The 57,671-nt window shown below is 62.1% G+C and carries 49 protein-coding genes, 1 other RNA gene and 1 pseudogene (2 of these 51 only partly in view); 13 read left to right on the forward strand and 38 right to left on the reverse strand.

The annotated features are described in order from the left end of the window. Positions 1-1,112: the 3' portion of a DUF2778 domain-containing protein gene (locus AO692_RS01325; RefSeq protein ID WP_054308219.1), read on the forward strand. 226 nt of this gene lie to the left of the window's left edge; 1,112 of the gene's 1,338 nt are visible here — the last part of the coding sequence; the start codon falls outside the window, past its left edge; the stop codon is at positions 1,110-1,112. Positions 1,113-1,277: 165 nt separating this feature from the next. Here the strand turns inward: AO692_RS01325 and AO692_RS01330 are convergent, their stop codons facing one another. From AO692_RS01330 to AO692_RS01340, 3 genes are all read right to left on the reverse strand, one after another. Then, positions 1,278-1,559 carry a hypothetical protein gene (locus AO692_RS01330; RefSeq protein ID WP_054308442.1) on the reverse strand — a complete coding sequence of 94 codons (282 nt, stop codon included), beginning with the start codon at positions 1,557-1,559 and terminating at the stop codon, positions 1,278-1,280. 196 nt (positions 1,560-1,755) lie between these two features. Next, the gene (locus tag AO692_RS01335; RefSeq protein ID WP_054308220.1) at positions 1,756-2,394 is read right to left on the reverse strand and encodes a DapH/DapD/GlmU-related protein; all 639 of its coding nucleotides are present in this window, start codon (positions 2,392-2,394) and stop codon (positions 1,756-1,758) included. A 41-nt stretch (positions 2,395-2,435) separates the two neighbouring features. Next, on the reverse strand, positions 2,436-2,870 hold the full coding sequence (locus AO692_RS01340; protein WP_244483220.1) for a CreA family protein: 435 nt from the start codon (positions 2,868-2,870) through the stop codon (positions 2,436-2,438). A 276-nt stretch (positions 2,871-3,146) separates the two neighbouring features. On the opposite strand from AO692_RS01340, the gene AO692_RS01345 reads away from it, so the two are divergent. The 3 genes from AO692_RS01345 (at position 3,147) to AO692_RS01355 (ending at position 6,571) form a co-directional block, all read left to right on the forward strand. Then, entirely contained in the window at positions 3,147-3,725 is a 579-nt protein-coding gene (locus AO692_RS01345; RefSeq protein WP_054308222.1) for an SCO family protein, read from the forward strand. 41 nt (positions 3,726-3,766) lie between these two features. Then, positions 3,767-4,639: a 50S ribosomal protein L11 methyltransferase gene (locus AO692_RS01350; RefSeq protein ID WP_054308223.1), complete on the forward strand. Its 873-nt coding sequence runs from the start codon at positions 3,767-3,769 to the stop codon at positions 4,637-4,639. Positions 4,640-4,744: 105 nt separating this feature from the next. Continuing rightward, positions 4,745-6,571 carry an aminopeptidase P family protein gene (locus AO692_RS01355; RefSeq protein WP_054308224.1) on the forward strand — a complete coding sequence of 609 codons (1,827 nt, stop codon included), beginning with the start codon at positions 4,745-4,747 and terminating at the stop codon, positions 6,569-6,571. 33 nt (positions 6,572-6,604) lie between these two features. Here AO692_RS01355 and AO692_RS01360 read toward each other — a convergent pair whose 3' ends face one another. From AO692_RS01360 to mraZ, 25 genes and pseudogenes are all read right to left on the reverse strand, one after another. Then, positions 6,605-6,901 carry an AzlD family protein gene (locus AO692_RS01360; RefSeq protein WP_054308225.1) on the reverse strand — a complete coding sequence of 99 codons (297 nt, stop codon included), beginning with the start codon at positions 6,899-6,901 and terminating at the stop codon, positions 6,605-6,607. Next, positions 6,898-7,650, reverse strand: coding sequence for an AzlC family ABC transporter permease (locus tag AO692_RS01365; RefSeq protein ID WP_054308226.1), 753 nt, complete (start codon positions 7,648-7,650; stop codon positions 6,898-6,900). The genes AO692_RS01360 and AO692_RS01365 overlap by 4 nt, the downstream gene beginning before the upstream one ends. Positions 7,651-7,892: 242 nt before the next feature. Beyond that, positions 7,893-8,594, reverse strand: a complete 702-nt coding sequence (locus tag AO692_RS01370) for a TIGR02453 family protein (protein ID WP_054308227.1) — start codon at positions 8,592-8,594, stop codon at positions 7,893-7,895. Beyond that, on the reverse strand, positions 8,594-10,807 hold the full coding sequence (gene ligA, locus AO692_RS01375; protein WP_054308228.1) for an NAD-dependent DNA ligase LigA: 2,214 nt from the start codon (positions 10,805-10,807) through the stop codon (positions 8,594-8,596). The genes AO692_RS01370 and ligA overlap by 1 nt, the downstream gene beginning before the upstream one ends. Before the next feature lie 292 nt (positions 10,808-11,099). Beyond that, positions 11,100-12,773: a DNA repair protein RecN gene (gene recN, locus AO692_RS01380; protein WP_054308229.1), complete on the reverse strand. Its 1,674-nt coding sequence runs from the start codon at positions 12,771-12,773 to the stop codon at positions 11,100-11,102. Positions 12,774-12,836: 63 nt separating this feature from the next. Beyond that, complete coding sequence (locus AO692_RS01385) at positions 12,837-13,646, reverse strand: outer membrane protein assembly factor BamD (RefSeq protein ID WP_244483227.1); 810 nt, start codon at positions 13,644-13,646, stop codon at positions 12,837-12,839. 283 nt (positions 13,647-13,929) lie between these two features. Then, on the reverse strand, positions 13,930-14,874 hold the full coding sequence (gene lpxC, locus AO692_RS01390; protein ID WP_054308231.1) for a UDP-3-O-acyl-N-acetylglucosamine deacetylase: 945 nt from the start codon (positions 14,872-14,874) through the stop codon (positions 13,930-13,932). Positions 14,875-15,143: 269 nt separating this feature from the next. Continuing rightward, on the reverse strand, positions 15,144-16,829 hold the full coding sequence (ftsZ, locus tag AO692_RS01395) for a cell division protein FtsZ (RefSeq protein ID WP_054308232.1): 1,686 nt from the start codon (positions 16,827-16,829) through the stop codon (positions 15,144-15,146). Positions 16,830-16,901: 72 nt separating this feature from the next. Beyond that, a complete protein-coding gene (gene ftsA / locus AO692_RS01400; RefSeq protein WP_054308233.1) occupies positions 16,902-18,209 on the reverse strand; it encodes a cell division protein FtsA in 1,308 nt (435 codons plus the stop codon). After that, a complete protein-coding gene (locus AO692_RS01405) occupies positions 18,206-19,147 on the reverse strand; it encodes a cell division protein FtsQ/DivIB (protein ID WP_054308234.1) in 942 nt (313 codons plus the stop codon). The genes ftsA and AO692_RS01405 overlap by 4 nt, the downstream gene beginning before the upstream one ends. Beyond that, positions 19,135-20,061, reverse strand: a complete 927-nt coding sequence (locus tag AO692_RS01410) for a D-alanine--D-alanine ligase (RefSeq protein WP_054308235.1) — start codon at positions 20,059-20,061, stop codon at positions 19,135-19,137. Before AO692_RS01410 ends, AO692_RS01405 begins: the two co-directional genes overlap by 13 nt. Positions 20,062-20,508: 447 nt before the next feature. Further along, complete coding sequence (locus tag AO692_RS01415) at positions 20,509-21,324, reverse strand: amino acid ABC transporter permease (RefSeq protein ID WP_054308236.1); 816 nt, start codon at positions 21,322-21,324, stop codon at positions 20,509-20,511. Positions 21,325-21,343: 19 nt separating this feature from the next. Beyond that, a complete protein-coding gene (locus AO692_RS01420) occupies positions 21,344-22,186 on the reverse strand; it encodes a transporter substrate-binding domain-containing protein (RefSeq protein WP_054308237.1) in 843 nt (280 codons plus the stop codon). 203 nt (positions 22,187-22,389) lie between these two features. Further along, a complete protein-coding gene (gene murB / locus AO692_RS01425) occupies positions 22,390-23,352 on the reverse strand; it encodes a UDP-N-acetylmuramate dehydrogenase (RefSeq protein ID WP_054308238.1) in 963 nt (320 codons plus the stop codon). After that, on the reverse strand, positions 23,349-24,755 hold the full coding sequence (gene murC, locus AO692_RS01430; protein ID WP_054308239.1) for a UDP-N-acetylmuramate--L-alanine ligase: 1,407 nt from the start codon (positions 24,753-24,755) through the stop codon (positions 23,349-23,351). The genes murB and murC overlap by 4 nt, the downstream gene beginning before the upstream one ends. Further along, positions 24,752-25,879 (reverse strand): undecaprenyldiphospho-muramoylpentapeptide beta-N-acetylglucosaminyltransferase, encoded by a 1,128-nt coding sequence (gene murG, locus AO692_RS01435; protein ID WP_054308240.1) that lies wholly within the window; start codon positions 25,877-25,879, stop codon positions 24,752-24,754. The genes murC and murG overlap by 4 nt, the downstream gene beginning before the upstream one ends. A 13-nt stretch (positions 25,880-25,892) precedes the next feature. Continuing rightward, positions 25,893-27,050 carry a putative lipid II flippase FtsW gene (ftsW, locus tag AO692_RS01440; RefSeq protein ID WP_054308241.1) on the reverse strand — a complete coding sequence of 386 codons (1,158 nt, stop codon included), beginning with the start codon at positions 27,048-27,050 and terminating at the stop codon, positions 25,893-25,895. After that, positions 27,050-28,450, reverse strand: a complete 1,401-nt coding sequence (gene murD / locus AO692_RS01445; protein WP_054308242.1) for a UDP-N-acetylmuramoyl-L-alanine--D-glutamate ligase — start codon at positions 28,448-28,450, stop codon at positions 27,050-27,052. The genes ftsW and murD overlap by 1 nt, the downstream gene beginning before the upstream one ends. Before the next feature lie 8 nt (positions 28,451-28,458). Beyond that, positions 28,459-29,541 carry a phospho-N-acetylmuramoyl-pentapeptide-transferase gene (gene mraY, locus AO692_RS01450; protein ID WP_054308243.1) on the reverse strand — a complete coding sequence of 361 codons (1,083 nt, stop codon included), beginning with the start codon at positions 29,539-29,541 and terminating at the stop codon, positions 28,459-28,461. 21 nt (positions 29,542-29,562) lie between these two features. After that, entirely contained in the window at positions 29,563-30,993 is a 1,431-nt protein-coding gene (locus tag AO692_RS01455; RefSeq protein WP_054308244.1) for a UDP-N-acetylmuramoylalanyl-D-glutamyl-2,6-diaminopimelate--D-alanyl-D-alanine ligase, read from the reverse strand. Continuing rightward, positions 30,990-32,438, reverse strand: coding sequence for a UDP-N-acetylmuramoyl-L-alanyl-D-glutamate--2,6-diaminopimelate ligase (locus AO692_RS01460; RefSeq protein ID WP_054308245.1), 1,449 nt, complete (start codon positions 32,436-32,438; stop codon positions 30,990-30,992). The genes AO692_RS01455 and AO692_RS01460 overlap by 4 nt, the downstream gene beginning before the upstream one ends. Before the next feature lie 58 nt (positions 32,439-32,496). Continuing rightward, positions 32,497-34,209 carry a penicillin-binding protein 2 gene (locus AO692_RS01465; protein WP_054308246.1) on the reverse strand — a complete coding sequence of 571 codons (1,713 nt, stop codon included), beginning with the start codon at positions 34,207-34,209 and terminating at the stop codon, positions 32,497-32,499. A gap of 227 nt (positions 34,210-34,436) precedes the next feature. Then, positions 34,437-34,742: pseudogene (locus AO692_RS01470) on the reverse strand (hypothetical protein); the annotation flags it as partial. Between the two features lie 4 nt (positions 34,743-34,746). After that, positions 34,747-35,763: a 16S rRNA (cytosine(1402)-N(4))-methyltransferase RsmH gene (gene rsmH / locus AO692_RS01475; protein WP_054308247.1), complete on the reverse strand. Its 1,017-nt coding sequence runs from the start codon at positions 35,761-35,763 to the stop codon at positions 34,747-34,749. After that, positions 35,760-36,218, reverse strand: a complete 459-nt coding sequence (gene mraZ, locus AO692_RS01480; protein ID WP_054308443.1) for a division/cell wall cluster transcriptional repressor MraZ — start codon at positions 36,216-36,218, stop codon at positions 35,760-35,762. Before mraZ ends, rsmH begins: the two co-directional genes overlap by 4 nt. Before the next feature lie 408 nt (positions 36,219-36,626). Here mraZ and AO692_RS01485 point away from each other — a divergent pair, with 408 nt between their 5' ends. Continuing rightward, the gene (locus AO692_RS01485) at positions 36,627-37,742 is read left to right on the forward strand and encodes a cystathionine gamma-lyase (protein ID WP_054308248.1); all 1,116 of its coding nucleotides are present in this window, start codon (positions 36,627-36,629) and stop codon (positions 37,740-37,742) included. A gap of 114 nt (positions 37,743-37,856) precedes the next feature. On the opposite strand, the gene rnpB is transcribed toward AO692_RS01485, so the two are convergent. The 6 genes from rnpB to AO692_RS01510 form a co-directional block, all read right to left on the reverse strand. Next, an RNA gene (gene rnpB / locus AO692_RS02460) (RNase P RNA component class A) lies at positions 37,857-38,253 on the reverse strand. A gap of 64 nt (positions 38,254-38,317) precedes the next feature. Beyond that, positions 38,318-39,169 (reverse strand): lytic transglycosylase domain-containing protein, encoded by an 852-nt coding sequence (locus AO692_RS01490; protein WP_054308249.1) that lies wholly within the window; start codon positions 39,167-39,169, stop codon positions 38,318-38,320. A gap of 184 nt (positions 39,170-39,353) precedes the next feature. Continuing rightward, positions 39,354-40,118: an N-acetylmuramoyl-L-alanine amidase gene (locus AO692_RS01495; RefSeq protein ID WP_054308250.1), complete on the reverse strand. Its 765-nt coding sequence runs from the start codon at positions 40,116-40,118 to the stop codon at positions 39,354-39,356. Next, positions 40,115-40,834 carry a DnaJ family molecular chaperone gene (locus AO692_RS01500; RefSeq protein WP_054308251.1) on the reverse strand — a complete coding sequence of 240 codons (720 nt, stop codon included), beginning with the start codon at positions 40,832-40,834 and terminating at the stop codon, positions 40,115-40,117. Before AO692_RS01500 ends, AO692_RS01495 begins: the two co-directional genes overlap by 4 nt. Positions 40,835-40,961: 127 nt before the next feature. After that, positions 40,962-41,612: a PQQ-binding-like beta-propeller repeat protein gene (locus tag AO692_RS01505; RefSeq protein WP_054308252.1), complete on the reverse strand. Its 651-nt coding sequence runs from the start codon at positions 41,610-41,612 to the stop codon at positions 40,962-40,964. 66 nt (positions 41,613-41,678) lie between these two features. Then, positions 41,679-42,899, reverse strand: a complete 1,221-nt coding sequence (locus tag AO692_RS01510) for a hypothetical protein (protein WP_054308253.1) — start codon at positions 42,897-42,899, stop codon at positions 41,679-41,681. A gap of 97 nt (positions 42,900-42,996) precedes the next feature. Between AO692_RS01510 and AO692_RS01515 the strand changes: the two genes are divergently transcribed. Together AO692_RS01515 and AO692_RS01520 are read left to right on the forward strand one after the other, a co-directional pair. Beyond that, positions 42,997-43,752 carry a hypothetical protein gene (locus tag AO692_RS01515; RefSeq protein ID WP_054308254.1) on the forward strand — a complete coding sequence of 252 codons (756 nt, stop codon included), beginning with the start codon at positions 42,997-42,999 and terminating at the stop codon, positions 43,750-43,752. A gap of 151 nt (positions 43,753-43,903) precedes the next feature. Then, positions 43,904-45,139, forward strand: coding sequence for an MFS transporter (locus AO692_RS01520; protein WP_054308255.1), 1,236 nt, complete (start codon positions 43,904-43,906; stop codon positions 45,137-45,139). 114 nt (positions 45,140-45,253) lie between these two features. On the opposite strand, the gene AO692_RS01525 is transcribed toward AO692_RS01520, so the two are convergent. Then, positions 45,254-45,472 (reverse strand): hypothetical protein, encoded by a 219-nt coding sequence (locus AO692_RS01525; RefSeq protein ID WP_054308256.1) that lies wholly within the window; start codon positions 45,470-45,472, stop codon positions 45,254-45,256. A 185-nt stretch (positions 45,473-45,657) separates the two neighbouring features. On the opposite strand from AO692_RS01525, the gene AO692_RS01530 reads away from it, so the two are divergent. From AO692_RS01530 to AO692_RS01540, 3 genes are all read left to right on the forward strand, one after another. Next, positions 45,658-49,332, forward strand: coding sequence for a hydantoinase B/oxoprolinase family protein (locus AO692_RS01530; protein ID WP_054308257.1), 3,675 nt, complete (start codon positions 45,658-45,660; stop codon positions 49,330-49,332). A gap of 85 nt (positions 49,333-49,417) precedes the next feature. Then, positions 49,418-50,662, forward strand: coding sequence for a DUF3419 family protein (locus tag AO692_RS01535; protein ID WP_054308258.1), 1,245 nt, complete (start codon positions 49,418-49,420; stop codon positions 50,660-50,662). Continuing rightward, a complete protein-coding gene (locus AO692_RS01540; protein ID WP_054308259.1) occupies positions 50,662-51,321 on the forward strand; it encodes a class I SAM-dependent methyltransferase in 660 nt (219 codons plus the stop codon). The genes AO692_RS01535 and AO692_RS01540 overlap by 1 nt, the downstream gene beginning before the upstream one ends. Here AO692_RS01540 and AO692_RS01545 read toward each other — a convergent pair. Then, positions 51,318-52,706 (reverse strand): serine hydrolase, encoded by a 1,389-nt coding sequence (locus tag AO692_RS01545; protein WP_054308260.1) that lies wholly within the window; start codon positions 52,704-52,706, stop codon positions 51,318-51,320. The two genes, AO692_RS01540 and AO692_RS01545, sit on opposite strands and share 4 nt — an antisense overlap. A 314-nt stretch (positions 52,707-53,020) precedes the next feature. On the opposite strand from AO692_RS01545, the gene AO692_RS01550 reads away from it, so the two are divergent. Further along, entirely contained in the window at positions 53,021-53,818 is a 798-nt protein-coding gene (locus AO692_RS01550; RefSeq protein ID WP_054308261.1) for a GH25 family lysozyme, read from the forward strand. Between the two features lie 82 nt (positions 53,819-53,900). Next, positions 53,901-55,148: a lytic murein transglycosylase gene (locus AO692_RS01555; RefSeq protein WP_054308262.1), complete on the forward strand. Its 1,248-nt coding sequence runs from the start codon at positions 53,901-53,903 to the stop codon at positions 55,146-55,148. Here the strand turns inward: AO692_RS01555 and AO692_RS01560 are convergent, their stop codons facing one another. Continuing rightward, a complete protein-coding gene (locus tag AO692_RS01560) occupies positions 55,149-55,496 on the reverse strand; it encodes an MliC family protein (RefSeq protein ID WP_161808026.1) in 348 nt (115 codons plus the stop codon). Between the two features lie 31 nt (positions 55,497-55,527). Then, positions 55,528-56,748 carry an alanine racemase gene (locus AO692_RS01565; RefSeq protein ID WP_054308264.1) on the reverse strand — a complete coding sequence of 407 codons (1,221 nt, stop codon included), beginning with the start codon at positions 56,746-56,748 and terminating at the stop codon, positions 55,528-55,530. 206 nt (positions 56,749-56,954) lie between these two features. On the opposite strand from AO692_RS01565, the gene AO692_RS01570 reads away from it, so the two are divergent. Next, positions 56,955-57,671: the 5' portion of a DMT family transporter gene (locus AO692_RS01570; protein WP_054308265.1), read on the forward strand. It continues 219 nt past the right edge of the window; only the first 717 of its 936 coding nucleotides appear in the window; it begins with the start codon at positions 56,955-56,957; the stop codon falls past the right edge of the window.

A 57,671-nucleotide genomic window follows, 5' to 3' on the forward strand; every position in this document is an offset into this window, starting at 1 on the left:
CGCAATCGATGGAGGCTGCCTCCAAGCTCAAGCAGGCGCTGGTGGCACACGAATGGGCCAAGCGTCGGCAACAGGCGGCAGTGGCCGAGGCTGCCGACAAGACCGAAAGGCTGGCAGCGGCCGAAGCGCTGCAGCAGCGGGATCCGTCGGACGAGCGTTTCGCGCGCGCACTCGGTACGCCAGACGCCGACCGCTTCGGTCCAGGCTTGGCCGAGCCGGAACGCGCCGCGCGCGTGGCGCTTGCCCTATCCACCCCATCCACCATGGAGCTCGGCTTCGCCGATGCCGCGCCCGCAGCGCATTCCGCCGTGCGCGACGTTCTGGTGGCAAGCCTTGTCCTGCCCGACCAGGAGGATGATGGTGACGACGAAGAACAGATCGCGTTGGCCGATACCGGCGAAGTGATCGAAGGTCCCGACTTCGCCGCCGTTCCTGAAAATGTACCGTTGCCGGTTTATCGCCCGCGTGCCGAGGAAGGCACCAAGTCGGAAACGCGCCGCCGCGCCGAGGCACAGCCGGAAAGCGACGATCAGCCAGCGCGCAAACCCGCGAAGCGCATCAGCCAGCCGGCACAGCCTGTGCTTGCCTATGCGCGGCCGGACAACCCTTCCGAAAGCGGGGGGCTCGGCCAGGCTTTCCGCAACCTGTTCTCCTCGCCTGGCAGTTCCGGCGCGCGCGCCGGCAACGGCACCGCCGTCTATGACATCAACGCCGCCACGGTCACCATGCCCGACGGCACCAAGCTGGAAGCGCATTCCGGCATCGGCTCGATGGCCGACAATGTGCGCTATGTGGGCCAGAAGATGCGCGGCCCAACGCCGCCCGACACCTACAAGCTGTCGATGCGCGAGTCGCTCTTCCACGGCGTCGAGGCGATCCGCCTCACCCCCGTCGACGGCAAGGTCAAGCATGGCCGCAACGGCCTGCTGGCGCATTCCTATCTGCTGCGCGGCGGCCGGGCGGAATCGCACGGCTGCGTTGCCTTCAAGGACTACAAGCGCTTCCTCGCCGCCTTCAAGCAAGGCAAGATCAAGCGCCTTGTTGTGGTTGGCGGCGGCGGCGGGTCGCGACCCAAGGCGACCACGGTGGCCGATAACGGCCGCGGCGCTTAGAGCAATTCCAGGAAAGCGTGCAACGGTTTTCCGTCCGGAATTGCGCAAAAAACAAAGAGTTAGAGCGTTTCTATGAAAAACGGAAACGCTCTAAGGCGCGGTCGTCGAACATCAAAAATCACCTGACATTGCCGCTGACCAATCCAGGATGATCGGTCGCGGATGCTATTCGCGCATCGCCTTCAGCTTGTCGGCAACGGTCGCGGCAAGATCGGCATAACGCTCCTCCAGCCGTTCGGCAGCGGTGATCACCGGGAAATCATGGCCGAACTTTTCCAATGCCTGCTTGAGCTTCTCTGCAAAGTCGGCCTGCTTGTCGAGCGCCGAGAACAACGCCAGAACCTGCTCCTCGCTGATCTCAGGATGGGCAAGCATGTCCGGTACCTCGCGCCCCATGCGTTCGCCGGTCGCGGTTTCCTGCCTCAAGATTTCCAACCAGTCGGTCACGAAAGAACCCGTCATATTTCCGCTCCACCCTTTTTAGCGGGTTTGAACCAGATACGCCAACCGACGGCCAGAAAACCTTCTCTTCTTGAGAAGAAAAACAAAATGACACCCCGCACAAGTCAATGCGGGAATACTGCGACAGTTGAGCAACATTTCTAGAATGCAATAATCTACCAATACACAAAGCCAGACGCGGCTATGGCTGAGCTTCCCAACGACTGAGAAAGGTCTCGATGTCCATCGCCTGCATGTCCGGAACTGCCTTGGCGAGTTTCTCCGGCGGCCAATCCCACCAAGTCAGCGCCTCGATGCGCGTTGCAACTTCTTCAGAAAAACGCCTGCGCAGCCGTTTGGCCGGGACACCCGTGACAATCGTGTAGGCGGGAACATCCCTGGTCACCACTGCGTTAGCGCCGATCACCGCGCCGTTGCCGACAGTCACTCCGGGCAGGATCACCGCACCGTGGCCAATCCAGACATCATGGCCGATGACGACCGGTTTTGAGCGTCGCCGCTCGCGAAAGTCGCCATCCACCCCAAGCCAGCGGAAGTATTCGTTCGGCCGATAGCTGACCTTGTGCGTGGTCAGCCGCTCCATTGGGTGTTCCAACGCATTGATCCGCGTATTGGCAGCGATGGAGCAGAACTTGCCGATGGTCGTGTAGATCGCCTCGGCATGGCGCTCGAAATAGGAGAAGTCGCCGACCGTCACCTCGCGCAACACGACACGTTCACCGATCGCGGCATAACGACCAAGGCGGCACGACTTCAGTTCCGCCGTCGGATGAATGCGCGGCTCCGGGTCCTTCGGCACGAGATTTTCGGTGCGGTCCATGACGCGGCTTTACGCGCCGCCTGCGCCCCTCGCAAGACGTTCTATTGCGGCTTGCCGTTCTTCCAGGTGACGTTCTGGCCGTAGAGTGGCACGGTCGAGATCGCCATTTTGGCCGATCCGTCCTGCACCTGGCGTGAATGCGAGAGATAGACCAGCGTGTCGTTGGCCTTGTCGTAGATGCGGTTCACTACTTGCTTCTTCCAGATCAGGCTGATGCCCTGCTTGAACACCTCTTCGCCGCCCCTGCCGAAATCGATGTCTCCAATGCTGATCGGTCCGGTCTGCTGGCAGGAAATCGCCGAGTCCGACGGGTCCTCGAACCAGTTGCCCTTCTGCAGCCGGTCGACGACACCTCGTTCGAAATAGGAGACGTGGCAGGTCACACCTTCGACCTTCGGATCCTTGATCGCCTCGACGACGATGTCGTTGCCCAGCCAGTCGACGCCGACCTTGCCGACCTGCTGCGCCAGTGCCACTCCTGCGACTCCGACAAAACAAGCAACAAGTGCCCCACCAATCAGTTTTCGTCCGGTCCAAGAGAACAAGAAACCCTCCTTGCGCTGGCGCGATTGTCCGCTTTCAGTTGGGACTGGGAAAGCCGTCTTGCAAGGTTTGGACGAGAGGGTTGCGGCAATGACGCACTTTGCGCTCGTTCCGGCGAGGCGATAAAGTTCCCCGAACCATGATATCGCCGCCGATGTTCCCAACATCGGGCAGCGACACCGAACAACTTTCTGTCCCGGATCGTTCTCATGATGCGCACTATCCTCGTCGGCATTCTCGTGCTCATGGCCGCCGGCATCGGCTGGCTGACCTTCGACTGGTATCGCGGTCACTATGGTGGCCAGCCATTCGGCGCGTCCTTTGCGCTCACCGACCAGACCGGCAAGCCGATCACCGAAGCCGCCTTCCGCGGACAACCAACCGTCGTGTTTTTCGGTTTCACCCACTGTCCCGAAGTCTGCCCGACCACACTTTTCGAAATGGCGGGCTGGCTGAAGACGCTGGGCGACGAAGGCAAGGACATCAAGGCATACTTCGTGTCGATCGACCCCGAACGCGATACGCCCGACGTCATGAAGAACTATGTCGGCAACTTCTCCGACCGTATCGTTGGTATTACCGGCGAACCCGACAAGGTACGCGCCATGGCGAAGTCCTTCGGCATCTACTTCAAGCGCGTCGATACCGGTGAAGGCGAATACAACATGGACCACACCGCTTCCGTTTTGATGCTCGACCGCAAGGGCGATTTCTTCGGCACAATTGCCTATGAAGAAAACCCGGATACCGCACTTGCCAAATTGAAGCGGCTGGCCAAAGAGGGCTGATCGGTTTTTTCAGGGCGGCACGCGCCGCAAGACAGGTATCCATGGGCCAGACGCGCCTTCATCTGACCACTTCCAAGGCCGAGGCCGACCGTATCTTCGCAGCCCTCGAAACCGTTTTCGAGGAAGACGGCCTGCCGCTCGCCGTGCTGGAACTCGACGAGGAGCGCGACCTGCACGAGGTCTCGCTCTATGCCGACGGCGATATCGAGCCAGTCGAGACGCGACTGAAGACCGAACTGGCCTCGCTGGGCTTCACCGGACCGGTCGAGCGCGAGGTGTTGCCCGACGTCGATTGGGTGGCTCGTTCGCTTGAAGGGCTGAAGCCGGTGCGCGCCGGCCGCTTTCTGGTGCATGGCGCGCACGATCGCCAGAAGCGCCATGCCGGCGACATCGCCATCGAGATCGAGGCAGGGCTTGCCTTCGGTACCGGTCATCACGGCACTACGGCCGGCTGCCTTGCCATGCTGGAGCGTGTCGCCATCCGCGAAAAACCGCGCAACGCATTGGATCTCGGCACCGGCAGCGCTGTGCTGGCCATTGCGCTTGCCCGCCTCGCCCACATACCGGTGCTCGCTACCGACATCGACCCTGTCGCCGTCGATGTGGCAGCTGCCAACGCACGGTTGAACCATGTCGCTGGCCTGGTCGAGACGGCGACCGCGCCCGGCTTCCACCACCCGGTCTTTGCTTCTCGTGCGCCGTTTGATCTCATCGTCGCCAATATCCTGGCCAAGCCGCTGATGAAGCTGGCGCCCGAAATGGCGAAATACCTGACGCCAGGCGGCTCCATTGTGCTTTCCGGGATTCTCGACCGCCAGCGCGATGCCGTTGTGGCTGCCTATGCCGGCCAGCAGTTCCGCCATGTACGCACCACCCACCGCGAAGGCTGGGTGACGATCCATATGAAGCGCTGAACCAACTGCAATCCGCTATAGCTGGACCACATGGCGCCGATTGTCAGGCGCCCACCACGCAGCTACGGTCCGGCCACGCAATCAAACAATAACGGGTTTGTATCGATGTTCCAGACTTTCGATCCCGCTGGCGACCCCACCGTAGGCAAACCGCACGTCGCCAAGCTTCGCCGGTGGCTGAGCGAAAATGGTCTCGACGGTTTCGTGGTGCCTCGCGCCGACGAACATCAGGGCGAATATGTTCCCGACCGTGCAGCGCGGCTACGCTGGCTGACCGGCTTCAGCGGCTCGGCAGGCGTCGCCATCGTGCTGCGCGACCGCGCCTTCATCTTCGTCGATGGCCGCTACACGCTGCAGGTGCGTGCCGAAGTCGATCTTGAGATCTTCACGATCGAAAGCCTGGTCGACAATCCACCCGCTTCCTGGATCCCTGAAAATCTCGGCAAAGGTGTGCGCGTCGGCTTCGATCCGTGGTTGCACACGGTCGGCGAGGTGAAGGCTTTGAAGACCGCCGCGGCGAAATCCGGCGCGGAACTGGTGCCGGTGGCCGAAAACCCGATCGACTTCATCTGGGATGATCAGCCCGAAGCGCCGGTCGCTCCGGTGGAACTGCACCCGCAGGCCTTCGCCGGCGAACTCGCCAAGGACAAGTTGGCGAGGTTAGCCGCCGCCGTCGAGAAGGAAGGCGCCACCCATGCCGTTCTGACCGATCCCTCCTCGATCGCCTGGGCCTTCAACATTCGCGGCGGCGACGTGCCGCATACGCCGCTGGCGCTCGGCTTCGCCATCCTGGCGGCCGACGGCAAGCACCAGCTGTTCATGGACAGTCGCAAATTCTCACGCACGGTGGCTGCCTATCTCACTCAGCTCTGCGACCCGCACGAACCGGCGGAATTTGAGGGCGCAATCGTGACCCTGGCGAAGGATGGGGCCCAGATCGCGCTCGATCCGGTGCTTGCGGCCGACAAGCTGCGCATGCTGGTGGAGGACAATGGCGGCACCGTAATTTCAGCTGCCGACCCTGCCCGAATCCCCCGCGCCACCAAGAACCAGGCCGAGATCGCCGGCAGCCGTGCCGCGCATCGCCGCGACGGCGCTGCGGTGGCCAAGCTGCTGTGCTGGCTCGACCGGCAGCAACCCGGGACGCTGGACGAGATCACGGTCGTCAAGCAACTGGAGGAGGTTCGGCGTCAGACTGGCGAAGAAACCCAGATGCCGTTGCGCGACGTTTCCTTCGCTACCATTTCCGGCGCCGGCCCCAACGGCGCCATCATGCATTATCGCGTTTCCACGGAAACCAACCGCAAGCTAGCCAGGAACGAGCTGTTCCTGCTCGATTCCGGCGCGCAATATCAGGATGGCACCACCGACATCACCCGCACGGTCTCGGTCGGCAAGCCGACGGAAGAAATGCGCGAGCGTTTCACCTTGGTGCTGAAAGGCATGATCGGCATTTCAATGCTGCGCTTCCCGGCGGGCACGCGTGGTTCGGAAATCGACGCGATCGCGCGCATGGCACTGTGGCGCCACGGTTGCGACTTCGCGCATGGTACCGGCCACGGCGTCGGCTCCTATCTCGCTGTCCATGAAGGGCCGCAGCGCATCGCCCGCACCGGCACGGAAAAACTGTTGGCCGGCATGATTCTGTCCAACGAGCCGGGCTACTACAAGGAGGGCCACTACGGCATCCGCATCGAGAACCTGATCATCGTCACGCCGGCGGAAGAGATCGAAGGCGGCGACATTGCCATGCACGGCTTCGAGACGCTCACCCTCGCGCCGATCGATCGCCGGCTGATCCGCGCCGATCTTCTGACCAAGGCCGAGCTTGAATGGCTCGATGGCTACCACGCCCGCGTGCTTGCCGAGATCGGCCCGATGGTCGACGGCGAAACGCTGGCATGGCTGGAAAAGGCGACAGCGCCGCTTTAACGCATAGGCTTAGGTCGACCGCGGATGTAGCGTCTAAGCTACGAACTGCCGTGCCAGGATCAGCACGGCGGCACCTGCGAGGAACATGGACAGCAGCCCGCCGCGTAGCGAGACGGCGCCCGCCACGATCAAAGCAGCCCATTCGGCGGGGCCGGCACTTAACACTGCAGGCGCAACCAATGTCGTCAGCACCGCCGCCGGTACGGCGTTCAATCCTGCCTCGACACGCGGATGCACGCGCTCGAAGCGCGAGATGACGAGATGACCACCGACGCGGGTGAGATAGGTGGCGATCGCCGCTGCGACGATGATCCAGAAAGTCGTGCTCACAGCTGTTCCTCCGCCTCTGCGCCGGGTTTGGCACCAACGCCGCTATGATGCGGCGGCAGGATGACAGCAAGCAGCACGCCGGCAACCGCGCCGATCGAGACATGCCAGGGCGAGCCGACAGTTTTGTATGCGATGATCGATGCAACGGCGCTCACCGCCACAACCGGCAGCCACAGCGGTCGCTTCCGAAAGCCCATGACGAGCCCGAAGAAATAGATCGGCAGCAGGAAATCGATACCGAGGGAATGGGTGTTGCTGATCAGCTTACCGAAATAGGCGCCGAGCGCGGTTTCCACCACCCAGAACACGTAGACCGGCAGACCCAGCCCCAGATACCAGATGAAACTGACCGTCTGACCGTTTTCCGCCCTACGCTCGGAAATGGCGTATTGCGGATCAGTGAGGATAAAATAGCCGAGCACTTGCTGCACGACTGGCCAATGCGCAATGCGCCGACCGATGCCGGCCGAATAAAGCACATGGCGGAAATTCACGGCGAAAATGGAAAGCACGATCAGCCAAGGGGCGACGTGCTGGCCGAAGAGTTCGATACCGACCATTTGACTGGCGCCGCCAAAGACAGCAGCACTCATCAAGGTCGCCTCGAAAACAGAAAATCCATTGTCGACGGCAAGCGCACCGAACAGCACGGCGAATGGCGCGGAAGCAACCACGACCGGCGTGCTGAGCCGGGCGCCGTCCCAGAATTCGCTTGCCCTGGACCTCTCGGCTATCGCTTCCGACGACATCGGCCACTCCTAGAGATGATCCGAAATGTTGACTGACTTTTCGGACAAGATCATGCGACGAACAAAGGGATGGAGCACATTCGCTCCAAGCGCCGCGCACCCATTCGGACACGCAGGGACGCTCTAACACTTTGAATCTACGCATTGTGCTAGAGTGGAGACATGTAGGTAGCCAACTGCCGGATGTCACACCAATTCGCTTGAGCCAAACAATCAGCGAAAATGATGCTTTGCGTCGCGCTTCAGTCCTGCGAGACCGGCACAAGCGTCCCCTGTATTGCCCTGCCCCAGTCAAGCAGCGGCCGGGCGCGCACCGCGAAATCGACCAGCGCCTCGGCCAGTTCCGGCGCATGGACGGAATCCGGGTCGATGTCCCGCCGCACAACGAAATGCCGGTTGCGGATCGCAGCGGAAAGCTCGGGATCGGTGACGTGTTCGAAGCCGCGCGGCATGCGCTTCATGGCGCCTTGAGTACCGAGTTCCAGCTTGTTCTTCTTTAACGCAGCAACCAACTTGCGGAACTCACCCGGCTTCGTCTCGATGGTCCGTCGCATCGCCTGCAGCATTGCGGCCTCCGGCTGCCACCAGGCAACCGCGGCGAAACAGGCATCGAGACCCAGGTAGAAGAAGAAAACACCCTGCTCCATCTTGGTGCCGTCGGGTGACAGGATCGCAGACACATGCGTGGTATAGGGTCGCTTGTCCTTGGAGAAGCGCACGTCGCGGTTGATGCGAAACAGCGACTTCTTGCGATCGCCGCGCAAGCCAAGGCCTGCAGCACCGAAACGCTCCGAAAGCGTCTCGACCAGATCGCCCAGCGGCTCACGCAGTTCGCTTTCGAACAGGTCGCGGTTTTCCTGGAACCATTCCCGGCTCTGGTGAAAATCCAGCGCCTTCAGGAATGGGATGGCCTTCCGGCCGAAGCCAGCGAACGCCCCGCTCATCACCCGCTCCGCCCCACCCTTTCGAACCAGGCATCCTCGTCGATCACCTCAATGCCCAGATCGGTCGCAAGCTTGAGCTTCGAACCGGCGCCTGGCCCGGCAACGACAAGATCGGTTTTGGCCGAAACCGATCCGGCGACCTTGGCGCCCAGCCGTTCGGCCATGGCCTTGGCTTCCGATCGCGACATCTTCTCCAGAGAGCCCGTGAACACCACGGTCTTGCCGGCGACCTGGCTGTCGGCCGACACATTGACGATGTAGGGCTTCGGGCGAACCTGCTGCAGCAATGCATCCAGCACATCGTCATTGCGCTCATTGCCGAAGAAATCACACAGCGCGCCGATCACCGTATCGCCGATGCCATTGATGGACGGGAAGACGGTGTGCGGATCGTCCGCCTTGGATGCCTCCTTGCCCACGCGGATGAATTCTTCCGCCGTCGAGAATGTCTTGGAAAGTGCTGCGGCCGTCGTTTCGCCGATATGACGAATGCCAAGCGCGAAGATGAAACGGTCGAGCTCCGGTTCCCGGCGCGCATCGATCGCGTCGAAAAGCTTTTCGAGTCCTTCATAGGTGCGCTCTTCGGCCGTCAGTACTTTCTTGCGGGTCGATCCCTTGGCCGCTTCGCGCGCCAGAGCCTGAGCTTCGCGCCTCTCGAACAGCGCTTGCTGCACCTCGGCACGCCGGTCCTTCAGCCTGAAGATATCTGCCGCAGTCTCGAGAAGCCCGGCGTTGAAAAACAGATCGATGTTTTCGGCACCCAGGCCTTCGATATCCATCGCACCGCGCGACACGAAATGGCGCAGTCTCTCGACTGCCTGCGCCGGGCAGATCAGTTCGCCCGTGCAGCGCCGCCGCGAATCCTCCTTGCCGGTCTTTTCGTTCACCTCGCGCGTCGCCGCCGAACCGCAGACCGGGCAGGTGTGGGGGAATTCATAAGGCACGGCGTCGGCGGGACGTTTGTCGACCACCACGCTGACGATCTGGGGGATGACATCCCCTGCCCGCTGGATCACCACCGTATCGCCGATGCGGATGTCGTTGCCTTCGCGGATCGGCTCGCCGTTGCTGTCGAAACCCTTGATATAGTCTTCGTTGTGCAACGTCACGTTGACGACGGTAACACCCCCGACCGTTACCGGGTCGAGCCGGGCAACCGGCGCCAGCGTTCCGGTGCGGCCGACCTGGATGTCGATCTTGCGCACCGTCGTCGTCGCCTGCTCGGCTGGGAACTTGTGCGCGACCGCCCAGCGTGGCTCACCGGTGACGAAACCCCAACGGCGCTGCAGTTCAAGCTGGTCGACCTTGTAGACGACGCCGTCGATGTCATAGCCAAGCGAAGAGCGTTGCAGCTCGATCAGCCTGTATTGCGCGATCAACTCGTCCACCGACTTGGCGCGGACCATCAGCGGGCTGATCTGGAATCCCCAGTCTGCGAATTTCTGCACCGCCTCATACTGCGTCGGCGCGGGATCCTCGGAAGTGTAGCCCCAGGCATAGGCGAAGAACTTGAGGTTGCGGCTGGCAGTGACGGACGGATCCTTCTGGCGCAGCGATCCGGCGGCCGTATTGCGCGGGTTGACATAGTCCTGCCCGCCGGCGGCTGCGGAACGTTCCTTCAAGGCCTGAAATTCGGCATAGGTCATATAGACTTCGCCACGGATTTCGATGACTTCGGGCCAACCGGAGCCTTTCAGCTTGTGCGGAATGTCGGCGATGGTCTTCAGATTGGCCGTGATATCCTCACCGACCGCGCCATCACCACGCGTTGCGCCCTGAACAAAAACACCGTTTTCATAGCGAAGCGACGCTGAAAGTCCGTCGATCTTGGGCTCCGCCGTGAAAGCGATGTCGAAATCCTTGTCACGCTCGAAGAAGCGCTTCGCCCGCTCCAGGAAGTCGACCACATCCTGATCGGTATAGGCTTTGGCGAGGCTGAGCATCGGCACGGCATGGCGAACCTTGGCAAAGCCTTCCGCCGGCGCCGCACCGACCGAACCCGTCGGGCTGTCGGACCTCACCAGATCCGGAAAGGCCTCTTCGATGGCAGCATTGCGGCGGCGCAAGGCGTCATATTCGGCATCGGTGATGATCGGTGCATCATCGCCGTGATAGCGGCGGTCGTGTTCCTTGATCTCGGCGGCAAGCCGCTCAAGCTCAGCAGTTGCTTCTTCTGTGCTTAGGGCTTCGACGGACTTGTTCTGTTCAGACATGGCGTGACGATTCCCCAACTGCGGGACACTAAGCGTTTCCGTTTTCACGGAAACGCTCCAACTCTTTGTTTCTACGCAATTCCGGACACAAAACCGCTACGCACTTTTGCTGGAATTGCTCTAGCGCATCGGCCCGAAAATCGGAATCGATTTTCGGAAAGCGCGATGCGCAACTTAAACTGTTAGAGCGTCCTTTGCGCATCCGAATGGATGCGCGGCGCTCTGAAGTCATCGGCAAATTACCTCAAAATGTAAACCGTTTCCGCCGTTCCCGGCGGTCACTCCCGACAGGTCACGACGCGACCGTGTTCTCGCGCAGCAGCCGCTCGGCCGCAGCTCGCGCTTCGTCGGTGATGCTGGCGCCGGCGAGCATGCGGGCGATCTCTTCCTGGCGCGCAACACGATCCATCTCGGCAATGCCGGTGGCGACGCGGTCCGTACCGCCCGATTTCGAAATCAGGAAATGCGTCGCCGCTCGCGCCGCCACCTGCGGCGCATGGGTGACGGACAAGACCTGCACGCGTTTGGAGAGCCGCGCCAGTCTCTGGCCGATGGCATCTGCCACCGCGCCGCCCACGCCGGTATCGATTTCGTCGAAAACCAGGGTCGGGGCCGAGCCGCGATCAGCCAACGCCACCTTGAGCGCCAGCAGGAAACGCGAGAGTTCGCCCCCGGAGGCAACCTTCATCATCGGGCCTGGCCGCGTACCGGGATTCGTGCGCACCCAGAACTCGACCTGGTCAATGCCCTCTTCCAGCCGGCCGTCAGGTTCGCTGGAAATCTCGACGATGAATTCGGCCCGCTCCAGCTTCAGAGCCGGCAGCTCAGTCATCACGGCCTTGGCAAGCCCTGTGGCCGTGGCATGGCGCAGTGTCGACAATTCAGCGGCGGAGAGGTCATAGGCTTCACGCGCCACCGCAGCCTGCTTCTCAAGCGTACCAAGCTTCTCCTCGCCGGCGTCCAGGTCGGCGAGATCGGCAGCCATGGTGTCGCGTAGCTGGGCCAGATTATCGACGACGACATTGTGCTTGCGCGCGGCCGCGCGCAGCGCGAACAGTCGCTCCTCGGCCTTTTCCAGCCGCTGCGGATCGTATTCGGTCGCGCGCAGCGCGGCCTCTACGCCCGACTGCGCGGCATCGAGCGAAATCATCGCCTCATCCAGCGATTTCACCACGTCTTCCAGCAAGCCCGGCGCCTCGCCGGCCTTGCGCTGCAGACGTCTCAGAAGGCTGGCGAGCTGCGGCAGCGGCGAGGACGGCCCCGATAGCACATCCTGCGCGTCATGGATTTCTGCGGCGATCTTTTCAGCCCGCATCATGGTCGAGCGCAATTCGGCGAGTTCAGTTTCTTCGCCCGGCTGCGGGTCGAGCTTGGCAAGCTCAGTGACGGAAGCGCGCAGATAGTCGGCTTCGCGTGCAGCAGCCTCCACCTTGGCACGGTGACGCGCCAGATCCTGCTCGGCTTGCCGCCAGTAACGCCAGGCTTCGCCGGTGCTGTGCACGACGCCGAGATGGCCACCAAAGGCATCGAGCAGATCGCGATGCGCGCCGGGATCGACCAAGGCGCGGTCATCGTGCTGGCCGTGGATTTCCACCAAAGCGCGGCCGATATCGCGCATCAACGTGACGGATGACGGCTGATCGTTGACGAAGACGCGCGTACGCCCATCTGCTGTCTGCAGACGACGCAGGATGATATCGCCATCGTCTTCAATGGCATTTTCGGCAAGGATTTCGCGTGCCGGGTGATTGCGCGGCACATCGAACACGGCCGTTACCTGGCCTTGCGCCGCACCATGCCGCACCAGGGAGGCATCGCCACGCGCGCCGAGTGCCAGCGAGAGCGCATCAAGCAGAATGGATTTGCCTGCACCGGTTTCGCCGGTCAATACGGAGAGTCCCGGCGCGAAATCGATGTCGAGCCGTTCGATCAGGACAATATCGCGAATCGATAGCCTAGAGAGCATCGGCGCTCTATAGCATCAAGACAGGTGATTGCGCGCCCCATCAGGCGCGCAGTCTGGGCGTTATCAGGCGCCGCCGGTGATCAGCTTGCCAGCCTTGGAGATCCACGATCCGGCATTCTCGCGCGGCTGCAGGCCGCCGCTCTGCAAGAGCTTGTAGGAATCCTTGTACCACTGGCTGTCGGGATAGTTCTGGCCAAGCACGGCGGCCGCCGTCTGCGCCTCGTCGACCAAGCCGAGCGCGTAATAGGCTTCGGTCAGGCGCGCCAGCGCCTCCTCGATGTGGCGGGTGTTGGAATAGTTTTCGACCACATTGCGGAAGCGCTTGATCGAAGCCAGATATTCCTTGCGCTCGAGATAGTAGCGGCCGACCTGCATTTCCTTGCCGGCGAGCTGGTCGTTGGCGAAGCGGATCTTGGCCTTGGCGTCCTCGACATATTCGGAATCCGGCCAGCGCGTCACCAGTTCCTGCATGGTCTGGATGGTGAGCTTGGCTTCCTTCTGGTCGCGGGTGACGTCTTCGATCTGCTTGTAGTAGCTGAGACCGATAATGTACTGCGCATAGGCAGCCTCGTCGGTGGACGGATAAAGCGTCAGGTACCGCTTGGCCGCGCTGATTGCGTCGTCATACTTGCCCTGGCGATAATTGGTGAAGGCGCCCATCACCATCGACTTGCGCGCCCATTCCGAATAGGGGTGCTGGCGATCGACGGCGGAAAATTTCTTGGCTGCCTCATCGAGGCGACCGGCGTTCAGATTGGCAAGGCCCTGATTGTAAAGCACGTCGGCCGGTTCGGTCTGCTCGACATAGGTCGACAGGTCGAGGTCCTTCTCCGAAGACATGCAGCCCGTAAGCATCAGCGGAGCTGCCATCATCGAAAGCGCCACAAAAGTAGCGGAAAACGGCGCTTTAAGCGCCGGAGCCGGCACTTTCAATTGGTCGGCCTGTCTGAAAAACATGATCGAAATTCGCCCTCTCGGCGCCATTGCTCGCGTCGGCGAGCAGCCATAAACCAAAAACAGCGCGCGCGGCAACGCTATCGCCCTGCAATCGTGCAATTTTGTGGCGCAATCCGCCACGAATTGGGGATCGAGATTTCAAAACAGAAGTGGTGCGCCTGTGCAACAGGCGCATTTTGCAGCCGGAAGCCGGCGAAATTCAGATCGTCCAGGGTGCGTAAACCGGCGCGTTGATCGCGCTCATCTCGCCGACGCGGCCACGGCGCGTCGTTTCGACCACCTCGAAGGCGGTACGGTCCGATAGGAGACGGCGAAGCGCCGCCGCATTCAGACGATGACCACCACGATAAGAGCGGAAGCAACCGATGAAGCGCGCGCCGGCCAAAGCCAGATCGCCCATGGCATCCAGTGTCTTGTGGCGTGCGAATTCGTTAGGATAGCGCAGGCCACCGACATTGATGACGCGATGGTCGTCCCCGATCACCAGCGAGTTGTCGAGCGAAGAACCCAGTGCGTAGCCGGCCGCCCACAGGCGCTCCACGTCCTTCATGAAACCGAAGGTACGTGCACGCGCAATCTCACTGCGGAAAACATCGGCAGTGAGGTCGGAGGCGAAATTCTGACGGCCGATCGCAGGGCTTTCGAAATCGATCTCGATTTCGAAGCGCGTACCCGAATGGGGGCGAAACTCGGCCCAGGAGGCGCCGCTTTCGATCCGAACGGTCTTGAGGATACGGATGAAACGGCGTTTCGTCGAAAGGATCTCGATGCCGGCCTGGTCGATCGCCTCGACGAAGTCGATCGAGCTGCCATCGAGGATCGGCACCTCACGCCCGTCGATCTCGATCACCATGTTGTCGATGCCGAGCCCAAGAACGGCCGCCATTAGATGTTCGACGGTGGCGATATGCTGGCCGGCCGGATCGCCAAGCATGGTGCAGAGGTCGGTGGCGCCCACTTCGGAAACCAGAGCGCGGAATTCCCGCACCGGCTGATCGCCGTCGATCAGGTGAAAAACGATACCCGTGTCAGCGTCGGCAGGCAGAAAATGAACGGTGACCGTATTGCCGCTATGAACGCCGATACCGGTCAATGTCGCACGCGATTTCAGGGTTGTCTGGTAGTCCTGCAAGCTGATCCCCATGTGCCCTAACGGCGCGGCCAATCGGCTTTTCGGTCGCTGCCCTTGATCTTCCGGCGAGCAGGGCACATCCCCAAAACACCCACTGCCGTTGTTGCCCGCGGAAGATAGTGGCCCCTCAGGCATACTCCAAATCACGCTTTCTTACCCGATGTAACGGCCACGGGAGTACAAAAGCAACCCGCAAGTGTTTGTTTTTCCACTATTATCAAAGAAGACAGGCAGGCGGTTGCCCGCCTGCCTGTTAACAACTGTTACAATCCGTTAGAAGATCAGTTGGCCTGCCGGCGCAGGAAGGCCGGAATCTCCAGCTGATCGTCCTCATGAGTCGCGCGCTGTTGCGGCGCGAAACGGCCGTGATCGTCGGCCTGGCCGCGGCGCGGCGCGTAGAGTTGCGCGTCTTGCGGTGCGAGACGGCGCACTTCCGGAGTTGCCTGACGCAGCTTTGGCTCGCGCGGCTGTGCCGGCTGCAGGCGAGCAGGCTCTTCCTCACGACGGGTCAGGCCATTGGTGAGGCGCTTCAACAAGCCCATCGGACCACGGTCTTCGTGATCGACCGGATGCTGCTTTGCCTCGACTTCGGCGCGCACCACCGGCGGGAAGTCTTCCACACGCGGCATCCGCGGCTGGGCTACGGCCGCCTGCTGCATGGCAACCTCACGCACTGGCTGCGGAGCCGGCTGCGGCGCAACCTGCTGCATCACGGGATGCGGCTGCGGCTGAGCCGGAGGTGCCTGAAACAGCTTGCTCTGAGGGCGGAAATCGTCCTGCGGAGCAGTCTGGGCGACGCGCGGCTGATGAGCGAGCGCGGCGGCATTGGCTTCCGCCTGCTGGATGGCTTCCGCAACCGGATCAACGGTACGCGGTTCCTGAAGCGCCGACTGCGGCACCGGAGCGCTGCGCACCTCGGCGGCCGGAGCGGCCGCCGGGCGCGCCGGCGTCTTCGGCTGCGCGGCACGGATCGAGATCGGAGCAGCGGCGATCTGCTCGGCCGATTTATCGATACCGGTCGCGACGACCGAGACGCGAATGACGCCTTCGAGTTCCTCATCGAAGGTAGCACCCAGAATGATGTTGGCGTCCTGGTCGACCTCTTCGCGGATACGGGTGGCAGCTTCGTCGACTTCGAACAGGGTCAGGTCGCGGCCGCCGGTGATCGAGATCAGCAGGCCCTTGGCACCCTTCATCGAGGTCTCGTCGAGCAGCGGGTTGGCGATCGCGGCTTCGGCTGCGGCCATGGCGCGGCCCTCGCCGCTTGCCTCGCCTGTACCCATCATTGCCTTGCCCATCTCGCGCATGACCGAACGAACGTCGGCGAAGTCGAGATTGATCAGGCCTTCCTTGACCATCAGGTCGGTGATGCAGGCAACACCCGAATAGAGCACCTGGTCGGCCATCGCGAAGGCGTCGGCGAAGGTGGTCTTGTCATTGGCGAGCCGGAACAGGTTCTGGTTCGGGATGACGATCAGGGTATCGACGCATTTCTGCAGTTCTTCGATGCCCAAGTCGGCCGTCTTCATGCGACGCTGGCCTTCGAAGTGGAATGGCTTGGTGACCACGCCGACCGTCAGAATTCCCTTTTCGCGGGCCGCACGGGCAACGACCGGGGCCGCACCTGTTCCGGTGCCGCCACCCATGCCGGCGGTGACGAAGCACATGTGGGTGTTGGAAAGATAGTCCGTGATCTCATCGATGCATTCCTCGGCGGCGGCGCGGCCGACTTCGGGCTGCGAGCCCGCGCCGAGGCCCTCGGTGACATGCGCGCCAAGCTGGATCAGTCGCTCGGACTTCGACATGGTGAGCGCCTGCGCATCGGTATTAGCCACGACGAACTCGACGCCACGCAGGCCCGCCGTGATCATGTTGTTGACCGCATTGCCGCCGCCGCCGCCGACACCGAACACGGTGATGCGTGGCTTGAGCTCGGTGATGTCCGGCTTTTTCAGATTGATCGTCATAGTCCTCGTCCTTTTGCCTTTACCGCCGCTTCGCCGTCGCGGCCGCTTATGGGGCTGTCCCCGTCAACTCAACTAAAAACTGTCTCTCAACCACTGACTCATGCGGTGCAGCCTCCCGCCTGTTCCCGTCATCTTGAAACGGGAGGCTCCAAAAGCAGGACGGCTCTCGAAAGAGGCGACCTGCGGATAGATCATCAACCCGACCGCCGTCGAGAAAGCCGGTCCCTTCGCCGCTTCAGGCAACCCGGCAACCCCGAGCGGACGCCCGACGCGCACATTGCGTCCCAGTACGCGGCGCGCCGCTTCCGGCATGCCGGCAAGCTGGCTGGCGCCACCGGTCAATACGACCCGCTTGCCCACCACATTGCCGTAACCGGACTTGCTTAGTCGCTCGCGCAACAGTTCCAGCGTTTCCTCGATACGGGCCCGAACGATTCGTGTCATCACCGAACGCGGAATTTGCAGCGGAGCCTCGCCCTCTTCGCCGATCGGCTGGATGGTGACGAGATCGCGATCGTCGGAACTGCCAGGCAAAGCCGAACCATGCATGACCTTCAGCCTTTCGGCTGCGTCCAGCGAAGTCGACAGACCCTTGGCAAGGTCGAGGGTAACGTGATTGCCCCCGACGGGAATGGAATCGCCATAGACGAACTTGCCTTCCGAGAAGACCGAGATCGTGGTGGTTCCGCCGCCCATGTCGATGCAGGCAGCGCCCATTTCCAACTCGTCGTCGACAAGCGCGGCGAGGCCAGCGGCATAAGGTGTGGCGATCAGACGTTCGACCGACAGATGCGAACGGTTGATGGCGAGCTCCAGATTGCGCAGCGGCGCGGAATCACCGGTCAACACATGCATGTCGACGCCAAGTGTGTCGCCGACCATGCCGCGCGGATCGCGCACACCGCGTTCGCCGTCGAGCGAGAAGCCGACCGGCAGCGCATGCAAGACTTCGCGCTCGGACTTCAGCGCCTGTTTGGCGCCGGCGCCGAGCACCCGCTTGATGTCGTTCTCATCGACTTCATGACCACCGAGATTGATGGTGGCGTTGAAAGTTTCGCTTTTCAGGCGGCCGGCCGTCATGTTGACGATCAGCGAATCCACGGTGAGGCCCGCCATGCGCTCGGCGGCATCCACCGCCAGACGGATGGCATGTTCAGCACGGTCGAGATCGATGACGACGCCCGACTTCACGCCGTGCGACTTTTGGTGGCCGATGCCCATGACCTGGATGCGGTGCGAGCGGCCACGCAACAGGTGGCCTTCTTCGCAGGGCTTGAGCTTTGCCACCACACAACAGACCTTGCTCGAGCCCACGTCGAGGACCGTCAGCACGCCGGACCGGCGCGAGGCTCCATCATTGTTGCCGCCGAGCCAACTCATATCTGCTGCCCCGCCTTGCGCTTTGCCATCTTGGCTTGTTCCTTCAGCGCCGCCGCGCGCGCCGTCACGGCTTCTTGCGTCAGTTGCACCGTCAATCGATCGGACAGGCGCATGTCGATCGAAACGACGTCACGCGACAAAAGCCCTTTTTCGCGGTCCATGCGCACAAGCTCGGCCATCGCCTGCTCGGCGTCGAACTCCGGCAACTTGATGACGACGCCATTGTCCAGCTTGATGTCCCAGCGCCGGTCGCCGACGCGGATGTAGCCGCGAACCTTGGAAGCGAGCTCGGGGAAGCCAGCCACCTTGGCCATCAGGGCGGGCGCGTGCTCAGGAGCACCCTGACCGACCAATAGCGGCAGCTTCGACTGATCGCCGCCGGTGTAAGGGGCGATGATACGGCCATCCTTCTCGATCACGGAAAGCTCGGAACCACGCTGCCAGATGGCGAAAGCCTGACGCTCGTCTATGCGCACTTCCAGGAGATGCGGATAAATCTTGCGCACCGCCACCGACTGGATCCAGGGCAACAATGCGATACGCTCGCGCGCGCCTTCCGCACTGAAGCCGACCAGCGAAGTCCAGCCGTTGAGATCCAGCTTGTCGAGAATATCGATTTCCGATGTCTCGCGATTGCCGACCACCTTGATCTGATCGACAGCAAAACCGATGCGAGCGGTTACGTCCTGCACGAACCCATCGAGATGACCGCCGAGATAGGCACCGTAGGTCAAAGAGGAAGCAAGGAAGGCAGCGTTGATCACAGTCGCCGCGAAAGGCGGGGCCGCGAAGTCACCGCGCGTAAGCCTTCCCAGCGTGCGCACCGGCTTGCGCAGCATCTTGGGCAGCACGAAACGATCGAGCCAAGAGGACGCACCGAAGCGGGCGCGCGGCACGGCACCCCCTCTTCCGCCTTGTCCCCAGTTCAACGCCGACACGACGCGTCCTCCACCATCCAACTCAACAGCTCGCCGAACGAATGCCCTGCCTGGGCGGCGATCTCCGGCACCAAAGATGTCGGCGTCATGCCGGGCTGCGTGTTGATTTCGAGCCAGACAACCTCGCCGTTCTCGGAAAAACGGTCGTCGTAACGGAAGTCCGACCGGGAGACGCCCCGGCAACCGATCGCTTGGTGAGCCTTGAGGGACAGTGTCTGTATTTTTTGGTAAATATTTAGTGAAATTTTAGCGGGAACCTCGTGTTTTGAGCCGCCCGGAACGTATTTTGAATCATAATCGTAGAAGGAATGGCCGGTCGGGATGATTTCGCAGACCCCGAGCGCCACATCGCCCATCACCGCACAAGTGAGTTCGCGCCCATGGATGTAACGCTCGACCATGACTTCCTCGCCGTAATTCCAATCCGGCGACGAAATCAGCTGCGGCGGATGCGACTGATCCTCCTTGACGATGACGACGCCGAAGCTGGAGCCTTCATTGACAGGCTTCACCACATAGGGCGGCTTCATCGGATGCTCATTCTTGATCGTGAAGCGATCGATGATCCTGGATTCAGCGACAGGAATTCCGACTGCTTTCGCAACTCTCTTTGCCTGCTCCTTGTTCATGGCCAGAGCCGAAGCCAGCACGCCGGAATGGGTGTAAGGAATACCGAGAAATTCGAGCACACCCTGGATCACGCCATCCTCGCCGTAAGGACCATGCAGGGCATTGAAGGCGACATCCGGCTTCAGCTCAGCGAGAACCGAGGAGATGTCACGCCCGACATCGACGCGAGTGACCCGATAACCCTCCGCCTCAAGCGCATCCGCGCAGGCTTTCCCGGAGGACAAGGACACGGGCCGCTCGGACGAAAAACCTCCCAGCAAGACGGCCACATGTTTTTTCTTCATCACCCCGTCATCCTCTCGCGGCGGGCCTGCACTTCCAATTTCCAGACATGAATCGCCTTCGTCCGGAGAATGACTTCCCCAGATGACACGCGGCCCCACGCGTCGAACGACTCAAATCAGGAAACGCTATTGGCCCAAAGAATCAGAGAGTTGATTCACTGACAAGCCCCTATGATTCCGAGGGATTCACTTTCTCGAAAAAAGTGTTTCGAAAGCCGACTTTTGAGTCTTTTCTGCAACGGCACTTGAGGCATCCGCGCCACGGATGCCGCAGCGAAAATCGCCCTTCACAACGCTCGAAATCAGTTCACGACTTTTAAGAAGCCGCCACCGTCCGCAGCGGCAGATCACAGAGCGCATGGAGCCGCTCTGCGGAAACACCGTCGCGCGCCTGCACCGAAAGCCCGTGCCTGAAGGGCGTAGAGCAGCAGCGTATGAAGCCGGAAATCAGCGGGCGCGATAGCCCTTGCCGAAATGGCTTTCCAGCCGAACTTGCACCAGTTCGAACAGGATCGACAGGAACCAGTAGATCGCCGCCGCCGTCGTCAGCATTTCTATGTAGCGATAGCTGGAGCGGCCATAGGATTGTGCCACGAACATCAGTTCGGTCACGCCCATGACCGAGATCAGCGACGAATCCTTCAACATCGCGATGAATTGCGAACCGGTCGGCGGAATGGCAACGCGGATCGCCTGCGGCATCACCACCTTCACCATCAGTTGCCAGGGATGCAGGCCAAGCGCCAGCCCGGCCTCACGCTGGCCGGCCGGCACGGATAAAAGCCCGGCGCGGAAGATTTCGCTCAGATAGGCGCCATAATTCAGAGAAAGCGCGATGATGCCGGACGGGATCGCCGCCGGCACCGGTCCGATTTGCGGAATGCCGAGATAGATCAGGAATATCTGCACCAGCAGCGGCGTGCCGCGGAAGAACGAGGTGTAGAAGGTGGAAATGCCGTAGGCGATGGAGCTCTTCGACAGACGCCCCAGCGCCGCCAGCAGGCCCAGCACCACCGAAGCGATGATGGAGAAGAAACAGACATAGAGCGTGAGAACCGCCCCTTGGATGAACCCGGCGCGGCTCAGCGTAAAGCCAGCCAGCGCCGGGAACTTGTCGACAATGAACGGCAGGTCGAGTCCGAAGGACAGGAAGAAGGCGACGAACAGCGCAAGCAGCACCAGCCAGACGATGGCTACGCGGGTACGAAACGCCTTGTCCACTGCGCCGGCGCGTGTCTGGCCGGTTGTTTGCTCTGCCGCCACTCCCGACCGCCCTTGCCGCTTATTGCTTGGCCGAGATGTCGCGGCCGACCCACTTCTCGGAAATCGTCTTCAGCGTGCCGTCGTCATACATAGCCTTGAAGATTTCCTTGATCTTGGCTTCCCATTCGGGATCGCCCTTGTCGACCGCAACCCAGAGCGGTTCGGTGAAGAGCGTATCGTCGACGATCTTGAGCTTGCCTTCCGACTTCTTGACACGTTCAGCGACCGTCATGTAGCCGGCCACCGCTGCATCGAGGCGCTTGCCATCACCAAGGCCAAGATCCTGGAAGGCGAAATCCTCGGTGTCATAGGGTTTTACTGTCACATCACCGAACGGAAATTCCGGCTTGACCGGCTCCTTGCCAGGCACTTCGATGACCAGTTCCTTCTGCAGGTACTTCTCGTAAGGCGTTCCACCCTGCGTGCCGACATTCTTGCCGGTCAGATCCTTGACGCTCTTGATTGTGGTGTTGTCGGAATTGACGGCAACCACCGCCGGTGCGCCATAATATTCATTGACGAAGTCCAGCACCTTGGCTCGCTCAGCGGTCGGCGACATCGAGCAGATGCAGACGTCCCAACGGCCCTTCCAGTTGCCTGCGGTGATGATTTCCCATGATGGCGTCTCGACCTTGAGCTCGACACCCAGGCGCTTGGCAACTTCACGCGCGATGTCGACATCGAAGCCGACCACCTCGCCCTTGTCGTCGATGTAGGAGAAAGGCGGATAGGCCTGATCGGTGACTTCGACCAGAACCTTGTTCTTCATGATACGGTCGAGCGTCTCGCCGGCGTGGGCCGTCGAGATCATGCCGGCCAAAAGGCCACCCACGGCCAGTTTCGCTGCGTTCTTCAATTTCATTGAATGCCTCCCTGCGGCCTCAGCCGCCACCTATGTAGCGCCAAGTCAAAGCACAATCGCGCTTCGACGGCACTGGTCCAGCCTGTTTGATGTTCCCCGAGCCGGCTGGTCCAGCTTGGCTTATGTATAGACGTAAAATGCTTCTGCCTGGACTGCAAGCGCGATCCGATATTCGGGCACAGCAGTCAGCGAATTGAAGCAGTCTACAGCAACTGCCCCTGGAATTCCTGCACCTCGCGGCCAGGTCGGAAATTGCCGATGCGCTTGATTTCCCAATGCAGACGGATGCCGGAATGCTCCAGCACGCGCTCGCGCACCGTCTCGCCGAGATTTTCGAGATCATAACCGGTTGCGGTGCCGGTGTTGATCATGAAGTTGCAGTGCATAGGCGACATCTGGGCGCCGCCCACCATCAGCCCGCGGCAGCCCGCCTTGTCGATCTCCTTCCAGGCCGAGGTGCCTTCCGGATTCTTGAAGGTCGAACCGCCGGTCTTCTCGCGGATCGGCTGAACCGTCTCGCGATGATGCTGCACGGCATCCATCGCTTCCTTGATGGCAGCCTTGTCTTCCGGATACCCCTCGAACAGCGCCGAGGTGAAGATCAGACCGGTGGGCGCCGAATGGCGATAGGCATAGCCCATGTCGGCATTGGACAGCACATGCGCATTGCCCTGCCGATCGAGCGCCCTCACCTCCACGACACGCTCACGCGTTTCGACGCCGTTGGCGCCGGCATTCATGCGCAGCGCGCCGCCGACGGCACCCGGAATGCCGTGGTAGAAATGGAAACCGCCGATACCGGCTTCAAGCGCGACCGCAGCCACCCGCTTGTCCGGGAGGGCGGTACCGGCGCGGATTTGCGTCGCTGAAACCACCTCCGCCTCGCCGAACCCCTTGGCTGAAAGCCGCACGACGAAGCCCTCGATGCCGCCGTCGCGCACCAAAAGGTTCGAGCCGACACCAACGATTGTGAGTGGCACCTCCTCCGGCACCGCTTTCAGGAAAGCAGAGAGGTCTTCCTCGTCAGCCGGCTGGAAAAGCGCGTCAGCCAAGCCGCCGGCGCGGAACCAGGTGATCTTGTCCATCTCGGCATCGGGCGTAATGCGCCCACGCAGCCCCTTCAGCCTGTCGCCGAGTTTTTCCAGCAGCTCTGGGCCGCGTGTCATGACCCGGCTCCGGCAAGTTCCTTCGGCAGCGCGTAGGCCCATTGCGTGATGTTGCCGGCGCCAAGAAAGACGACGAAATCGCCCGGCGCTGCCAGTTTGCGCACGATCGGCGCAACGTCGGCCGGCCCTTCGATGTAGCGCGCGTCACGATGACCGCCGGAGCGGATGCGCGACACCAGCGCGTCCGAAGACGCCCCGTCTATGGGATCCTCGCCGGCCGCATAGACCGGCGCCACCATCACCGTGTCGGCGTCGTTGAAGCAGGAGGCGAACTCGTCGAACAAATCATGCAGGCGGGTGAAGCGATGCGGCTGGGCGATCGCGATCACCCTGCCCTTGGTTGCGTCGCGCGCGGCCCTGAGCACCGCTTTGATCTCCACGGGATGATGGCCGTAGTCATCGAACACCTCGACACCATTCCAGGAACCGGTGTGAGTGAAACGCCGCTTGACGCCACCGAAGGCGGACAGACCTTTCTTGATCGCCTCGGCAGAAATGCCGAGCTCGTTGGCGACCGCGATTGCAGCCGTGGCGTTGGAGACATTGTGGCGCCCGGGCATCGGCAGCCGCAGGCCCGAAATCACCGTCTCGCCCCCGCCCTTGCGGTTGCGAATGGTTACGTCGAAGACAGATGCGGCGCCGTCCATGCGATGGTTGGAGAAGCGCACGTCGGCTTGAGTATTTTCGCCATAGGTGATGACGCGGCGGTCTTCGATGCGGCCGACCAGCGCCTGCACTTCCGGATGGTCAGTGCACATCACGCCGAAGCCGTAGAAAGGCACGCTCTCGACGAACTGGCGAAACGCTTCACGCACCTTGTCGAACGACCCGTAATGGTCGAGATGTTCGGGATCGATATTGGTCACGACCGCGATATCGGCCGGCAGCTTCAGGAAAGTACCGTCGCTTTCGTCGGCCTCCACCACCATCCACTCGCCGTCGCCCATGCGGGCATTGGTGCCGTAGGCATTGATGATGCCGCCGTTGATGACGGTCGGATCAAGCCCGCCGGCCTCCAACAACGTCGCCACCATCGAGGTCGTCGTCGTCTTGCCATGCGTGCCGCCGATCGCGACAGCCTGGCGAAAACGCATCAGCTCCGCCAGCATCTCGGCGCGGCGCACGACAGGCAGGTTCTTCTCGCGAGCGGCCCTCAGTTCAGGATTGGCCTTCTTGATGGCGGTCGAGACCACCACCACTTCGGCCTCGCCAAGGTTCTCGGCCCTGTGGCCGACGAAACATTCGATACCCTTGTCGCGCAGGCGCTGCACGTTGGCGCTTTCGGCCTGGTCGGAACCCTGCACCTTGTAGCCGAGATTGTGCAGAACCTCGGCGATGCCGCTCATGCCGATGCCGCCGATGCCGATGAAATGCACGAGGCCGATCGTCTGCGGCATTTTCATGCGCGGGTTTCCTTCCTGAATTCTTCTATCGTCTGGCGCGACGCAATAGCCTCTGCGAGGTCGGCGAGCAACCGCGCGGCGTTCGGGCGTCCAACCGACTTCGCCGCGGCGGCCATCGTTCCGAGACGTTCCGGCTCCTCCATTGCAGCGCTTAAAAGGGTTGCGACCGTTTCAGGCGTGAGCGTCGACTGCGGATGGACCTCGCCACCGCCGGCGGCAGCAAGAGCGGCTGCATTTGCGGCCTGATCGTGGTCAAGCGCGTGTGGATAAGGCACCAGAAGCGCCGGCCGTCCAATGACGGCGATCTCGGAAACCGTCGAGGCGCCGGAACGCGAAACCACCAGATGGGCGCCGGCCATGCGCTGCGCCATATCGGTGAAGAAGGGGGAAACCTGCGCGTCGATACCCAGCTTGGCATAGGCATCCTTGACCCTGCCGACGTCATCGGCACGCGCCTGCTGGGTAATGACGAGCCGCGCCCGCTGGGCATCGGACAGCTGGGCAACCGCCGCCGGCACGGCGTCGGAGAAGAATTGCGCCCCCTGGCTGCCGCCGAACACCAGCAGCCGGAACGGATCGTTGCCAATTGAGGGGACATAGGGTGTTCTGGCCGCTTCCAGCACAGCGGGGCGCACCGGGTTACCGGTGGTCACGGTCTTGACGCCCGCGGCACTTGTGTCCTCTGGCAGAAAGCCGCCGGCAATGGCATCGACCCGTGGAGCGAGAGCGCGGTTGGCACGGCCCATGACGGCGTTCTGCTCATGGATGACGGTTGGTACCTTGCGCCGCGTGGCAGCGTACAGTGGCGGTAGCGTCGGATAGCCGCCGAAACCCACGACAACCGCCGGCTTGATACGCTGGATTACGCTGGAAGCTTGTCGCACACCTTGCCAGATGCGCCAGACGGCACCCATGAGCGCGATAGGGTTTTTCGATCCGAACGTCGCAGAGCGGATCGTGTGCGCTTCCTTCGCCGGGAAATGACTGGCATAGCGCGAGGCGCGATCGTCGGTCGCCAAGTGTACCGTCCAGCCGCGCTCGATCAGCTCGTGCGCCAGCGCTTCCGCGGGAAAGAGATGCCCGCCAGTGCCACCGGCTGCCAGTAGAATAGTCCCTCTAGCCATGACGTTCCGTCGATTACTCCGCCGGCAGGAAGCGCTGATAGCCTTGCAGGCCGCCGAGCGTCTTGCGCTTCTCGGGCTTCTTTCGGGTAAGTGCCAGCACCATGCCCATCGATATGGCGATCGCGATCTGAGAGGAGCCGCCATAGGAAATGAACGGCAGGGTCATGCCTTTGGCCGGCATCAATTGCAGGTTCACCGCCATGTTGATGGTGGACTGCAGGCCGAAAATAGTGACGAGGCCGCCAATGGCATAACGGGTGAAATCGTCATGTTCCTTCAACGCGGTATTGAGGCCGCGCAGCACGATGAAGGCGAAGATGGTCATGATGAAGAAACACATGATCAGCCCGTATTCCTCGCCAGCCACCGAAAAGACGAAGTCGGCGTGACTGTCCGGGATCGCGCGCTTGACCGTGCCCTCGCCCGGCCCCACGCCGAGCCAGCCACCATTGATCAGCGCTTCCCTGCCCATGTCGACCTGATAGGTGTCGCCTTCGCCAGTCAGGAAGCGATCGATACGGCCAGCAACGTGCGGCAGTATCGTATAGGCGGCGAACACGCCGGTGACACCGAGCGCACCGAGCACCACGATCCACAGCCACGACAGGCCGGCCATGAAGAACATGATGCCCCAGGTGCCGGTAACCAGCATGGTTTGGCCAAAGTCGGGTTGCGCCAGCAACAACGCAACGACAAGCCCCAGCATGATCATTGCCAGCACGTTACCCGGAATGTCGGGATGCCGCTTGTGCTCGGCGAACAGCCAGGCACAGAGGATCACGAAGGCTGGTTTGAGAAATTCGGAGGGCTGAATTGAAACCCCGGCAAGCGAAATCCAGCGCCTGGCCCCTTTCACTTCGACGCCGACATAGAGCACCGCCACCATCAGCACCAGCATGATACACAGCATGACGATGGACATGCGCCGTATCTGCCGTGGCTCGAGGAAGGAAACACCCAACATCACGCACAACGCCGGTACGGTGAAGATGATCTGGCGCGTGGCGAAATAGAACGGGCCCAGGCCGATACGCTGCGCCACAGCGGGGCTGGCCGCAAAGGACAGAACGATGCCCAGCCCCATCAAGAGCAGGAACGCCGCAAGAAACCATCGGTCGATGGTCCACCACCAGGTTGCAACCGGGCTTTTGTCGAGACGACTGGCGGCCATTATCGTGTCCCTCCGATGGGTTTCACGCCCTCTATAGCAGCGACGGCTTGCCTGAAGGCTTCGCCGCGCAGCTCGAAATTCTTGAACTGGTCAAAGCTGGCGCAAGCCGGTGATAGAAGCACCACCGCCTCACCGCTCTCATCCTTGGCCGCTTCCGCGGCAGCGCGCTCGACAGCGGCGGCCAATGTGCCTGCGATCTCGTAAGGTACGGCCTCGCCGAGCGTTGCCGAGAAGGCAGGTGCCGCCTCACCGATCAGATAGGCTTTGGCAATACGCGGGAAGAAGCCGCGCAGCGGTTCGATGCCCCCTTCCTTGGGCAGGCCGCCAGCGATCCAGTAGATGCGCGGGAAGGATGACAATGCCGGCGCCGCGGCATCCGCGTTGGTTGCTTTGGAATCGTTGATGAACAGCACATGGTCCTTGCGAGCAACCTGCTCCATGCGATGCGCCAGTCCTGGAAAGCTCTCCAATCCCGACTGGATTTCGCCGAGTTCCAGCCCGACTTTCAGGCAAGCTGTAACAGCCGCCAGCGCGTTCTGCGCATTGTGCTGGCCGCGCAGCGAACCGATGCCCTCCAGGAAAGCGATACGGCTGTAGCGCCCGTGCACGGCTTCCATCAGATTGGTGCCGTCGGCGAAATAGCCGTCGGTCAGCGGCAGCCGCTTGGAGATACGGATGACATCCTTGCCGGCACGCTCGAGACGATCCGCGATCTGAGCGCACCAGGCATCGTCGATGCCGACGATCGCCGTTTCCGAGCCAGCCACCAGCCGCTCCTTGATCGCGGCGTAATGCTGCATGGTCCCGTGCCGGTCGAGATGATCCGGCGTCAGGTTGAGCAGGATGCCCGCGGTCGGATTAATCGAAGGGGCCAGATCGATCTGGTAGGACGAACATTCAACCACATAGTGGCGGCCGGTTACCGGCGGATCGAGCGTCATGACAGCGCGGCCGATATTGCCGCCCATCTGCGTATCGCGGCCGGCCGACTTCAGGATATGTGCCGTCAGCGCTGTCGTCGTCGACTTGCCGTTGGTGCCGGTGATGGCGACAAAGGGTGCGTCCGCCTGAAGCCGATTGCGCTCGCGCGCAAACAGTTCGACATCGCCGATCACTTCAACACCGGCGGCACGTGCCAGTTCTACCGACCAATGCGGCTTCGGGTGGGTCAGCGGTACGCCGGGCGAAAGCACGAAGGATGAAAAGCCGGCCCAGTCCGCGCCGCGCAGATCGCCCGTCGCGATCCCTTGTTCACCCGCCTTGGCCACGCTCTCCGGATTGTCGTCCCAGGCCAGAACCTCGGCACCACCCTCGATCAGCGCGCGCGCCGTGGCTATCCCCGAACCGCCGAGCCCGAACAGCGAAACCCGTTTGTCTGCGAAGGAAGTTGCCGGGATCATGCAGGCGCCTATCGCAATTTGAGGGTGGAAAGGCCGATCAACGCCAGTATCACGGCAATGATCCAGAACCGGATGACGACCTGGCTCTCGGTCCAGCCAAGTTTTTCGAAATGATGATGGATCGGCGCCATCAGGAACACGCGCTTGCCCGTCATCTTGAAATAGCCGACCTGGATGATGACCGACAGGATCTCGACCACGAACAAGCCACCGATGATGGCCATGACGATCTCGTGTTTGACCGCAACTGCAACAGTGCCGATCAGGCCGCCGAGCGCCAGTGAACCGGTGTCGCCCATGAAGATCGCCGCCGGCGGTGCGTTGAACCAAAGAAAGCCTAGGCCGGCGCCAATGACCGCACCCAGGATCACCGCCAGTTCACCTGTACCGGGCACGAAATGGATCTGCAGATATTCGGCGAACACCGCGTTGCCCGACAGATAGGCGATGACTCCGAAGGAGGCCGCCGCGATCATGATCGGCACAATGGCGAGCCCGTCCAGGCCGTCGGTCAGATTTACCGCATTGCCTGCCCCCACCACCACAAAAGCGGCGAATGGGATGAAGAAGAAACCGAGATTGATGATCAATTCCTTGAAAAACGGAAAGGTGAGCGAGGACGAAAACGGAGGTTGGCCGCTGCGCATGATGATCCATGCGGCGATGCCGGCGATGATGAATTCCAGCGCCAGGCGTGCCTTTCCCGAAAAGCCGAGATGCGATTGCTTGGTGACCTTCAGATAGTCGTCATAGAAACCGATGGCACCAAAGCCGAGTGTTACGAACAGCACGACCCAGACATAGATGCTGGTAAGGTTCGCCCACAAAAGCGAGGAACCGATGATGCCGGTGAGGATCATCAGACCGCCCATGGTCGGCGTGCCGGCCTTCTTGAAGTGCGTCTGCGGTCCGTCGGCGCGGATCGGCTGGCCCTTGCCCTGACGCACGCGCAGCGAGTTGATGATCGTCGGCCCAAAGATGAAGACGATCAGTGCCGCGGTGATCAGCGCGCCACCGGTGCGGAAGGTGATATAACGGAAGACGTTGAAGACCGTGACGCGGTCGGCAAAGTCGACGAGAAGCCAGAACATGCGTTTTCGTCCCCCGGACCTTCAAATTTCCGTTTCGGCGGCGTGCGCCGGAAATGTCTTGATGAGCGTGTCGACCAGCTTTGCGAAGCCGATGCCTTTGGATGACTTGACCATCACCACATCGCCCGGCCGCAAAGCGCCGAGCAGCAAGGGTTTCAACGCCTCGGTCGTCGGCTGGTAGGTGACGTTCGTGCCGTCGGGAAGCGCATCGGCCAGCGCCTGCATCTCCGGCCCGGCCAGAAGCACCATGTCGGCGCCCGACTCCGTCACCAGTTCGGCAAGCCCCGCATGCAGTTTCTGCGACTGCGCTCCAAGTTCCAGCATATCGCCCAGAACGGCGACGCGTCGGCCTCCCTCGGCCACCGGTGTGTCCCTGAGCAAAGTCAACGCCGCCCTCATCGAGGTCGGATTGGCGTTGTAGCTCTCATCGATCAGTGTGAACCGACCATCCGAAAGCGAAAGGATATGGCGCGCGCCACGACCGGGCGCTGCGGAAAGATCGGCGAGCGCCTCCGCCACCCGCGCCACCTCGGCGCCAACCAGATGGGCGGCGCCCAGCACGGCGAGCGCGTTCTGTGCCATATGGCGACCGGGCGCACCAACACGCGCAACAAGCTCCTTGCCGGCGATCTTGGCAGTAATGATTGAATGATCTGCTTCGACCACACAGTCGATCATGCGGTAGGTCGAGCGCTGCACTTCACCGAAGCCAAAGACATGGGCCACGCCGGCCTGCCGCGCCAGTTTGGCGAGCAGCGTCGAGCGCGGGTCGTCGCGGTTGAGCAGCGCGGCACCCTCCGGCTCCAATCCCTCGAATATCTCCGCCTTGGCGCGGGCGATCTCGTCCAGGTTGCGGAAGAAGCCGAGATGGGCAGCGGCAATCACGGTGATGATGGCCACATGCGGCCGCACCATCTTCACCAGCGGACGGATTTCATCCGGGTGGTTCATGCCGATTTCGAACACGCCATAGTCCGTGTCTTGCGGCATGCGCGCCAGCGTCAGCGGCACGCCCCAATGGTTGTTGAACGAGGCGGCCGATGCGTGAACCTTGCCGACGGCGGAGAGTACGTGGCGCAGCGCTTCCTTGGTCGAAGTCTTGCCGACCGAACCGGTCACTGCGATGATTCTGGCACGCGAACGCGTGCGGGATGCGATGCCCAGCTTTTCCAGGGCGACAAGCACATCGGGCACCACGATCATTGGCGCGGTCAATCGGCCGAGCGCCGGCAGCTTGCCTTCCGCGACCACCAGCACCCCTGCACCTGCCTTGATGGCAGCCGTGGCGAAATCATGCCCGTCCATCGTTTCGCCCGTGATGGCGAAGAAGGCTTCGCCAGGCTGCAAGCTGCGGCTGTCGATGGAGATGCCGCTGATGCTTTCCGGCATATTGCCGAACGGGCGACCGCCAACGGCGGCGACAAGGGCATCGGCGGTCCAGAGATGACTCATGCGGCACGCTCCCTGAGCGCGACACGCACTTCCTCATGATCGGAGAACGGCAGGGTCTGCGAGCCAACCGTCTGGCCCTCTTCGTGGCCTTTGCCGGCCACGATCAGCGTGTCGCCGGCATGAAGCATGGCGACCGCCTCGTGTATCGCCTCGCGACGGTCACCGATTTCGATGGCGCCGGGCGCGGCGGCGAGAATGGCGGCACGGATTTCCTCCGGCACTTCCGAGCGGGGATTGTCGTCGGTGACGATGACGACGTCAGCCAGCCGTGTGGCGATCTCGCCCATGATCGGACGCTTGCCACGATCGCGGTCGCCACCGCAGCCGAACACCACCAGCACGCGGCCAGTGGTGAAGGGACGCACGGAGGCCAGCACATTCTCCAGCGCGTCCGGCTTGTGGGCATAGTCGACATAAACCGGGGCGCCAGCCGTCGTGGTGCCAACGAGATCGAGCCGTCCCGGTGCACCCTTCAGTTTCTCCAGCGCCGTCAAAGCCTTGGCGGCAGGTGTTCCCGTGGCGATCGCCAGGCCGGCGGAGACCAGGGCATTGTAAATCTGGAAGTCGCCCGCCAGTGGCAGGTCGATCTCGTAGATGGCGCCGTCGGCCATGATTTCCGCGCGCTGGCGGTGGCGCTCGTGCTCGACGCGCTTGAGTTCGAGGAAATTGCCATGACGACCGACCGTCAGCACCGAAAGTCCGGCCGCGTTGGCAGCGGCGATCGTCGGCTCCGACCACGGATCGTCGGCGAAGATCACGGCCGGAGCGCCCTTGGGCAGAAGCGCGTCGAACAGGCGCAGCTTGGCCTGGTGATATTCCTCGACGGTCGGATGATAGTCCATGTGGTCGCGGCCGAGATTGGTGAAAGCGCCGGCTGCGAGTTTGACGCCGTCCAGACGACGCTGATCCAGGCCATGGCTGGAGGCCTCCATCGACGCGTGCGTGACACCGGCGTCGGCGAGTTCCTTGAGCAGCCTGTGAAGCGCGACCGGATCCGGCGTCGTCAGCGAGCCGTAATCATTGCGCCCCGGCGCGACCACGCCGGTGGTGCCGATCGAAGCGGCGGCAAAGCCGGCATGTTCCCAGATCTGGCGCGTGAAAGCCGCAACCGAGGTTTTGCCGCTGGTGCCGGTGACGGCGACCATCGTCGCGGGCTGACGGTCGAAGAAGCGCGCGGCAGCGAGCGCGAGTGCGTGACGGGGATCGTTGGCGAAAAGAACCGGAATACCGAGATCTGAGATGCCGGCACCCTTTGCGGCGACGATAGCGCTGGCACCGCGTTTTGCGGCTTCAGCCGCATAGGCCGCACCATCTGCCTTGGTGCCAACAAGGGCAAAGAACAGATCGCCTGGCTGCACTTGCCGCGAATCCGACGTGATGCCGGTCACCGCGATGTCGGAGGAAGCCTCGACAGGCAGGATACCGGCTAAATCTCTAAGCTTCATCGATCCCCAGTCATCTAACAAAACGGCGCGCTTTGGCCGGCGCGCCAAAAAGAATCACTCAGTAGGACACCAGCGTTGCAGCATTTTCTTGGCCGAAATCTGGCTTCACGCCAAGCATGGGTGCCGAGCGGCGAATGATGTTGGCCACCATCGGCGCGGCATTGGAGCCGGCAGTAGCACCACGGCCGGGCATTTCCGGCTTCGGCTCGTCGATAATGGTCAGCACGATATATTGTGGATCGTCCATCGGGAACGCCGCCACGAAGGCATTGAAGCGAACATCCTTGGAGTAGCGACCGTTGATGACCTTTTCGGCCGTACCGGTCTTGCCGCCGACACGATAGCCAGGCACGCGAGCGTTCTTGCCGGAGCCTTTTTCGGCGTTCAGCGTATAGAGATAGCGCATGCCTTCCACAGTCTTCTCGCTGACCACCCGCTTGGCGACCTCCATCGCCTGATCGGCGGTGCGGGTCAGGAAGGTCGGCTCGATCAGGAAGCCGCCATTCATCAGCGCCGCACAGCCCACCGCTGTCTGCAGCGGCGTCGTCGAAACGCCATGGCCGAAGGCGGCGGTGATTGAATGCACCTTCTTCCACACTTTCGGTTCGGTCGGCTTTGCCACTTCGGGCAGCTCCGTCTTCATCTTCTCCAGTACGCCCAGGCGATGCAGAAATTCGCGGTGGCCTTCGATGCCGACCACGTCGGCCTCCTTGGCCGAGCCGATGTTGGACGAATAGATGAACACTTCCGGCACGCTCAGCACGCGACCCTTGCCGTGGAAGTCACGAATGGTCTGGCGACCGATGGTGATGGGCCGCGAGGCATCGAATTTCGATTCCAGCGTCACCTTGCCGGAATCCAGCGCCATGGCGGTGGTGAAGCTCTTGAAGGTCGAACCCATTTCATACAGACCGGCCGACATCCGGTTCAGGCGATCTTTGTCCTGCGCGTTGTACGGATTGTTCGGGTCGAAGTCCGGCACCGAAGCCATGGCGACCACTTCGCCGGTCTTGACGTTGAGCACGACGCCGCCGGCGGCAATCGCATGATATCGCTGCATCGCATCGGCGACCTCGTTGCGCACGATGTGCTGCACGCGCAGGTCGATCGACAGCTTGACCGGCTTCAGGTCCCTGGCGACGGCAAGGCCGGACAGCTGCAGATCGGCCAGGCCCTGGTCGTCGATATACTTCTCCATGCCGGAGATGCCCTGATTGTCGATATTGGTCAGGCCAACGATGTAGGACGCGGTCTCACCCGCTGGATAGAAACGGCGCTTCTCCGTGCGGAAGCCGATGCCCGGAACGCCCAGCTGCATGATCTCGGACTGCTGCTTTGGCGTCAGCTGGCGCTGCAGCCACACGAAACCGGCACCGCTCTTCAGCTTCTTGTAGGTCTGCTCATAATCGATTTCCGGCAGCACCGTAGCCAGCTTCTCGATCGCCTCGTCGGCATCGACGATGTGGCGAGGTTCTGCGAACAATGAGGAGGTCTTGATGTCAGTCGCCAAAACCTCGCCGTTGCGGTCGACGATGTCGGGCCGCGAGGCGGTGACGCGGCTCGGCGGCGGGCCGGAATCCGTCGGTCCCTGGAAGCCGAACCACACCAGCCGGCCGGTGATAGCGACATAAATTCCAAGGAACACGGCCATCGTCATGACCACGCGGGTGCGGGTCTTGCCGCCGGTCGCCTTGCGCGCGCTGTCCAGTACGATCGAACCGTCCTCGCCGCGCCGCGAGCGTTTCAGGAGCTTGTTGAGAACGCCGATCATTCGTCAGCTCCATCCTCGATCTGTTGCGCGATCTTGTCGGCGACCGCGACCCTGGCGTTGCTTGCAAGCTTGTCCTTGACCGCCGGCTTCGGCTTGGCAGCCGCCACGGCCGGCTTCTTGTCACCCACCTTGGCCTTGCTGGCAGCCTTCGCCTTCTCGGCACCCTTGTCCTTGGTGATCGAGGCGGTCTTTTCCTTGTCGACGCCCGGCGCGCCATTATCCGCCATGATGTCTTCGATGGTCAGGGGCGGCTTCTCGGGCAATTCGTCCAACCGCACGATCTGGCGCGCATCGGCCGTCTGCAGGCCGAGCTGATCCTTGTAGAGATCGGAGAGCCGCTGCAGCCGCGACGGTTGCGTCAGCAGGCTCCAGTCGGCCCTGAGCAGGTCGATCGTGTCTTCCTCGGTGCGGATCTGCGCCTGGATCTTGTAGACAGCAGCCTGCTGCACTTCGGCATCGCGCTTGATCTTGTAGGTCATGGCAGCGGCCGAGACCATCACGGCGATCAGGATGATGTCACTGGTACGGAACACGTGTTCACCTCTCGCCCGGCAGTGTGACGCCGGGAAGCTTGGGAAGACCGAACTGGGCAAGATCACCGGCGCGAGCCGGCGCTTCGGTACGGATCGCGGCGCGCAGCCGAGCCGAACGCGCGCGCGGGTTGATGGCGAGTTCCGCCTCGCCGGCAGTCACACCACCACCTTGCTTGCGGAAGGTTGCGGTGCGCACCTGCGTCTCCGGCATGTGGCGCGAGCCTGCCGCCTGCTCGGAACGATCGGCGATGAAGCGCTTGACGATGCGGTCCTCGAGCGAATGGAAGGTCACGACAACCAGCCGACCACCGGGTTTCAGCACGCGCTCGGCTGCAAGCAACGCCTTTGCCAGCTCGCCCAGCTCGTCATTGACGAAAATGCGCAGCGCCTGGAAGACGCGTGTCGCCGGATGGATCTTGTCGCCCGGCTTGCGGCCGATATGGGTTTCGATGGCATCGGCCAGATCGAGTGTACGCTCGAACGGCTTCTTGACTCGTCGCGCTTCGATCATGCGCGCGATGCGACCGGAATGCCGTTCCTCGCCAAGGAAACCGAAAATACGGGCAAGGTCGCCTGATTTGAAAGTGTTGACGACATCGGCAGCGCTCACACCGGCCTGCGCCATGCGCATGTCGAGCGGACCGTCGAAACGAAAGGAAAAGCCGCGTTCGGCCTGGTCGAGCTGCATGGAGGAAACGCCGATGTCGAGCACGACGCCGTCGACCGCCTCCGCATGCTGATCCAGCGTCGAGAATGGCGCATGCACCAGTTTCAATCGCCCGTCCGCTTCCTGTTCCAACGCCTTGCCGGCAGCGATGGCATCCGGATCGCGATCGACACCGATGACGGACGCACCGCTCCCCAGGATCGCCTTCGTATAGCCGCCGGCACCGAAGGTGCCGTCGATGATGGTATCGCCCGGCTGTAGCGCAAGCGCATTCAGAACCTCGGCGAGGAGGACCGGAATGTGGCGGGCCGGTCCGCCATCGGCGTGGAAATCATCGCCGTGGCCCGCCGTCATTCCGGCCGCTCCCCTGGCTTCGTCCCCTGCCGAAGATGCAAGAGCCTGACCCGTGCCGCCGCACCATAGGCGGCCAGCCGTGCCGGCTCCCATATCTGGAAAAAACTGCCCCTCCCCACGAAGGCCACCTCGGTTGTTATGCCGGTATGTTCGCGAATGAAATCGGTCAACATGACGCGCCCATCCTGGTCCAGCTTCAGGAAGGTGCCGTCGCCATGGCAAAAGAAAGACATATCGTCCGCAGTCTGCTGGAACGGATCCTCCTGCGCGATACGCTGCTCGTAGCGATCGAGCAGATCGAGTCCGCCGACATCCATCGCCGCCTGATCCAGGCAGCGCAGTGCGTAAAGTTCCGAATAGCCGCGTTTCTGCAGAACCGTGCGGAAATGCGCCGGCACGGAGACGCGCCCCTTGGCGTCGATCCGATTCACCGCATTTGATAGAAAACGGTCCATGACGCATCGCGGCAGCTTGCGCCGCCGCACCCTCCGACTTCCTCGTAGCCATGCCGCCGCGGCACGACCCCTTCCTCAGACCTTGAGCCTCGAACAAAGCGAAAATCGACGAACGCACAGCCGCCGCGACCGGCCGTTCGGCGTACGCTTCACCCTGACACGAAACGAAGGCTTGATTAGCGGAATGGGATATCATGGGGCATCATGGGCGTCAACGGGAACAGGCTTCACAGACCCCTTCGAAGGCGAGATTACGGGCACTGCCGCGTTTATCCTCCATTAAGCCTAACGAAGTGTTTAAAGCGGGCTTGGCTCTTGCCCCGACCAACCGCTGGGCCTAGCGTCCCGATTGCTCTCCGGAGCATGCTGATCCCAGCCTCCACACGTTCTCCGACTCCGAGATCCGCCATGTCCGAAACCGCCTCCTCCCGTGCCGCCGGGCTCCTTCATTTGAGGCGCGAGGGCCTCTCCAGGGGAGACGCCATCCCATTGCCGCTGACGATGGCATCGATCTTCCATGCGCCTGGGGATTCGACAGGCTTCCATCAGTATGGCCGCTTCTCCAACCCGACCTGGGACGGGACGGAAGAGATGTTGTCGCGCCTGGAAAACGCGCCAGTCCTCGCCTTCCCTTCCGGGATGGCCGCGATCTCCGCCGTGTTTTTCGCGCTTTTGAAAGCAGGCGACCGTATCCTGCTGCCGTCCGATGGCTATCACACCACGCGCATCCTGGCAGACCGATTCCTTGGCGCTTTCGGCGTGAGTTTCGACACGCGACCAACCGCCTCGTTCCTTGACGGCGGCTTCGACCGCTACCGGCTGGTCTTCGTGGAAAGCCCGTCCAACCCAACCTTGGACATCTGCGACATTACAGCCGCCGCAGAGGCGATCCACAGGGCTGGCGGGCTGCTCGTCGTCGACAACACCACAATGACGCCTTTCGGTCAGCGCCCTCTCGATCTTGGCGCAGACGTCGTCGTTGCCGCCGACACCAAGGCGCCGAACGGCCATTCCGATGTGCTGGCTGGCCATGTCGCCTGCCGCGACACGGACATTATGGCGGCGGTGAAGGAATGGCGCACCACCTCGGGCAGCATACCCAGCCCTTTCGACGCCTGGCTGCTGCATCGCGGCCTGGAAACGCTGGAGGTGCGCTTCGACCGCATGTGCAAAACCGCCGAGCTCATTGCGCCCCGGATCAGGGCACATCCGGCGGTCAAGTCGATCCGCTTCCCGGGGCTGCAAGGCGATCCCTCGCACAACCTTGCCAGCAGTCAGATGGAGCGCTTCGGTTTCCTGATCAGCTTCGATCTGGGTTCCGAAGATGAGGCAGAGGGTTTCATCAACGGCTGCGAATTGATGGCGGCCGCCACCTCCTTTGGTGGCGTACATACCTCGGCCGAACGCCGCACCAAGCGCGGCGATGCCGTTCCTCCCGGCTTCGTGCGGCTGGCCGTGGGCTGCGAGCCGGCGGAAGAACTATGGGCTGCAATCAAGGCTTCGCTGGACCGACTTCAGTCCTAAGGACCACTCCAGCTCCAGGATTGAACGGGCAGATCCCGGTTGCTGAATCAACGCAACAACAACTTGAATCAAACTCCACGCCGGTTGCGCGAAGCCACTGAATTTCAGAAGAAAAATGCCAGCCGGCCTGTAAGCCGGGTTCTGTATGGCCCCCGCTCCTTGCGGAGCGGGAACGTGGCGGCCATTCATCTTGGGCGCATGTTGCCATGCGCCTCACGCAACCTACCCGGGCGGTGGGCCGGAAACAGCCCTGAGGGTTTCCCCTCGCACCGCCCCTATTCGGTTTTGCTCCCGGTGGGGTTTGCCCTGCCGCTTCCGTTGCCGGTCGCGCGGTGGGCTCTTACCCCACCCTTTCACCCTTACCGCGGAAACCGCGGCGGTTTGCTTTCTGTGGCACTTTCCCTGGGGTCGCCCCCGCCGGCCGTTAGCCGGCACCGTGTCTCCATGGAGCCCGGACTTTCCTCACCCGCAGCCTTTCGACTCTCGCTGGTGCGGCCGCCCGGCCGGCTGGCAGGCGTATAAAGGCGTTCGCGGCCAAAAAGGCAAGAGCAAGCTGGCCGACTACCTTGTGGCGATCAACCGGCGCTGCCGATCTGCGCCACCACCTTGCGGCAATAGGCGGAAGAAGTCGGGTTCATGCGCGTGGCACCATGGCCGGCATTGTATTTGAGGATGGTGCCGCATGTGCTGCCGCCGCCGAGTTCACGGGCCATTCCGAGATACTTCATGCCGTATTTGATGTTGGTCTCGGGATTGTGCAGCCCCTGGGCCGAACCGCTGTACCCCATCATGCGCGCGGTGGCTGGCTTGATCTGCATCAGGCCGATCTCGCCGGCGCGGCCAACCATGCCTGGCCGGTAGTTGCTTTCGATCTTGATCACCGCATGCGCAAGCGACACCGGCACGCCATAGGCGGAGGCATAGCGCGACACGATGGTGGAATAACGTGTGCCGGCGCTTGGAGCCAAGCTCGGCTTGACGGCGCCTGACGTGATCGAGGCGGTGGTGACCGTATCGTAGGTTACCTTGGTCTTGGTCCTGGCCTTGGTAGCGATCTTGGTCTTGCTCTCGGTCTTGGCCAGCTTGGTGACTTTGCCGGGCTTCACGTTCGTTGCGGTCTTGGCGTCCTTTGAACAACCGAACAGATAGGGGCAAGGCTCGGCTGCCGTCTTGGCACTTGCGGTTGCCTTGGAGATTTTGACGGTCGACGCAACCTTGGCTGCTTTTGCAGCCTTGGCCTTCTTGCCGGTTGTCACGGTTTTCGTGGTCTTGGTCATCTTCTTGGCCGGCGTTGCGGCCGCGGCCTGCGTCGCGACCGGAGTGCCCTGGTCGACTCTCAGACTAGCGGCGACGCTTTCCTGCGAAGCGAAGGCAAAAGAAATCACGCCGGCAGCAACAGCTGCCGCTACAATGAACGGTTTCTGCATGTGGTCCTGTTTTTCTTGGCCACGCGAAGAACTTCGCGCAGCATCCTACGATGAATGCCGGACTAGACTGGCATTTGTCCTGCATCGGTGTGGATTTGCGTTTGAAACCGGATTTGGCGGCAATGAAGGCCGCGCAATTCAATTCATGTTACAGAATGTAATATTGAACAGGAGAGTAAACTGGTCAGCCAAGACTTGCAGTCGCGGAAGCAATCAGGCGCCGCAACGTCCTGATCGTCGACTTGTCTGCAATTCCATCAATCAGGCGCGGCCGGAAATGGCGCTGGAAGGCTTCGACGACAATACGCGTCAGCGGATCGAAAACACCCGTGATTTCAATCCCATAGCCATATATCGCAAGCAGGGATTGCAATTCCTCGACATCCTGCCCCGCATCACCTTCCTGCAAAACCGGTCCTCGCCGGATCGGCGATGCGGATACGAGATGGCCGATGCCTGCGGCGTGCAGCACCTTCCAAGGAAATTTTTCGCCGGGATCGACCTTGCGACCGGGTGCCACATCCGAATGAGCCAGAATCCGCTCCGTCGCGATGCCGTGGCGCGCCACAATGTCGGCGGCAAGGGCGATCACCGCCTCGATCTGGCGCTTCGGAAAGGGCCTATATCCCAGCGTATGGCCGGGATTGACGATCTCGATGCCCACGGAGGCCGAGTTGAGGTCGGTTTGGCCACGCCACGAGCTCTTGCCGGCATGCCAGGCGCGGTCGCTCTCGCGCACCATCTGCACGATACGACCATCCTCATGCACGAGATAATGCGCGGAAACCTCACTGGCGGGATTGCACAGCCAGGCTTCGGCGCCCGCTCCGGTTTCCATGCCGGTATAGTGTAGCACGACCATGTCGGGATGGAACGGACCGCGACGCGGCCCGAAATTCGGCGACACCCTGACCTCGGCTCCGGCATGATCAGGCGAGAAGCCGCTCATGCCGGGGCAAGATCCCGTTCGATCATCTCATACGCCGCATTGATCGCGGCAACACGCGTCGTGGCGATCTTGATAAATTCCTGCGGCAGGCCGCGTGCGATGACCTTGTCCGGATGGTTCTCGGCGACCAGCTTGCGGTAACGCTTCTTCACTTCATCGAACGGCCGCCCCCGCTCTATGCCAAGCACGACGTAGGGATCATCCGCTCCCAGGTGCACGTGGCGGGCGAGGATCGTCTTGTAGTGCGACTCCTCGATCCGGAAGATTTCGGAAACCCGATGCAGGAACTGCCCTTCCCGTTCATGCAGGACGCCATCGGCGGTGGCAATGTGGAAGAGACCGTCAAGAATGTCCTCCAGCATCATGCAGTTGGCATGGCCAGAACCGCATAGATTGGCGAGCTTTTCGGCATACGCCTCGAAACCGGCGACATCCTGCTTGGCCAGATCGTAGAGGCGCGCGACGTTGTGCGTTTCTTCCGGCGGCACTTCGAAGATTTCGCGGAAAGCACGGATCTCGTCCTGCGTGACGACACCGTCCGCCTTCGCCATCTTGGCCGAAAGCGCGATCATCGCGATCGAGAAGGAAACCCGGCGGCGCAGCTCGGCGTCACCGGAAAAGACCGTGCGCACAGCCTCGACCACCTCGGCGATGCCGGCCGAGGCGGAGGCTGAAATGCGGGCGATGAAATCGCCGATACGGTCCCAAATCGACATGTGCCCCTCTTAGAACCAAGCACATGGCGCTATCAAGGCATGATCGCGTCCATGCGCCGGCACGGAACCAATCAACAAGGCAGATTGGCTACGGAAGAAACGGGCCGGAGGTCGAAAGGTTGCGCCTTCAGGCCGGCTGTGCCGCAATGTCGCGCCGCGGCCGGCGTACAGTCCTGAGCTTGCCACTCTTGCCGCCACCGCAGAAGAACATGTCACCGCCATCGGATTCGAGCCCGGAGACACCGGTTCCGTCCGGCATGGTCAACTCCTCGAGCACCTCACCGGTGCGCGGATCGATCCGCCGCAATTCGCTTTCGTCGCCCTGCCAGGTCCCGTGCCACAGTTCGCCGTCCACCCATGTCACGCCGGTGACGAAGCGGTTGGAATCGATCGAACGCAGAATCTTGCCGGTGCCAGGGTCGACCTGGTGTATTTTCTGGGCGCGATATTCGCCGACCCAGAGCGAACCTTCCGCCCAGGCAAGCCCGGAATCACCGCCATTCCCCGGCGCCGGAATCGTGGAAAGCACCTTTCCGGTTTTCGGATCGATCTTGTGGATCTGGCTCTCGGCGATCTGGTAGATATTCTCGCCGTCGAAGGCGGTGCCGGCATGTGCGACCATGTCGATGCTGCGAACAGGCTCACCGCTTTTGGGATCAAGCACATTCAGCTTGTCGCCGGTGGCGAACCACACATTCTCGCCATCGAAGGTCACGCCATGCACGTCGCTCGAAAAAGGACCATATTCGCGAAGGATTTCGGCTGGGGTCGGTTTCATGATTTCTTCCCGAGTTGAGGTTGGAGCCGTGCACGCCAGTGGCTGGCGGCGGTCGTCCACATGACCCTAACCGCTTGGCAGCGGTCCTGGGAGTAACAAGGTTGTCGGGAAGCCCGGCACCGACGGCGTCACCCAGCGCAGCGCTCGCCCTTTCCCGAAAGACTGCACTTTGCCAGCGGCGGAAAGCTGTTCCAGCGCTCGCTGCACCGTACGCGAGCTGGCATCCAGCGCGATCGCCAATGCCGAACTGGACCATGCCTCGCCATCGGCAAGAAAGGCGAGCACCGCCGCGTGTTCTTCCTCGACCAGCGGCGCCAGCACCATCACATTGCCGCGCCGACGCGGTGCCAGCCTGAAACCCTCGTTCGTCGCGCGGATGTCGGCAAGGCCGCGCAGCTCGGCCCGCAATCGCCCGATTTCCACCCGCAGCCGCGCCCGGTGCGATTCGTCGGCATGCCTGGCGCCAAAGGCACCGGACAAAAGCCTCTCCCGCGACACGTCCCCGGGCCAGGCTTCGGCCAATATACGGGCCAGCGCAAACAGCACCGGGCGTGTTGCTAGCGAGACCACCACATTGCCGGCACGCACAACGTTGCGGCAGGCATCCACCACGAACATCCCCGTCGCGAACAGCTCCTCCACCTCTTCCAGCAGCAGCGGACGCGCCATGCCTTTCGCAATCAGGCGCGCGGCCGGCGTGTCGATCACCAATGCAGCACTTTCCACTTCTGCCCCCAGCGCGGGAATACCGGCCTGTTGGGCGGCCTGCCAGGCCAGCATCAATGCCCTGCGAGCCTCCCTGAGGCGCAGGCGCCGGATCGCGATGCCGGCAACCGCAAGCTGAAGCGCGCTCCGCATTGGTGGCGGCAACAGCGCGGGGTCGAGGTCGGAGATGAGGTCTTCGGCCTCGTCGAGACGGCCAATCAGCAGCAGGCGCCGGATTTCAAGCGTGCGCGCGTGCGCTGCGTTCGCGTGGTCACCATGCGCCTCAAGCGTAGCACGGGCGATATCGAGTGCCTTGGCAGGCCAGGTGAGATCACGCGAGACAAGCGCGATTTCAGCTTCGGCGACGATGCACCTTGACCGTGCCACCGCCTCTTTCGGGCCAAAGGCACGCGCCGCGCCCTTTAGAAGTGCCTTGGCACGAACAAGGTCGCCAAGCTGCGCCATCGCGATGCCGCGCAACGCAAGTGCAGCCGCATCGTCACGCAAGGCTACCCGCTTCAGCGCTCCGAGAGGATCGCCGCGCGCAAGCGCCTGTCCTGCGGCCGTGATCAGCGAGTCCATCGCAATCCCGTCACACTTGTCACTCTCCTCATTCGGTATCTGCCCCTAACCTCTCACGACGGTCAGACAGTTGACCACATCGAGAAGGAATAAAGCCATGAAAATCAAACAGGGAAGCGCGCTCGCTGCGTTGGTCATCGCCGGCCTCGCGGCTACCGCTCCCGCCAGTCCGGCTGAAACGACGCTCGACCGCATGCCGGCCGAGTTGGAAACCAGGCTGGCGCTGAGCGCTGCACCACCAGCGCTGCGCGAAACGGCAACCGTTTATCTGCTGGATCCCGCAAAGGGCTATCAACTCTCCAGACAGGGAAACAGCGGCATCACCTGCATTGTCGAGCGCACGAGCTGGGACCTCAGCGACTTCCGCAACGACATCTATATTCCGCTTTGCTACGACGCGGCCGGCAGCAAGACCTATTTGCGGCATATCATGGAAGCGGCAACGTTACGCGCCACGGGCATGGACGCCGCGACCCTCAATGCGGAATATCAAAAACGGTATCGGGACAAGACCTTCAACGTTCCCGAAAAACCGGGCGTTTCCTACATGGTGGCACCCATCATGCGCACCATCGGCCCGCCGGACATGAACGTGCATACCATGGCGATGCCGCATGTGATGTTCTACGCGCCGGGTGTCACCAATGACGACATCGGCGCCAAGCCCGACCTCGCGGCACGTGCCAGCCTGCTCAGTCCCTTCGTCGACAGGCAGGGCGCACCCGAGCACAGCTACATCATCCAGCTCGTCGGCGACGCCGAGAAGACAAAGATCCTCGCCGACGAGAAGGCGCTGCTCGACGATCTCTGCGCCTATCGCGACATCCTTTGCCTGAGGCACGGCGACCACTGAGATGGATTGCCGGCGGCGACCCGGGTGAAATCCCGACACACTTGTCACTCTCGCCTTTTGGCTCCCGCCGCTACCCTCTCCAATGACTTCAACGAACGCGTCACCGCGATGAGCCGACGTCGCCCGCCCTGACCGATGTTAGGAAGTTTCCATGTCAACGCTCGAGACACAGAATTCATATCGCTGGGTCATCGTCGCCCTCGGCGCACTGATGACCTGCGTAACCATTGGCGCCATGTTTTCGTTGGCCGTGTTCATGCCACACATCTCCGCCGCGACCGGCTGGACACGTGCCGGCATTTCCAGCGCGATGACGCTCAACTTCCTGATGATGGGGGCTTCGAGCTTCGGCTGGGGCATGCTTACCGATCGCATCGGCACGCGCCCTGTGGTGTTGGTCGGCTCCATCGCGCTCGGCGTTGTCCTGGTGCTGGCAAGCCATGCGACCAGCCTCATCGCGTTCCAGCTCGCCTATGGTGTCGGCGTCGGTCTTGCCGGCGGCGCCTTCTTCGCGCCGATGATGGCTGCGGTCACCGGCTGGTTCGACAAGCACCGTGGCCTTGCCGTTTCGCTGGTTTCCGCCGGCGTCGGCGTTGCACCCGCCACCGTATCGCCCTTCGCAGCCTGGCTGCTCGCAAGTTATGACTGGCGCACCGCGATGATGACGATCGGGCTGCTCGCCAGCGCGATCCTCCTGCCCGCGGCATTCTTCGTCAGGAATGCCCAACAGGCGCCAGCCAATCGTCCTGCTTCCAGTGGTGCGACCGTCACCGTCGGAGCCACGGACAATCCGCTATCGAAGGCTTTCCGCTCGCCGCAGTTTGCGCTGCTCGCCGGAACCTATTTCCTGTGCTGTGCCGCGCATTCCGGCCCGATCTTTCACATCATGAGTTACGCGATCACCTGCGGCATCTCCGCCATGACTGCCGTCAGCATCTACAGCGTTGAAGGCATTGCCGGCCTTGGCGGCAGGCTGCTGTTCGGCGTGGCGGCGGATCGCCTTGGCCCGAAGCGGGTCTTGGTCACCGGCCTGCTCGTCCAGGCGCTGGTGATCGCGGCCTATCTCTCGGCCAATCAGCTCAGCACCTTCTATGTGCTGGCTGTCGTCTTCGGCGCTGCCTATGGCGGCGTGATGCCGCTCTATGCGCTGCTGGCTCGCGAATATTTCGGCCAGCAGGTGATGGGGTCGGTACTCGGCGCACTCACCATGGCTTCCAGCTTCGGCATGGCGCTCGGGCCTGTCGCAGGCGGCTGGATATTCGACCGTTTCGACGTCTACGACTGGCTCTTCATCGGCTCATCGGTCATCGGCATCGCGGCGTTCCTGATCGCGCTCGCCTTCCCGCGATTTGCCTCGTCTAAAAATCACCAGCCGGCACCCGCTTGAGGCAGCCGCGGGTCCGATATGCAGAAAAAGGCCGGGACGACGTCCCGGCCTTTTCGATTCATGAGCTGACGCATGCCAGCCTTGGGTGCCAGCCGTTTCGGCCGACCCTTGCGCTTATTGCGCTGGCGCAGTCGAATTCGGCTGAGCCGGCTTCGTGGTATCGGCCGGCGGCTGTGCCTCAGGCGTAGCCGGTTTCATCGGCTCGGAGGCAGGCGGTGTGGCTTGCGTCGTGGTGTTGTCGGTACCTCCCGTACCGCCACCTTTGTTTTCACTGCAGGCAGCAACGCCGAGCAAAAGCAACGCGGAAACCGAAGCCAAGACGAGTTTTTTCATCGCATTTCTCCTTCGCAACTTCACCCCCTGTGAAGGGCGGCACAAAAGGAATGCAGCAGCCGGGCATCGGTTTCGTCACATTGCGTTTCGTCCTGTAACAGCGCCCGGACATCGTTGAGCCGTTGCCGACCCTGGCCTTCGGCACTAACAGGGAATGGAACGCATCGAAAGGATAGGCGGCGAGCATGAAATGGGATTTCTGGATCGACCGCGGCGGTACCTTCACCGACATCATCGGGCGCGCTCCTGACGGATCACTGAGGCCGTTGAAGCTGCTTTCCGAAAACCCGGAAACCTATCGGGACGCCGCCATCCACGGCATCCGCACTTTGCTGAGCGTGAAAGCCGGCAAGCCGATCCCCTCCGGCTTGATCGGAGAGGTGCGCATGGGCACCACGGTTGCCACCAACGCGCTGCTGGAACGCAAGGGTGATCGGGTTTTGCTGTTGATCACCAAGGGGTTCCGCGACGCGCTTCGCATCGCCTATCAGGCCCGGCCCGACATCTTCGCCAAGGAAATCCTTCTGCCCGAGCAGCTCTACGAACGCGTCGTGGAGGTCGACGAGCGCGTGCGTGCAGATGGCTGCGTGGAGCGGCTGCTTGACATTGCAGCAGTCAAGCCGGCGATCGAACAAGCCAGAGCGGACGGCATCGATGCTGTCGCTATTGTCTTCATGCATGCGTGGAAACATCCCGAGCACGAAAGGGCCGTGGCCAAGGTCTGCCGCAAAGCGGGTTTTTCGCAAGTCTCGGTGAGCCATGAAGTTTCACCGCTGATCAAGTTGGTCGGCCGCGGCGATACCGCCGTGGTCGATGCCTATCTCTCGCCGATCCTGTCACGCTACGTGCAACGGGTGGCAGGAGAGCTGGGCACGGCTGCAACCGACACGCGCAGCATACCGAACGATAAGGTCGAGGCCAGCGAAGAAGCTTCGGCGAACCCGAGGCTGATGTTCATGATGTCGTCCGGCGGCCTCACAGCGGCGGACAAATTTCAGGGCAAGGACGCGCTGCTGTCCGGCCCGGCCGGCGGTGTCGTCGGCATGGTCGAGACAGCGAAGCTTGCCGGCTTCGACAAGGTCATCGGCTTCGACATGGGAGGCACATCCACCGATGTCGCCCATTGCGACGGCGACTATGAGCGCGCCTTCGACACGGAAGTTGCCGGCGTGCGGGTGCGCGCGCCGATGATGCGCATCCATACAGTGGCCGCCGGCGGCGGCTCGGTGTTGCAGTTCGAAGCCGGCCGTTTTCGCGTCGGCCCGGATTCCGCCGGTGCAAATCCAGGCCCGGCCTGCTACCGGCGCGGCGGACCGCTTGCCGTGACCGACGCCAATGTCATGCTTGGCAAGCTGCAGCCGGATTTCTTCCCCCCCATTTTCGGCGCGAACCAGGACCAGCCGCTCGACACAGCTACGGTACGCGCGAAATTCGAGGCTTTGGCCGCAGAGATCGGCGACGGTCGCTCGCCGGAAGCGGTGGCCGAGGGTTTTGTCACCATCGCCGTCGAAAACATGGCCAACGCCATCAAGAAGATATCCGTCCAGCGCGGCTACGACGTGACGGGCTATCTGCTGAACTGCTTTGGCGGCGCCGGTGGCCAGCACGCCTGCCTCGTCGCCGATGCGCTCGGCATGGAGGCCGTTCTCATTCACCCCTTCTCCGGCCTGCTTTCAGCCTATGGTATCGGACTCGCATCGATCTTCGCAGCGCGCCAGCAGGCGCTGCTGGAGCCGCTGATCGATCGATCCTTGCCTGCGATCGAAGAGGTGATTGCCGCCCTTTCCAGGGAAGTAGGCGCTGAGTTGGCTGCGCAGGGCGTCACCGGGAAAGCCATGGCGAAGCGCCCCGTGCTCCATATCCGCTACGACGGCACCGACACCACGCTACCGGTCAGCTTTCCCGACCACTCGATTGCCAACGCCAGGGCCGCCTTCGAGGCTGCGCACAAGGCTCAGTTCGGTTTCGTCTACGACGACAAGCAACTGGTGGTGGAGACCGTCGCCGTAGAGGGCAGCAATGCCGATGCCGGCCACTATGAGGAAGCATTCGCCCCTTCCGGACCACCGCGCGACAAGGCCAACGCGCAGGAAAAGCGCCGCATCTTCTCGGAAGGACAATGGCACGAATCCGACGTCTGGCGACGTGAGGCACTGCGCGCCTCGGACAGGGTTTCAGGCCCGGCGCTCATCATCGAACCCAACCAGACCATCGTGGTGGAAAACGGCTGGCAGGCTGAGATCACGCCGCGCAACCATGTTCTCCTGCGCCGAGCGTCCAGGAAACAGCGTAACGCGGCACTCGGTACCGAAGCCGATCCGGTCATGCTCGAGGTGTTCAACAACCTGTTCATGTCGATCGCCGAGCAGATGGGCGTGACGTTGCAGAACACCGCCTATTCGGTCAACATCAAGGAAAGGCTCGACTTCTCCTGCGCCGTCTTCGACAGCGATGGCTCGCTGGTGGCCAACGCCCCGCATATGCCGGTGCATTTGGGTTCGATGGACCGTTCCGTCGAGACCATCATCCGACTCAATTCGGGCGATATCCGCCCCGGTGACGTTTTTGCACTCAACGCCCCCTACAATGGCGGCACACACCTGCCCGACATCACGGTGGTCACGCCGGTTTTCGACGACCAACAGCAGAACATCCTGTTCTGGGTCGCCTCACGCGGCCATCACGCAGATGTCGGCGGCACAGCGCCTGGCTCGATGACGCCGCTCGCCACCACCGTTGACGAAGAAGGCGTTCTTTTCGACAATTTCCGCCTCGTCGAACGCGGTCGTTTCCGCGAGGCCGAACTGGTGCGCCTGCTCACGGACCATCGGTATCCAGCCCGCAACCCGGCACAGAACATTGCCGACCTCAAGGCGCAGATCGCCGCCAACGAGAAAGGCGTGGCCGAGCTGCGCAAGATGATGGCGCATTTCGGCCTGCCTGTCGTCGAGGCCTATATGGGACACGTTCAGGACAACGCCGCCGAAAGCGTGCGCCGCGTGCTCGAGCGTTTGCCCGACACATCGGCCTATGAATATCCGACCGACACAGGTCAGGTCATCAAGGTGAAGATCACCGTCGACCGTGCGAAGCGTGAGGCAACCGTCGATTTCACCGGCACGTCGGCGGTCATGAAAAACAACTTCAACGCACCGGAACCCGTCGCGCGCGCAGCCGTGCTTTATGCCTTCCGTGTGATGGTCGAAGACAATATCCCGATGAATGCCGGTTGCCTCAGACCGATAAATATCATCATCCCCGAAGGCTCGATGCTAAAGCCGTCCTATCCTGCTGCCGTCGTCGCCGGCAATGTCGAGACCTCGCAGCACGTGACCAACGCGCTGTTCGGCGCCATGGGTGCAATGGCCAATGCCCAGGGCACGATGAACAACCTCACCTTCGGCAATGATCGTCACCAATATTACGAAACGATCTGCTCCGGCTCGCCGGCAGGGCGCATGAACGATGGCCGCGGTTTTGCCGGCACTTCGGGCGTTCATACCCACATGACCAATTCGCGCCTGACCGACCCGGAAATCCTGGAACTGCGCTTTCCGGTGCTGCTGGAAGACTTCCGCATCCGTGAAAACTCCGGCGGCAAGGGACACTGGAATGCCGGTGATGGCACGCGCCGCTCGATCCGCTTCCTTGAGAAGATGGAATGCGCGATCCTGTCCTCCCACCGCTCGCATCCGCCGCAAGGCCTCGATGGCGGCGATGATGGCGAGGTGGGCAGCACCAAGGTACGCCGCCTCGACGGCAGCGTCGACGTATTGAAGGCCTGCGACCAGACCATTCTGGAGCCTGGCGAAGTGGTGATTGTCACCACGCCGACGCCGGGAGGATTCGGCAAGGCCTAGGTCCGTCATCAACGGCTGCTGTCACCGCACTGTCATGACGCTGCGCTACGCGCTTCGCCCAACGTAAACGGGGAATCGCCTTGCCATGTCGGACGTTTCTGCGGAACTGGTTTTCAGGCGCGGCAAGGAAGTGGGAAAAGCGGTCTACCAGAACCGCGCTCTCTCCAAGGCCGGCATCTCGGAACGCCTGTTCGCCCTGCTCTTTTCCGGTCTCGTCTACCCTCAGATCTGGGAAGACCCCGACATCGACATGGAAGCTATGCAGCTCGGTGAAGGCCATCGTGTCGTCACCATCGCATCGGGTGGCTGCAACATCCTGGCCTATCTGACGCGGTCGCCTGCCAGGATCGACGCGGTCGATCTCAATGCCGCCCACATCGCATTGAACCGCATGAAGCTGACGGCGGTACGCCATCTGCCTAACCAGGCCGACTTGTTCCGTTTCTTTGGCGCAGCGGGCATCGAGCACAATTCAGCCGCTTATGACCGCTTCATCGCTCCCAATCTCGATCCGATCAGCCGCCATTATTGGGAGAAGCGCAATTGGCGGGGGCGCCGTCGCATCGAGGTGTTCGATCGCAACTTCTACCGCACCGGCCTGCTTGGCCTGTTCATCGCCGCCGGTCACCGCACGGGCCGCCTTTTCGGCGTCAACCCGACCGGTATCATGGCGGCCAGGGATCTTGCCGAGCAACGCCGTTTCTTCGATGAGAAACTGGCCCCGGTATTCGACCGCAAGCTCCTTCGCTGGGCCACGTCACGCAAAGCCTCGCTCTTCGGGCTTGGCATCCCACCGGCGCAATACGATTCGCTGATCACCTCGGGCGACGGCTCGATGGCCAGCGTGCTGAAAGCCCGCCTCGAGAAGCTCGCCTGCGATTTCCCGTTGAAAGACAATTATTTCGCCTGGCAGGCTTTCGCGCGGCGTTATCCCGATCCGGGCGAAGCTGCCCTTCCAGCCTATCTGGAAAAGGAAAACCACGCGGTTCTCAAGGCCAATGTCGGGCGCGTCACCATCAACCATGCCAACATGATCGAGTTCCTCGCCGCCAAGGATGCCGGCACCGTCGACCGTTTCATCCTGCTCGACGCCCAGGATTGGATGACCGACGGCCAGTTGAATGCGCTCTGGACGGAGATCACCCGCTCCGCATCGCCTGGCGCCCGCGTCATCTTCCGCACCGCTGCCGAGCCGAGCCTCCTGCCTGGCCGCGTCTCGTCTTCGCTGCTCGACCAGTGGGTCTATGAAGAAGATGCCTCGCGCGACTACTCCGCCCGCGATCGCTCGGCGATCTATGGCGGCTTCCACCTCTATGTGAAGCGCGGCTGATGAGCGCCCAGGACCTGCCGGCGAACCATGCCGATCTGATGGACGGCGTCTATCGCTGGCAGCGCCACATCTATGACCTGACCCGCAAATATTACCTGCTCGGTCGCGACAGGCTGATTGTCGGCCTCGACGTTCCGGCCAACGGCAGCGTGCTGGAACTCGGCTGCGGCACCGGCCGCAATCTGGCACTGACGGCGCGACGCTATCCCGATGCCCGCCTGTATGGCCTCGATATCTCCGCCGAAATGCTCGTGAGCGCCCAGGCCGCCATCGCTCGCGAAGGCATTGCCGGCAGGACCCTGCTCGCGCGCGCCGACGCCACCGACTTTGACGCCCAGGCGCTGTTCGGCGTCGCGCGCTTCGACCGCGTCTTCGTTTCCTATTCCCTCTCGATGATCCCGGGCTGGGAGAAGACAGTGGCTGCCGGCCTTGCCGCTTTGGCGCCCGGCGGTTCGCTGCACATCGTCGACTTCGGCCAGCAGGAGCGCCTGCCCGGCTGGTTCCGCTCGCTGCTCAGGGCGTGGTTGAAAAAATTCCACGTCAGCCCGCGTGAATCACTGCGCGAAGTGCTTGAATCGGAATCCGCCAAAGCCGGCGCAAGCCTTTCATTTGAAAGGCTTTATCGTGGCTACGCCTGGTTGGCGGTGGCCAGGCGCTAGTCTCCTTTCAACACCTTCGCCAGCGCCGTGGTCAGATTTTGCGGACGGTAGCCGAGTTTGGAAGGCGTCAATCCCAACCGCACGATGACCAGCTTCTGCGACGGGATGACGGCGACCGTCTGGCCATCATGGCCTTCCAGCCAGTATGCGTCTGCCGGCACGCCAGCCTTGGCGGTGGCGCCGGGATCGTGCTCGTTCCCGGGTGCCTCGATCCACAACTGTCCGCGCGTATAGATGCCGTCGGAAGCGGGCGCCGGCTCACGCATCCAGGATACGAAGCCGGCAGGCAGGATTTCCTGCCCGTTCCACACGCCGTCCTGCAACAGGAACTGGCCGAAACGTGCCCAGTCTCGCGCGGTGGCATAGAGATAGGAAGAACCGACGAACGTGCCCTGCTCGTCGGTCTCCAGGACCGCACTGGTCATGCCGATCGGTTCGAACAGCTTGAGCCGTGGCCAGGTCAGCGCCTGCTTGGGATCGGTAAAGGTGTTCTGCCAGATACGCGACAGCATCACCGCCGTGCCGCTGGAATAGGAATAAGCCTTGCCGGGTTCGCCCGTCAGCGGCTTGGTCGAAGCGAAACCTGCCATGTCGGGTTCCTGATAGAGCATGCGCGTAACGTCGGTCACCGCGCCATAATCTTCATTGAATTCCAGCCCGCTCGACATCGCCATCATATCGGCCAGCGTGATGGCAGCGCGCTTGTCGGCCTTCCAGTCCGGGAACAGGCCCTGATCGGTAATGGCGAGCTTGCCCTCCTTGACCAGGGTTCCCACGATCGCGGCATTGACCGACTTGGTCATCGACCAACCGAGCAGCGGTGTCTTGTCCGAAAAGCCGGCACCGTAGCGTTCGCCCACAATGCGACCGTTCTGCACCACGACCACGGCGCGCATGCCGGGGCCGGTCAGCGAGACATCGTCGAGGATCTTGATGACCTCCGGGTCCTGCGAGGGTTCGACACGGCCGCCCGCCGGCCACAGCACGTCCTGCACCACAGGCGGGACGAACAGGTCGGTCGAGATGGTCTTGGCCGCCGTCACATTGCCGTCGGGCACATTCGCGCAGCCAAGTCCCGGCCGCAGCACCGCCGTGCCCCTGCCGAAGACACCGAACAGGCCGGCACTGACAGTGCCAGCATCCTTGTCGACATCAAGCATCATCAGCTTCAGGATCGGATGTCCTGGAGCCTGCACGTCCACCGCCAGCACCTGTTCGGCGTCACGCCCGGCCAGGAACACATTGGAACACACGATCTTGGCAGTGTAGTTGGCGGCAACGCGGATCAACGCCGGCGGCGCCACCCACAGCCACACCACTGCGCCAACCACCGCGATGACGACCAGAGCCAGCAGCCATTTCAGTATTTTGCCGACGACGCGCATACACACAGCCTCCCAACCCCATTTCCGCACCCAATCTGCCGCGATTGTCCGCCCCGCCGCAACTGGAGATGTTGAGGCACCGGCAGCTTACCCCCTGCTTCACAGAACCGTGAGCCGCCCCTTCCGCGATTGCCCCCACACGCTGGATAAGTCATCACGATCCTTGCGTATTCGCCCGCGTCAACCGATTATCAACCATGTTGGGTGATTGAAGTGGGATGCGTGGCGGCAAGTGGGGACACCGCAACCGGCTAAGAACCGGACAGAACGACCCATCCGCGACCGGCGGTCACCGGTCTGGACTTGATTTTCGGATGCGTCGTCTCGCGATCCTGCTCTGCTTCACTGCTCTTTCCGCCTGTTCGACCGTCGACGCGCTTACCCCGGTGTCACCCGGCTCCAGCGGCCCCTCGGTCGCGCTGCGTGCACCGCGTTTCGCCGATTCCAAGCCACATGAGTGGGACAGCGGCGCACCGTGGTCTTATGCGGTCCACGGCACGGACGTATCGAAATACCAGACCTCGGTGAACTGGCAGAAGGCCAAAGCCAGTGGTGTTTCCTTCGCCTTCATCAAAGCGACCGAAGGCGGTGACCGCGTCGACGACATGTTCGCCGACCATTGGCGCGGCACCAAGGCTGCCGGCGTTCCGCGCGCAGCCTATCATTTCTATTATTTCTGCCGCCCCGCGGCGGAACAGGCACGCTGGTTCATCGAGAACGTACCGAACGACCGATCCTCCATGCCACCAGTGCTCGACATGGAATGGAACCCGCAGTCGCCCACCTGCAAGCTCAGGCCGCCGGCAGAGACGGTGCGCTCGGAGATGAGCATCTTCCTTGGCATCGTCGAGAAGCACTACGGCAAGAAACCGATCATCTATACATCCATCGACTTTTTCGACGACAACAACCTGTCGACCTTCCGCGGTTATCCTTACTGGCTGCGTTCAGTGGCCGGCCACCCGACGCAGAAGTATGGCAGCCACCCCTTCACCTTCTGGCAATACACCGGAACCGGTGTCATTCCAGGTATGAAGGGCGACGCCGACATCAACGTCTTCAACGGCTCCGAAGCCGCCTGGAACAAGTGGCTGCGGCAGAACACCCGTTGACAGGGCGGCCACGGCCTGCTTTTCGACACTGACTTTCGCCGGTCTTTGTACCGCGCCACGAAATCAGTCCGAAAGGAAGACCATGCGACTGCGCTCCAGCCTCATCGCGGCGCTGCTGCCGGTATTGGCAGCAACCTCCGCCATGGCGCAATCCGCGCCCGCAGACCAGCAGTCTGCTCCCGCAGCCACGCAAAAGCTGGATCCCACCGCCGCGCCCTGCGGCGGCGATTTCGATATCTGGAAGCAGGGTGTCGCGGAAGAAGCCAAGGCGGCTGGCGTCGGCAAAACCGGGCTCGACGCACTTGAGAACGCAACCTTCGACACCCGCGTCCTGGCTAGAGACCGCGCCCAGGGCGTGTTCTCCCAGACCTTCACCCAGTTCTCCGGCCGCATGATCTCGGCCTACCGGCTGAAGCAGGGCAATACCATGCTGCAGAAATACGGCTCGGTCTTTTCCCGCGCGCAAGATGAATTCGGCGTACAGCCTGCCATCGTCACGGCTTTCTGGGCGCTGGAGACCGACTTCGGGGCGGTGCAAGGCGACTTCAACACGCTGAATGCACTGGTCACACTCTCGAACGACTGCCGCCGCCCCGCGGTATTCCGCCGCCAGATCGTGCCGCTGCTCAAGCTGATCGACCGCGGCGATCTGCCAGCCGACGTCCAAGGCGCATGGGCCGGCGAGATCGGCCAGACGCAGATGCTGCCGATCGACTACCTCGAAGACAGCGTCGACGGCGACAATGACGGCAAAGTCGACCTGCGCAACAGCGCACCCGATGTCATCATGACCACCGCCAAGAAGCTCGAGATCAAGGGCTGGAAGCGCGACCAGCCTTGGGTACAGGAAGTACGAGTGCCGGACACTTTGCCCTGGGAGCAGACGGCGCGCACCAACAAGATGCCGATCAGCCAATGGAACCAGTGGGGTGTCACCAACCCGGACGGTTCGCCGCTGGCAGATAACGGCCTGAAGGCCGGTCTCGCGCTGCCGATGGGCCGCAAGGGTCCCGCCTTCCTGACCTATGACAATTTCGACGTCTACATCGAGTGGAACCAGTCCTTCACCTATGCGCTCACCGCGGCGGTAATGGCGACCCGTTTCGCCGGCGCGCCGGCCTATGACCCGCGCAATCCGGAGCCGGGCCTCAGCATGGAGCAGATGAAGGAATTGCAGACCAGGCTGGAAGCCAGGGGCTACGACGTCGGCAAGGTCGACGGCATCCTCGGCACCAATACGCGCGATGCGGTACGGAAGGAACAGGCCAGGCTCGGCATTCCTGCCGATGGCTGGCCAACGCCGGAGCTTCTCGAAAAGCTTTCGGCGTGACTATTCAGCCTGCTTGCAGGTGACCGGTTTCTGCGGGCTTTGCATCAGGTCGGTAAAGGTTGCCTCGCTGCCTTTGGTCCACCACTCATACTGCTGTCCGACATAGCGCGCACCGGAGCCGCTGATCACTGAAACGGCGACGACTGTGGTCTTTCCGAGATCCAGCACGGCGAACTGATTGGCGCTGGTGTTGATATAGGTGACGGCTACTTTCTGCCCGGGACAAACATACGCCATGCAGGTCGTGCGCGGTTTCTCTTTCCCGGGCAACTTGAGCGTCACGGTCGTCGCCGAGGCCGTCGCGGTCAAGGCCAGCAACGCTCCTATGAGAGATGCAGCGCCTTTCACGATCGTTCTCCCCATGGATGAACCCTCCCGCTTAATCCGCCATTGTCTCCAGGCTGGCGAACCCCTGCGGCGCCTCGCCCTCGTCGAAAGGCGTCGTCACTTCCACGAAAGTGTCGGGATAGAAGCCGTTGAAGCGGGTCCTCAGCGACAGCGAATAGGCGCCGATATGGCCGATCTCGATCCAGTCGCCGGTGTCCACCGTTTCTGGCAGCCAGAATGGCCGTGAGAGGATGTCGACGGAATCGCAGGTCGCTCCGCAAACCTTGAACGGCACGATGTTTTTCTCCGAACCGTTGCGTGAGCGGATCGCAGGATCGGGAATGAAGCGCGCCGGCAAGGTGATCTTGCCAGTCCAGGAATCCGACAGCGAAGCCCAGATGCCGTCATTGATGTAGAGCCGCCTGCCCTTGCGCAGAAGCACGCGCACGATCAGGGAAAGGCAGCGCGCCACGATCACGCGGCCGGGCTCTGCCACCAGCGGCATCTGGTCGAAGCCATACTCTCTCAGATCACCCGATAGCCTGGACATGATCTGGCCGAGCGATGGCATTTCGACATGTTTGCGGTTGGGGTCGTGACCGTATTCTGCCGGGAAGCCACCGCCGACATCGAGACCCGCGAGATCGAAGGAAAGACGGTTGCGCACCCAGTCGGCCGAGGCCAGTGCCCTCTCGTAGGTGTCGGGATCCTCAATCTGGCTGCCGACGTGGAAGCACAGCCCGACTTTGTAGCCGGTGCGCGCCAATCGTTCCGCCAGTTCCACCGCATTCGCCGGCCCTGCGCCGAATTTCTTGGACAGTTCGTAGGCTGCATGGCCCTTGGTCTGAACACGCACGAAAACGGTGAGCGCACCGGGATCGATGTCGAGCGCGCGCACCACGCGCGTCAGCTTGGTGATCTCGTCCTCATGGTCGATGGCAACGACGCGGATGCCATATTTCTCCAGCGCCAGCTTGATGTCGGACTGCGCCTTGATGGGATGCATGTAGAGCATTTCCGCATCCGGAGAGACTGCGCGCACAGCGGCGAATTCGCCTGGAGATGCGACGTCGAAGGCGGTGACGCCGGCCTCGGTCAGCGCCTTCAGGACGATCTGCTCGCCATTGGTCTTCACCGCATAGGCGGTCTTGCCGGGGAACATATCCATGAACTGCCGCGCATCGGCCTTCAGCACTTGCGGACGGAAGCAGTAGATCGGATCGTCGGGGCGAAGAGCGAGGGCTGCCTCGCGGGCATTTTCGAATCGCTGCATGAGGCGAATCCCTTTCTCGGTATGCGCAGTTAAACCTCACTAGCCGGGAAAGAAAACAGGAGCGTGTCCATTCGTTTTGCCCATGAACCCACTGACAAACCTGTCAGGAGCCTTGTTCCCGCCAGCAGGATTCGGGTGGCGGTACGATCCAGGGCGGCTAGTTTCAGAAGGCCAGCAAAGCACCGCGCAAGGGGGCGCGATCCGTTATGCGCACAGCCACTCAGGCCGCCCAGACCGGCCCAATGAGTCTCAAGGACTGGGGCCAGCTTCTGCTGCTCGGGGCGATCTGGGGTGGCTCCTTCTTCTTCGCCCGCGTCGCAGTGGCGGAAATGCACCCTCTGGTTCTGGTGCTGTTTCGCGTGACAATCGCGGCGGCTGCACTGCACATCTATCTCTTGTTGCGAGGCCCATCGTTCAAATTGGCATTGCCGCATATTGGCCTGTTCTTCCTGCTGGCCCTCACCAACAACGTCATCCCTTTCTCGCTGATTTTCGCCGGCCAGACCGAGCTTGGCGCAGGCATTGCTTCGGTGCTGAATGCGACGACGCCATTCTGGACGTTGATCGTGGCCAACGCCATGACCGCCGACGAGAAGCTGTCCTGGAACAAGCTCGCAGGCATCGGGCTCGGCATCGCCGGTACCGCCGTCATGGTCGGCCCTGGCGTGCTTGCCGGTCTTGGCGGACCTGTGTGGCCGAAATTCGCGCTGATCGGCGCTTCGCTGTCCTATGCCTTCGCGCTGATGGTGGCGCGGCGGCTGAAGAGCGTGCCGCCACCCGTGCTGGCGACCGGCCAGTTGACTGCCTCGACCATCATCATGATCCCGGTCATTCTCTTGACCACGGGACCCGCTGGCTTGTTCTCGGCCAGCGCATCCGTTTGGGCAGCGGTCTTCGGCCTGGCATTGCTCTCCACCGCCTTC

Source organism: Mesorhizobium sp. 1M-11, from assembly GCF_001303895.1.
GTDB lineage: Bacteria > Pseudomonadota > Alphaproteobacteria > Rhizobiales > Rhizobiaceae > Mesorhizobium.

What these genes read in the sequence shown, in the direction of transcription:
- AO692_RS01335 (WP_054308220.1), bottom strand. Translation starts at nt 2,394, where the DNA reads ATGGACCGCACCGAAAATCTCGTGCCGAAGGACCCGGAGCCGCGCATT.
- AO692_RS01345 (WP_054308222.1), top strand. Translation starts at nt 3,147, where the DNA reads ATGATGCGCACTATCCTCGTCGGCATTCTCGTGCTCATGGCCGCCGGC.
- AO692_RS01350 (WP_054308223.1), top strand. Translation starts at nt 3,767, where the DNA reads ATGGGCCAGACGCGCCTTCATCTGACCACTTCCAAGGCCGAGGCCGAC.
- AO692_RS01355 (WP_054308224.1), top strand. Translation starts at nt 4,745, where the DNA reads ATGTTCCAGACTTTCGATCCCGCTGGCGACCCCACCGTAGGCAAACCG.
- AO692_RS01365 (WP_054308226.1), bottom strand. Translation starts at nt 7,650, where the DNA reads ATGTCGTCGGAAGCGATAGCCGAGAGGTCCAGGGCAAGCGAATTCTGG.
- AO692_RS01370 (WP_054308227.1), bottom strand. Translation starts at nt 8,594, where the DNA reads ATGAGCGGGGCGTTCGCTGGCTTCGGCCGGAAGGCCATCCCATTCCTG.
- ligA (WP_054308228.1), bottom strand. Translation starts at nt 10,807, where the DNA reads ATGTCTGAACAGAACAAGTCCGTCGAAGCCCTAAGCACAGAAGAAGCA.
- recN (WP_054308229.1), bottom strand. Translation starts at nt 12,773, where the DNA reads ATGCTCTCTAGGCTATCGATTCGCGATATTGTCCTGATCGAACGGCTC.
- AO692_RS01385 (WP_244483227.1), bottom strand. Translation starts at nt 13,646, where the DNA reads ATGATGGCAGCTCCGCTGATGCTTACGGGCTGCATGTCTTCGGAGAAG.
- lpxC (WP_054308231.1), bottom strand. Translation starts at nt 14,874, where the DNA reads ATGGGGATCAGCTTGCAGGACTACCAGACAACCCTGAAATCGCGTGCG.
- ftsZ (WP_054308232.1), bottom strand. Translation starts at nt 16,829, where the DNA reads ATGACGATCAATCTGAAAAAGCCGGACATCACCGAGCTCAAGCCACGC.
- ftsA (WP_054308233.1), bottom strand. Translation starts at nt 18,209, where the DNA reads ATGAGTTGGCTCGGCGGCAACAATGATGGAGCCTCGCGCCGGTCCGGC.
- AO692_RS01410 (WP_054308235.1), bottom strand. Translation starts at nt 20,061, where the DNA reads ATGAAGAAAAAACATGTGGCCGTCTTGCTGGGAGGTTTTTCGTCCGAG.
- AO692_RS01420 (WP_054308237.1), bottom strand. Translation starts at nt 22,186, where the DNA reads ATGAAATTGAAGAACGCAGCGAAACTGGCCGTGGGTGGCCTTTTGGCC.
- murB (WP_054308238.1), bottom strand. Translation starts at nt 23,352, where the DNA reads ATGACACGCGGCCCAGAGCTGCTGGAAAAACTCGGCGACAGGCTGAAG.
- murC (WP_054308239.1), bottom strand. Translation starts at nt 24,755, where the DNA reads ATGAAAATGCCGCAGACGATCGGCCTCGTGCATTTCATCGGCATCGGC.
- murG (WP_054308240.1), bottom strand. Translation starts at nt 25,879, where the DNA reads ATGGCTAGAGGGACTATTCTACTGGCAGCCGGTGGCACTGGCGGGCAT.
- ftsW (WP_054308241.1), bottom strand. Translation starts at nt 27,050, where the DNA reads ATGGCCGCCAGTCGTCTCGACAAAAGCCCGGTTGCAACCTGGTGGTGG.
- murD (WP_054308242.1), bottom strand. Translation starts at nt 28,450, where the DNA reads ATGATCCCGGCAACTTCCTTCGCAGACAAACGGGTTTCGCTGTTCGGG.
- mraY (WP_054308243.1), bottom strand. Translation starts at nt 29,541, where the DNA reads ATGTTCTGGCTTCTCGTCGACTTTGCCGACCGCGTCACGGTCTTCAAC.
- AO692_RS01455 (WP_054308244.1), bottom strand. Translation starts at nt 30,993, where the DNA reads ATGAGTCATCTCTGGACCGCCGATGCCCTTGTCGCCGCCGTTGGCGGT.
- AO692_RS01460 (WP_054308245.1), bottom strand. Translation starts at nt 32,438, where the DNA reads ATGAAGCTTAGAGATTTAGCCGGTATCCTGCCTGTCGAGGCTTCCTCC.
- AO692_RS01465 (WP_054308246.1), bottom strand. Translation starts at nt 34,209, where the DNA reads ATGATCGGCGTTCTCAACAAGCTCCTGAAACGCTCGCGGCGCGGCGAG.
- rsmH (WP_054308247.1), bottom strand. Translation starts at nt 35,763, where the DNA reads ATGACGGCGGGCCACGGCGATGATTTCCACGCCGATGGCGGACCGGCC.
- mraZ (WP_054308443.1), bottom strand. Translation starts at nt 36,218, where the DNA reads ATGGACCGTTTTCTATCAAATGCGGTGAATCGGATCGACGCCAAGGGG.
- AO692_RS01485 (WP_054308248.1), top strand. Translation starts at nt 36,627, where the DNA reads ATGTCCGAAACCGCCTCCTCCCGTGCCGCCGGGCTCCTTCATTTGAGG.
- AO692_RS01490 (WP_054308249.1), bottom strand. Translation starts at nt 39,169, where the DNA reads ATGCAGAAACCGTTCATTGTAGCGGCAGCTGTTGCTGCCGGCGTGATT.
- AO692_RS01495 (WP_054308250.1), bottom strand. Translation starts at nt 40,118, where the DNA reads ATGAGCGGCTTCTCGCCTGATCATGCCGGAGCCGAGGTCAGGGTGTCG.
- AO692_RS01500 (WP_054308251.1), bottom strand. Translation starts at nt 40,834, where the DNA reads ATGTCGATTTGGGACCGTATCGGCGATTTCATCGCCCGCATTTCAGCC.
- AO692_RS01505 (WP_054308252.1), bottom strand. Translation starts at nt 41,612, where the DNA reads ATGAAACCGACCCCAGCCGAAATCCTTCGCGAATATGGTCCTTTTTCG.
- AO692_RS01510 (WP_054308253.1), bottom strand. Translation starts at nt 42,899, where the DNA reads ATGGACTCGCTGATCACGGCCGCAGGACAGGCGCTTGCGCGCGGCGAT.
- AO692_RS01515 (WP_054308254.1), top strand. Translation starts at nt 42,997, where the DNA reads ATGAAAATCAAACAGGGAAGCGCGCTCGCTGCGTTGGTCATCGCCGGC.
- AO692_RS01520 (WP_054308255.1), top strand. Translation starts at nt 43,904, where the DNA reads ATGTCAACGCTCGAGACACAGAATTCATATCGCTGGGTCATCGTCGCC.
- AO692_RS01525 (WP_054308256.1), bottom strand. Translation starts at nt 45,472, where the DNA reads ATGAAAAAACTCGTCTTGGCTTCGGTTTCCGCGTTGCTTTTGCTCGGC.
- AO692_RS01530 (WP_054308257.1), top strand. Translation starts at nt 45,658, where the DNA reads ATGAAATGGGATTTCTGGATCGACCGCGGCGGTACCTTCACCGACATC.
- AO692_RS01535 (WP_054308258.1), top strand. Translation starts at nt 49,418, where the DNA reads ATGTCGGACGTTTCTGCGGAACTGGTTTTCAGGCGCGGCAAGGAAGTG.
- AO692_RS01540 (WP_054308259.1), top strand. Translation starts at nt 50,662, where the DNA reads ATGAGCGCCCAGGACCTGCCGGCGAACCATGCCGATCTGATGGACGGC.
- AO692_RS01545 (WP_054308260.1), bottom strand. Translation starts at nt 52,706, where the DNA reads ATGCGCGTCGTCGGCAAAATACTGAAATGGCTGCTGGCTCTGGTCGTC.
- AO692_RS01550 (WP_054308261.1), top strand. Translation starts at nt 53,021, where the DNA reads ATGCGTCGTCTCGCGATCCTGCTCTGCTTCACTGCTCTTTCCGCCTGT.
- AO692_RS01555 (WP_054308262.1), top strand. Translation starts at nt 53,901, where the DNA reads ATGCGACTGCGCTCCAGCCTCATCGCGGCGCTGCTGCCGGTATTGGCA.
- AO692_RS01565 (WP_054308264.1), bottom strand. Translation starts at nt 56,748, where the DNA reads ATGCAGCGATTCGAAAATGCCCGCGAGGCAGCCCTCGCTCTTCGCCCC.